Below are 57,671 nucleotides of genomic sequence, written 5' to 3'. Positions count from 1 at the left end.
GCCACACGTTCTCAAGCATAATTAGCGGAAGGCGTGGCATCGGGAGGCCTGGGCACCAATCGGGGTGGGGAACCTAGCGCTGGTTCATCTGCGTCCTGTAGATCCCAAATGTTAGGATCGTTGCAGTGGCCGTCTACTTTTCGGCGGTTGCGCTCGATACGGCTTCCGATGAATATCGATGAGTATCTCTGGCCGTCGCCTTCGATCAGCTTCGTTTCCGCTTCATTGTCGGTACTATTCCCTTGTGCGCTCCCGCCGCGCAAGCGCATCGCAAGTCAACCAAACCGAGCGACCGAAGAGACGCGGAAACCCATATGCGGACCCCTACATGACTTCGTAATCGCCGAGAGGCGCGCGATTGAGCAGATCTGTCGTTAAGCAACATTTCGGTTGTTGACCGGCGAGGTGAACAACTGTTCAGCCGCGGGGGAAGTCACACTTGGGTGCCGTCGCTGCTCATGAAGGCAAACGGAGCCGAGAAGAACCGCTCTCCGTCTTTCAAATCACCAATAATGGGATCGCTCAGTTAAGGAGTTGAAAAACACGCCAGATCACGGTCATCTGATTGAGGTTGCAAGCCGAAACGTGCCTTGCTCCGTTAGCTATTTCCCCACTCCGCTATCTGAACAATAAGCTGAGTCAACGGGTGCAGAAGCGCCCGCATGTAGCACTGCAGCGGCGGACTTGACGTGGATGTGCTCTTCCTGGACGACGTTCATTATCCGCCGTCAGTAAGCCTAGCCGTCGGCAAGCTGACAGCTAAGCATCAAGACTTCGCGATTCCGATCCGCTCTCGAGCGCCGCGCTATCTCGAACGAGCTGATGCGTTCCGGCCATCCGCCTGCGGTGCTGGGCTGGCGTCGCCGGCCTCCCTCTTGCCTTCAAGGGCGAGGGACAGTTTGAGATTGTTGCGCAGCATCGGGTTTTCAGGTTCCTCTGCGAGAGCTTGGCGATATAGTTCTTGGGCCTCCTGATGTCGGCCCTCGTGATCGAGAACAACTGCTTTGGCATTCAATGCGCGTAGCTCGCCCGGGGTTGCCAATAAGACGCCGTCGAGCACCTCAAGCGCATTCTTCGGACAGTTGCGTGCCAGAAGGGCTCGCGCAAGAGGAATCGCTGCATCGATGTTGTTCGGCTGTTGCTTCAACGCATCGCGCAGAGTCCTTTCATCAGGATCCCGACCAAGCGCGTGCGAAATGCGCTCGCGCACGGTCGGGTCGATCTCTTTGCTGCCTGCGAGGTCCGCTGTGGACGCCTGCTGCGGTGAAACACTCGATCTATCCCAGCTAGCGCAACCCGCGAGCGGCACAACGGCGAGCAGTGCGAGTAGAGCTGGCCAGGCCCGCGAAAGAATGGAGCACAAGCACCTCCGGGCCCTGATCTCATTTGAACTCATAGGCTGTCTCGTGACGAGCTGCTGTACACTCTTAACTCGCGGCGGGAAGGAGCCCGCCCCGTTCCGGGGCAGGGACCCTGTCTTTCGAAGCTGGAAGCTTAATGGATCCAATCGGTTGAACCGTGAAATCGGCAGCGAGGTCTTGATAGGATAGAACAGGCAGTTCGATCCCGTTGCGGGTGAGAAAGCCACGCACGAAACGTCGGATGTCCATCGATCCAAGAATGACAGGCTGGCTCTTGCTTTGTGCAATGGTCGAATGGATGTGACGGAACTGTGCAAGCAGCTTCTCGCTCTGCCATTCATCCAGAACCAGGTATGGGCCGACAGCAGTTTCGCGCACCGCGCCCCGCACAATTTCCTCGCTCTCGCGCTCGATGATAAAGGCGGCGACAACACGATGCGCATTGGCATAACGGAAGCAGATCTGTCGCTTCAGAGTAGCACGAACATATTCAGTGAGCAGGACGGCGTTTTGCTCGCGTTCACTCCATTCTGCCAGCGCCTCCAGGAGCAAGCGGGTGTTGCGGATGGGAATGCCTTCATCGAGCAGACGGCGCAGCACCTCGGCGATCCGAGGGATAGTGGCCGTACGCAGCACCTCTTTCACCAGGTCGGGGTATTCCTGCTCCATCCGGGCGAGCAATTGGCGGGTTTCCTGGATGCCGACCAAGCGCTGTGCATAGCGTGTCAAGGTGGAATGGAGACGCAAGGCCAGAATCTCGCTCGGCCGGTGATAACCTATTCCGGCTGCTTTGAGAGCGGCTGCATGCCGTTCTTCAATCCAGACCCGATTCGTCTCCGGATCTTGCCGAAAAGGGATGCCGCTCAGTTCGATGTTCGCCACATCGTCGTTGAGCGCCAGTTGCGTCGGGTCGATCACATCACGTTCAACTGGCACACTGTCCACATCAACCCTGAATTGCGACGCGGACAAGTTCTGGCCGATCTGGGCTGGGATGCGCGGAACGGTGATGCCAAGATCCGCCGATACCAATGTTGAAACACGCGCAATGCACTGTTCCAGCTCGTCTTTGTCGATCGAATGCGTCAGGTCCGGTGCAAGAAATAAAGCGATCGGAAGTGCTTCCGCATGCACGGCTTGCTTCTGAGCCGGCGCAGGAGCCGGCGCCGACGCAGCGCCGTCAGCGCCTCTCTTAACGGAGGTCTGGTCGGCTTTCGCGCCGATCTTGACATAGCTTGCCGCCGCAAAAAGAACAGCCAGGATGACGAACGGCGGCAAAGGGAAGCCTGGAACGAGCCCCATCAATACCAAAACGCAGGCGGCTAACCGAAGTGCCTGCGTGCTCGCTGTAAGTTGGTGAACTATATCGGCGCCCAGCTTGAGCTTGGAAGGACCGTTCACACGCGTGACGATGGTTGCGGCCGTAATTGACAGGAGCAACGCCGGAATCTGTGAAATGAGTGCATCACCGATCGTGAGGAGAGTGTATTGATGCAGCGCTTCATCGAGTGACATACCCTTAGAAAGCAAGCCGATGCTGATTCCACCGAGCATATTGATGCAAATGACGATCAGACCGGCAATCGCGTCGCCCTTCACGAACTTCATGGCGCCATCCATGGCGCCATGAAGTTGGCTCTCTTGTTCCAGCGCCGCGCGCCGGCGGCGTGCTTCGTGTTGATCGATATGGCTGTTGCGCAATTCCGCGTCGATTGCCATCTGCTTGCCCGGCAGCGCGTCGAGTGTGAAGCGAGCCGACACCTCTGCGACCCGCTCGGCCCCTTTGGCGAGAACCATGAACTGAACCATGGTCACGATCAGGAATATGACAATTCCGACAGCGATATTCCCCGATATGACAAAATCGCCGAAGGTGTGAATGATGCTGCCGGCGTCGCCCTCGGCGAGAATCAGTCGCGTTGTTGCAATAGTCAGTGCCAGACGAAATACCGTCGAGATCAGGATGACGCCCGGCAAGGACGAAAAATCGAGCGGCGTGCTGAGATAAAGGGCAACCATCAGCAGCAATATTGCAAAGCCGAGATTGAAGCCGATCAGCATGTCTATCACAATGATTGGGATCGGCATGATCATCATGCCGATCGCCAGAAGCAGCATCAAGGCGACCATGAAATCAGGGTGGGCCGGCGCGCGCACGACCAAGTTACGCAAGACGTTGGCCATGAAGATTCCTATTGCTGATTGATGAAGGCTGTGCTCGCGCGCAATGACACATAGCGCTGGAAAACATCACGAGCCTCGTTCATGCGGCCGGCATGTCGCAATGCGTGACTTCGCAAGAGCGTCATAGGCACGCGTGAAGACGGATGCACATCGAGCGCGTCCAGCCGATCCAGCACATCAAGCGCTTCATCGCCAAGGCCCTCCGCGATAAGAGTGTAGGCTAGGATGCGGAGCAGATCGACGTCGTGGGAATGCTCGCGCGCTGCGATTCTCAGCAGAGCCAGACTCTGTGCACTTTGCCCGCACGCGAGGTGGACATAGGAGAGGGCGCAGAGCAGGTCGCGCTCGGGCCCGGAGATCGACAAGATATCGCCCGATTTGGAAGCTTCCGGTGTCAGCGTGGCGGGGACATGCTGCAATCCATTACGGTCGACCATCGCTTAGCCCTTGATTATGCTGTTTTGATTCTGCCGGAGCAGAAGCAGCCGACGCAGCTCCTGCTGCAGGATTGCCAGACACTCTCGGGCTGTCTTGTCGTCTGGCGTCGCCTCCAACGTCTGGGTTAAGCGCTCCAGAAGAACACCATGCTTATCCGCGCGCAGCACGTCCGGATGACGTAGACGTGGAATGACGAAGGAGAGCAGGCCGTGTGAGAGATTGGATCCATAAAGCGAAGCCAGTACTGCGCGTGGGTCGATCTCATTTGCCCCGGCACCCATCTCGAAGAGGGCGACGCCCGAGACGGCGTTGATGGAATTGATCTCGAGAGCGGCTTCGCTCGCGCCTTCGATTGGCAGATTCTGCGCGGGCGCGTCTCGCCACGACGCCCGTTTCGTGCCCCCGTCTGCATGAGCAACTCCGACTTCGATATCGACTTGCGAGGAGGGCGAGCCGATAACCGGTGCGTTCTGGCCCACGTCTAATCCCTGCGATGAGGTGCCGGGCCCTACCGCGTGCTGGGGCAGCCTAGCCATCGACTTCTCCTTCTTTCTTGCAGGGTAGAGGCTCTAATACGACAAAGCAGAAAATCGACCGTTGCGGCTGAGTAGCACTCGCCCATCCTCAATTCGATCGACGGTCCACCCATTGCTTAATAGCGCACCCACGAAATACTTTTGCCCGCCGATAAGCAGATAAGGTTCGCTTCCACGCCAAACGGCTTGGACAGCAATTGAAGATGGCGTCTTCTCCTCTTTGACTGTGACTTCATTCACAAGGGTAGGGCTGCCGCTGGTTTGATGATCGAACCATTGCTGAATCTCTTGCCATTTTGCGACAAGGTTAGGTGTGACGGTGCCTTCCGCGGTCACAACGCCGGGGCCCGAACCGACTTTGACATCAAATAGGCCCCCTCGTTCGACCTCTTGCCGTAGCAATTCGGCGAGTTCACCAGCAGCACTCGCTTCATAATGATTGATGGCTGGTTTGGCGGCAACCTCGGCTGCCGGCAACGAGTCAGTACTCAGCGCCACCGCGCTGTCGGTAGGGGCGAAGATAGTTGAGACGGTGCCGATCGCTACAGAGCTGAGTAAGAGGAGACTGAGTGCCACGATAGAACCACGTGAGCGATTGCTGAGATCAGCTTGCGGGAGATCCTGCGTCGACCAGTGGATTGACATCGCGCCGACATGAACGATCGCAGGAAGAGACACACTGACGCGCTCGCCTGCTGTGATAGTCTCGTGGCCGTCTACGCTGATACCACCAGCAAGTGCCTCCACTTCGATCGAATCGCGCTGTGGAATGATGCGAAGGTGATGTGGTTCGAGCCCTTGCTCAACGAAGATCATATCGGCATCGAGGCCGCTGCCGATAAGACTGTCGCCGACCGGCGCCTTGCCCCTCAGCCCGGTATAGAGGCCCGACAGCACCTCAAAGTCCAGGGAAATCGATTGGTTCACGGACAGTCTCCTGAATAACGAGAGAAGCCGTACGGCAGTGCCGTACGGCTCATTCAGAATTCGTCATTCACAGCGCGGCCATGATAAGCGACGCGGTGAGCCACTCGCCCTGCAGATTTACTGGACGCGCTCGTCGGCGACCTTCTTCTCGGACGAGAGCTCGGTCGTGATTCTGCGCATCGCGACGGCCTGGGCCTGAACCTTCTGGCTAACACGCTCGAACTCAGCCATCTGATTCTGGAAGCCAGCATCCCCGGTCTGCTGGGCGCCTGCCGCGCCACCGTTACCGCCAACGTTATCAACTGCCATGTCGATTCACCTTTCTTCGTCGTAGTTTGCTACTTTGTGCCCTGTTACGTCGCGCGCGCGGGCGAAACGATGGCAGGAATGGAAAGAAACATGGGCTCGCCCCCGAGCGTGCTGAGGCTAAGGTTCAGCTCTGGGTTCTTGCCGAGAGTGTCTGGCTTGGTCTGCACGCTGCTTTTTTCGTCGGCGTCTTTGGTCTCGGCGGCCTTATCAGGGCCACTCTTCTCAGCCTCCACGTTATGGACGACTTTATCAAAGACCTTGTCGACGGTCCCGCCCACTGCGGAACCAATCGCCGCTCCGGCGGGGCCGCCGAGCCATCCGCCGGCGGCGCTTCCGATCATTTCTCCGATCATCGGTTTCTCCTATGCTCGTCTTGTTACGTCTCAATAGACGACTCCTCGCCTAGAGTTCAGCGTGCTCATGCTAGGGGCGCTACCTTTCCAGAAGCTGACGAGCTACACGGTCGAGGCGACTGTTGCCGTAGGCCAGCGCCTGCTTGACTTATGAGTTGCCAAGCTAGCGCATATAGTCGGCGCGTTGGAAAAGATGGCATGCGGGCTTCTGCGCCTCATGTAGAATTCTTCGTTCGGAACCAGCGGCGGCGTTTCGGTTGCGTGCAGCGACGCGACCGGCTGATTAGAGTGGAGTGGTAGAGGCTGCTTGAGCCATTCAGTCCCAGCTTTGGCAGTTCGCGGATGTCGAAGGAGAGCAAGTTTGGCGAACCCCTGATGTAGTGAAAGCTGACCGTGTAGTCGCTCGTCGGGCCTACAGATCGCATCTGGAGCGTATGGTTCGCTGCGCGATACGATCAATGTCATCGCAGCAAGTGCGACGTCGGTTGTCGTCAGCTTTTCGACAGGTATTGCGGATAGCGTTTCTGACGTTGAATGCGCGTGCGATATGCTCGTGCCATAACCGCGGAGTTGGATGAGGAGTCTCGTCAGGGCTGCAGGTGCTGGCAACGAGAGGCATCTATGCGCTTGGGTGGGCTAATGGTGCATTCTCATGCAGGTCTGAATGGCGCTTCGGTGGACTAGCGCGTAACGCTTGCAGTTTTACAGCTTTCTTCTATCCAGCAGGAGTGAACTAAATGGCGTATCTTCCCGTGGCCGGTCTTCCCGTGGTCGGCGCGCTCGATTCGACGGTGAACGGAGTGGTGCCGGAAGGCGCGGTTGTCGCTCCTGCTTTCAACGCCTTGTTGGGGCAGTATGCCCCGGTGAGCTATCAGTACCTACCGGCAGCCTCGCCAGCCCTGGTCGGTTCGGTCGTTACAAGCGCCGTTCCCGTCGTCGTGGCTCCAGCAGTTGTTACTACGCAGGCGTACATGATGGCGCCGCCTCCTCCCGCCATGCTGGTGGGCCAGCCGAATCAGGGCTCTGAGCCTCCTGTGGATCCGGTGTGGACGCATGAGGTGAAGGATGGCAAGGCCACGATCAAGCTCGGCGACAAGTATACGATTACGGTCGACGAGAAGGATGGCACCTGGACAGTTCGCAACAACCAGACCGGCCATGTCACGAAGGTCCATGGCGACCCCCACGTCGATGCCGACGGTGACGGCAAGGACGATTTCGATTTCAAGAAAGATATGACGTTCCAGCTCGACGATGGCACGAAAATTACTGTCAACAACGTCGACTACGGAAATGGTGAGGCCATCTCCTCAAAGCTTACCATTACGAATGGCCACAACGCGATGGTTGTCGAGGGCCTCGGCGACGATAACGATGGCAAAAACAACCTGAGGGTGACGCAGTCCAACGCTGGCATGACCCTTGATGAGTTGACAGCCGATGGTGTTCAGACCATTCACGAGAGCGGCCAAGGGTGGGCCGATGGCGCCGGACGCGCGGTAAATCAGGCGAGTATCGATGCGGGTGAACAGGGACGCGGCCCAGGCAACTATCAGTATGCGCGTCCGCCGTCAGGCTCTGCAAGCCCCGTCTTCTTCGTTCCGCCTCCGCCGCCGCCTCTTGCGATGGTGCCGGTTGCGGTCGCTCAGGCTCCCGCGCAGTCGCCTCAGCCGGCGCCAGTTTGGTCGCATGAGGTGAAGGACGGCAAGGCGACGATTAACCTTGGTGATAAGTACACCATCACGGCTGATGAGAAGGACGGCACCTGGACCGTTCGCAACAATCAGACCGGCCATGTCACGAAGATCCACGGCGATCCTCACGTCGATGCGAATGGCGACGGCAAGGACGACTTCGACTTTAAGAAAGGCATGACCTTCGAGCTCGACGATGGCACAAAGATTACGGTGGACACGGTCGATTTTGGCAAAGGCAAAACCATTTCCTCAAAGCTGACCATCACCAACGGCGACAATGCGATTGTCGTCGAGGGGCTCGGGGATGACAAGGATGGAAAGAACAATCTGAAGGTGACGCAATCCAATGCCGGCCGAACCCTTGATCAGCTGACGTCTGATGGAGCTCAGACGATCCATGAGCAAAATCAGGGATGGGTTGACAACTCCGGACGCAGGGTGACGCAGTCGGTCATCGACCACAACGAGAACCCGGACGCGCCGCCGGATTTCAAGACTCTGATGCGGGAAATGATGTTGCAGCGGATTGCGTGAGGCCGCATCCATCTTTTGGACAAAACGTGGAAGCGGGCGCTAGCGCCCGCTTTTCATGTTCGGCGAGCGACGATGAGCATAGCAGGAGCTGCGGCTTATGGATCCAGAATCGCCGCTCTCGTCTGACGATCGCGTCAGTCAGAGCTTTGCCCCAACCGCACCAACAAGCGGGCCGCCCTCAGGACTAAGTACTAGCGACATCTCTCAATGCTGCGAAAAGGCCCATTCTAGCGGACAGGCTCGCGGTCAGCCGCGGATCGGGCCAGGGACGGCCTGGCGAGCGCAATCGATTCCTCGAATAAGGGGAATGATGCACGGCTCAACGTACTATCGTTGATTAGCCGTTGGATAGCGCTGCGCGAGCGCGCTCCTATCGTCATCGTTGGGGCGGGATAGCGAGGAGCTTGCGTTGGCGTTCGGCCTTGCTGTGCAGGCCTGCCGCAGCGCAGCAGCGTTGGCCGAGTGATCCGGGCGCACACCGATTTGTAGACCCGCTGACCCAGCCATTTGGCGCATCGCTGAAGGCACGTCTGGCTCGCTGCAGGTACTAAGTCCCGCCTGCTTCGTTCAATCGGGCTCGTTTTTGAACGCCGCGCCCGATGCATCCCCATCCCGCCTCACCCGTCATCCAGCTCGTTCAAGGCATCATCCATATCCGACTGGGAGTCGCTTATAACTTGCGTGGCGACGGAAACGAGAGCCTTCTCGAAAGCTCGCTGCAACAACGCTGCAGGCGAACGGTCGCCGTTGGTCGCTCCCGTGTCGGGGTCTGCGCCAGGCTCTGGCCTTGTTGCTGCGATATCGGCTGCGCCTGCGTCCATGTCGTAATACCCAGATAGCGGCGTCGCCGCGAGATGACCTGCTTTCTGATAGCAGGGGCAGCTTGCGAGAAGCTGACGAAGATCGCGTCTCGTGCGCGATGATTTCTACGTCACTCATGGCGACTTGCTTCGTGGACTTTCGATGTGCAAAGGGCTGTGCTCGCGACACGGAAAGTGGATCGACTGGCATCTGCCAGCGAACAGACCGGTTGTGTGCGCAAGCCTTTGGTGAGAAAATAAGAAGTTCCGGCTCGGCGAGATTATGTTGCATCATAAAAGTCACCACGATCGCCGCGGTGCAGCAAGCGATCGATGGACAAATCTCCGAAGCCAACTGTCATGGCAGATGCAGGAGATGTGACGCAAAACAGACCTTGAGCTTGCGGTTTTCTTCGCGGTCCTGAATGTCAAGGACTTAGATTGCGTGGAGCGGCGCGGCAGAGAGTCTTGATCCTTTCTAATCCTCCAAGCACGAGTCTCCCCGCGCGTACGCAAGCGCATCACGATCATGGGGCTACGAAAGCCTGCGCGCTCAGTTCGTAATGATCGCAATCGCTGCAGTTCGGAGTTCAATAGGCTTTCTACCTCACACAAAGTGCCAAGACTCTGATGATGACCAACTTTTGGAGCCACTTTATCTGCTCGTGCCCTGTAATAAGACGGCTCGCCCTCTGTCTTACGATGCGAGCCAGAAAAGGCGCGATGGGGGCGCACCTCGCCAAATTTCTGCGATAGGTCGTCAGTACTTGGAAGTAGCAGCCATCGACCGGGTTACAAAATAGGATGGGAGACATTTGGGTGCGAACAGAGTTTTCGTGGATCAATCGGCCCGATCTTCGATGACATTTATGCTTTGGATGATCCATGGCCATACTTCTCGTCCTGGGCGACTTGGATTATACGATCCGTGGTGAGCCGCTCGTTCGACAAATTCTGGCAACGAAAGCTTCCGCACCCTCTCAAGCCCGATGTTCATACGACATCAACGCAGCAGTGCATCGCTCTCCACTGACCTTCTCGGGGGCCTGCGTCATCTACGTTCGGCGCGAAATGAGGGCTATCAGTTCTGAGACACTGGTGCGCCCCGATCGCAATTGTTATGCGGCTTGGCCTAATGTCGGCTTGGCGCGGTTTATCGGCTTAGAGTTGTCGGCGCCGGCGATTAGCTATGCAGCAAACGTTGGCCTCCTAGGCGACGGCATTGTCGTGAAAAGGACGCACTATCGACAGACAGCGCGCGCATGCCCAGCTTCGCGGCTATTATCATGTCGACGAGTTGCATCGACCATACTACGGAGAAGACTTCAGAAAAAATCTCGATGCGACAGAGAGATGTCCATGGATCATCTCCTTTGTGCTTCGAATGTTTCCATTTAGGTCTTTGGCCTCGACGTTTCCCGAACCGTGGCCTTGTGACGGAACGTCGCGACATTTATCCAGCGCCGCTTTCCGATGCGGAGGAGTTTGAAAGCTGTCTGGCCAGCTTGGCGGCTCTTGGTCTTGATGCGACCGGCCTTGAATCAGAAGGGCTGTTTCACGCGGATCTGATTTTGTCTCGCCTGAGGCCGATGCGCGCGCCACTCCTCTGGAAACATTGTCACCTTCGCCAGCGGCAGGGGCGGACGATAGGCCCCCCGTTAGCTTCATCTTGAAGGCGCCGATGGCTTGCAGGTCGCGCTAGAGCCGTGACAGGTCAGAAGCCGCTGCGGTGCGCCCAGCCTCGATCTGGGCTGGGATCAACAGGTCGAGAACGAAGCCATTCTGGCCAACAGAGCGGCCGCAGCCGATGATATTTTGTAGGATAAGGACTTCGTCCAGATGCCATTTATCTATCGCGGCGAGCGAGAGGCGCTCGTGGGTGCAAAAGTCCTTTCCCCATTGCCGCTAGTGTTCATACCTCAATCAATGATCGGCCGATCTTTGGACTCGACCATGCGCAAGACAAAGTACAAAACTAGGAATATAGCAACGCGGGACCGATCACTTTGAGCTGGGGCTATGGCACGAGCGAAACGTGCTGGTGTTCTAGTTCTCGGCCGCTCCATTCGTTAGCTCGACGGTGTCCTTTTGCCTGATGGAGCTTGATTTCCCGCAACAGAAGGCTTGACGAATCTCGGCGGGTGCCGCCTAGATGTGGGTCTGTCACGGTCTTCTGTCCTTTATTTTGTGGACCGAAGCTAAGAGGGAACCCGGTGCGCCGAACGGCTACTCCGGGGCTGCCCCCGCAACTGTGAGCGGCGAGCGGCTGTCATCATGGTCACTGGCGCGACAACGGCGCCGGGAAGGCCGGCAGCCGCAGCGACCCGCGAGCCAGGAGACCTGCCGCGACAGAAGAAACGTCCTCGGGCGGGGTGCCCCGTTGGGTCGCTTGCAGTCGGGACATTTGCCTGGTCTCCTCGCAAGTCGTCCGCGGGCCCCAGCTCCAAACATCGCGGGGTTGCCGATGTCGCCGTCTTACGATTTCGATCAGCAGGGTCATCTCATTGCACTGTCCAGCGTGAGCCGGCGGCGAGCGCAGGCAAAGTCTGCCGCGCCTCAGCTGTCTGTTGCTCCGCCTCCGTCGCTGTCTCCGTTGCCGCGGCCTCTCGCACCGTCTCCAAAGCCGTCCGAGCTCACGCTTGATCGGTCGCGCGACTACCTGCTGACGTCCTTCGGCAAGCTGACGCTGAATGACCGTTATCTGCTCGCCGGCGAAGGTTTCCAGGACATGTTTGCGCGGGTGTCGTGCGCCTTCGCGGACGATGTTGCGCACGCCCAACGTCTTTATGATGCAATGTCCCGGCTGTGGTTCATGCCGGCCACGCCGGTGCTTTCCAATGGCGGCACCACGCGGGGGCTTCCTATCTCGTGCTTCCTTAACTCGGTCTCGGACTCGCTCGAAGGCATCGTCGGCACATGGAACGAGAACGTCTGGCTCGCCTCCAACGGCGGCGGTATCGGGACTTACTGGGGGAATGTGCGCTCAATAGGCGAGAAGGTGAAGGGCGGTGTGACCTCAGGCATCATCCCGTTTATCCACGTCATGGACGGCCTGACGCTGGCGATCAGCCAAGGTTCCCTACGGCGCGGCTCCGCGGCCGCCTATCTTGATATCCACCATCCGGAGATAGAGGAGTTCCTCGAGATCCGGAAAGCGTCCGGCGACTTCAACCGCAAGAGCCTCAATCTGCATCACGGCATCAACGTTACCGACGAGTTCATGCATGCCGTGCGCGCCGGAACCGCCTTCGCGCTTCGCAGTCCAAAGACCAACGAAATCGTTCGCGAGATTGACGCCCGCCAGCTGTGGCAACGCATTCTTGAGAACCGGCTGCAGACCGGCGAACCGTATCTCTTGTTCATCGACACGGTGAACCGCGCGCTTCCCAAGCATCAGCGCGAGCTCGGCCTTAGAGTCTCTACATCGAACTTGTGCAGCGAGATTGCCCTCCCGACCGGCCTCGATCACCGCGGCAAGGAGCGCACCGCCGTGTGCTGCCTCTCATCAGTCAATCTCGAGGCGTGGGACCAGTGGAATGAGGAGGCAGGCTTCATCGAGGACATCATGCGCTTCCTGGACAATGTGCTCACTCACTTCATCACGGTGGCGCCGGATGGCATGAAGCGTGCCCGCTATGCCGCCCTGCGTGAGCGCTCGGTTGGCCTCGGCGTCATGGGGTTCCATTCGTTCCTTCAGGCCAAGGGCATCCCAATGGAGAGTGTCCTGGCGAAATCGTTCAATCTGAACATGTTCCGAAAAATCCGTCGCGATGCCGACGCAGCATCTGTGGCGCTCGCGCGCGAGCGCGGCTCTTGCCCGGATGCCTTGGAACGCGGCGTGATGGCGCGCTTCAGCCATAAGATGGCAATCGCGCCGACCGCCTCGATCAGCATCATCTGCGGCGGCACCAGCGCCTGCGTCGAGCCGATCCCGGCGAACATCTACACTCATAAGACATTGTCGGGCGCCATCTCGGTGCGTAATCCCCATCTAACCAAGGTGCTCACGGCCAAGAGCGCCGACACCTCGGCGATCTGGCAGTCGATCATAGCGCACGAGGGATCGGTCGCCCATCTCGACATCTTGTCGGAGCAAGAGAAGGCGATCTTTCGTACCGCTTTCGAGATCGATCAGCGCTGGATCGTCGAGCTTGCCGCCGATCGGGCCCCGTTCATCTGCCAGAGCCAGTCGATTAACCTCTATCTGGCGGCCGATGTGGATAAGTGGGACCTCCACATGCTGCACTGGACGGCATGGGAGCGCGGATTGAAAAGTCTCTACTACTGCCGCTCCAAATCGATCTCGCGCGCAGCGTTCGCCGGCAACGTCAGCGCCGGCGACAATTCGGCACAGCTGCAGCACACCGACTATGAGGAGTGCCTTGCATGTCAGTGATCGATCTGTCGTCAGTCGATCCACGCTCGCTGATCGGCAAGGGCCGGGTCGGCCTCCTCGAATCGACAGGCACCTATGACGTCGATCGCTACGCCTGGGCTTACGACTTCTGGAAGCGGCAGCAGCAGACCCATTGGATGGGCGAGGAGGTTCCGCTCGGCGCCGACCTCAAGGACTGGGCGTCGGACCGTGTCACCGCCAACGAGCGTGCGCTGCTCACCCAAATATTCCGTTTCTTCACCCAGTCGGACATCGAGGTCGGCGACAATTATCTCAAGCGCTACATCCCGATCTTTCAACCGCTCACCGTACAGATGATGATGGCGGCGTTCACAAACATGGAGACCGTCCACATTGACGCTTATGCGCTGCTGCTCAAGACGCTCGGCATGCCCAAGACCGAGTTCGAGGCATTCCGCGACTATGCGCAGATGCGCGCCAAAGCGGACTACATGCACGAGTTCGGAGTCCAGACCGTGGCCGACGTCGCTCGTACCCTTGCGATGTTCGGTGCCTTCACAGAAGGCATGGCCTTGTTCGCAAGCTTCGCCATGCTGCTCAATTTTCCGCGCTACAACAAGATGAATGGCATGGGACAGATCGTAAGCTGGTCAGTGCGCGATGAGAGTCTCCACTGCCAGGGAATTATCAAGCTATTTCATGAATGGCACCGCGAAACCGGCGCGGTGACGCGCTCCGTCCGTAACGACATCATCGACGTCGCCAAGACCATGGTGAAGCTGGAGGAGAACTTCGTTGATGTGGCCTTTGGCCTCGGCGAAATCGAGGGCATGAAAGCTGAGCAGATCCACGCTTATGTCCGCTATGTCGCGGATTGGCGACTGACCCAGCTCGGAATTACCCCGGCCTTCGGCTTTTTCGAGGCCAGAGAGAGCGGTTTTATCCAGCTCAGGCCGCATCCCTTGCCATGGCTGGTCGAGATCCTGAATGGGGTCGAGCACGCCAATTTCTTCGAACAGCGCGCTACGGAGTACTCTAAGGCGGCAAGCCGCGGCAGCTGGGATGGCGAAGAGGGGGTGTGGGCGGCTTTTGGCCGTATGTGGGACGACCGCAACAGCGCTTTGCTGAGGCGCGATCCTGGTAAAGCTCATACACTTTAGCAGAAGTGCGCTGATGCTTGCGGAGCAAAGCCAACCATCTACCCTACCGAAGGTATGATAGCTCACTCCTATCTCAGAACGCGCTCTCAGCTTCGTCGTCGAGGACATGAACGTCTCACGGTCTTCTAAAATCCCAGCGAGACCGCCGGAGGGCGCGCTAGACCGATTTGTTGTCATCACCGCAAGCGCGTCGTGTTTCCAGCGCGTCCATTTGGATCAATGTCGTACTTTGCGCTTTATCGGCTTACAATTATGAAATGCCCATCAAAGAGGAGCGTTTCCGCGCAAGAGCCGCGCGCCCGATCGCCCTCAATAGGTGCTCGTGCCATCTCGCCCTGTCGGCCCTCGAAGATGACCTGCCGTGGCTCGGCTACAGCCGCTAGTGGATGGGAGGATCTTCCGGGTCCGCAGGTCGGTCTTCCTCCGCATCTTCGGGCCAAAGGGTTGGGTCTAGCGAAGGTGTGAGACGAATGAAGCCCTCTTCTCTCCATTCGGCTGTGTGAGGCACCCCCAGCATTGTGAAAACCTGCGTTGGGTGGTGCTTGCTCGGCTTCACTCCGCTGCGCTCCAGCATGTCCATTTGAGCGTCTGTGGCTGTTTGACCAGCGAACAGCCAGCAATCCTTGGCGAGATGTCCGTTCAACATACGGAACCCGGAAAGTTCTGGCGGTGCAGCTTCGGAAGGCACAGCTTGAGGTGGTCCCGCTTGCGATTGTGGGGCGTGAGAGGGGCCGGCGTGCCAGAGCTCAGCCCGCAAAGGGGCGACGCACCATGGTGCGGCGTGCGATGGCTCCGCCGCCGGTGCCGCGACGTGCGGTTGCTCGGAATGGGACGGGCCGACATCCACATTCTGCCATATCAGATCTTGATCGAAACCAGGATGTTCCTCGATGGCCTGAGCGATGGTTTGCCGCGAGAGATGTTGCGGGAGGTTCTCCGGCTCTGGCTCGGCATCGGCCGCAGGGGACGTATACAGATCATCCTGCCAACCCAAGTCTGGTAAATAGTGGTGCGCTGCATCCAGGTATGGCGAAGAGGGGTGCCCAGCATCCAAATATGAAGAATAGGGATGGCCCGCGTCCAGATATGGCGAATAAGCCTCGCCCTGCAGCACTGGAGGAGGGGCTCCCTCTGGCGGAGCACTAGCCTGTGTGTTGCTAAGCTGCCGCTCAAAGCCGGTGGTGTCCGTCGTCGTTCGCGGTGAGTCGGGCTCTGGGCTCGAAGTGGCCGAGCCGACTGCATTGAAATCCACCTCATTCTCCTTTCAAGTGATGGAGCACTTCGAGCTATGCAAAGGCACCGTGCCAGCTCCGAAGCACGTGTTCGGAGGCTCGCATTGGATCTCTAAGTCGTCGCACTACCTTCAAAGATGGCGCTAACCACCACTCGATCGAGCATCCCGTGCCTGATGCCATACATCCGCGGCTCTCTCCATGAGCTGACCGTCTAGACATCACCCTCATTCTGGGCACCTTAGCTTTCGAGAAGCTGACGATCAGATGGATTGAAGCCAATGCGGGTTCGCCCGAATCGGCGGAGACACATCATCAAGCCTCATTTCCGGCCTCGACCGGCTTCGCGCACGTCGCCGTCCTGGTACGGTGTGTCGGATGAATAATGACCCTCGGGTCGTCCGTCTCGAATGACCGTGCTTGAGGAGCCGCGAAACAACATCAAAACCGAGTCGCGTTGTGGCCTTTCGGCCGCGACGTGATCCCGCCGGGCCTGCGCCTCCGCCACAAGGCCCTTGAGGGTCTGGTCCACCAATGCAACAAAGCGCGGTGGGCCAGAAGCCAGGACGAGGCCCTCTCCCGGAGCCGGTTTCACGATATAGCGCTCGTCGGAGATGTTGAGCGCATCGAGCGCAGTCTTGAACGCATCGAAACTGAGCGGGTTCAACACAATGAGCCGGCTTTGCGCCTCGTGGGCAGCAGAGACGTAAAGGACGAGCCCGTCGTAGTACCATTGAAGATTGTAGAGCGCGGTCAAACGATCGAGGAACTCTCGCGGCGGAAGGTCCGGCATTCGTCCGCGGATCCTGCCCCTTACTTCGGCACTAACATTGACCCTGATGTTGAGGTTGTTGCCGAACTCCTGAAGGGCCGCAGAAAGGTCCTGATCGAGCACGGTGTAGCTATAAGAGGTCGAGGGTAGCGAAAGGGATGCGCCAAACGCCCGCATCATTCCGAGATACACGATCCCCGCCACATAGAGAGCTCTCTTTAAAATTTGCACCATCTTAGATCGCACGAGCATTCTCGGACGGCCTCCACGCAGAGTAAGACTGGGGTTTCATTCCAACTTGGAAGCCAAACGTGATCTTTAGATGACGCAATCAGCGGGATCTTCGTCAGGTTTTCGTCAGCTCCCCAATCTATGACCTTGATCCGCTTATCGGTCAGAATGCCTGGTCTCATCACACGAGAACAATGACTCCTTCCATGATGTTAGGCCCAATGCCGATCTCTCCCAATTCAGTCGACTGTATTGGCAATGCCTGCTCGCCGGCAGCTACTGGTGAGCAGGTGCACTTTGAGCAGGCTCTGGCGCAAGCAGCTTCTACTCACGGAGCTGCCTCTCAGGTCGCGGACAGGCCGGCGGTTGCTCCGCCGGTAATGGAGGTCCAGCGCGCGAACGCGTTGGCAAGCCCGCCGGGCGACCGCGTGCTTCACGCCCTCTCCAGTATATACCATAGCCATGCCGTTCCTCCGGCTGTCGGAGGCGTGCCGAGTGCTGTGACCAGTCTGCAGCCTGGACCGGCGGCCCAGCCGGTCTTGCAGTCGGACAACGTCGGCGCACATGCGACGGTTAAGCCCGTTGGAGCGGATTTCGATTCGATGATGGTCAATCTGCGGGACGTCTATAGAGACGTCATTCAGGTTTCACTCGTCTCCAAGGGTACCAGTGCCGTCAGCTCGTCGCTCAACAAGCTGCTGTCGGCAGGCTGAGTGAGGCTGATGGGTGGCGTGATGCAGACTGGTAGCGGCGGCGGCCGTCAATCGTGGCGGCACCTTCGGGCGTGTTTTGCTCTGCCTCTTCTCCTTGTGCTGATGGGCTGCAAGACTGATCTCTACACTAAAATTCAGGAGCGCGAGGCTAATGAGATGCTTGCGCTCCTCCTTGGAAAGGGTGTTGATGCCGTTCGTGTTGTCGCCAAGGACGGAACCAGTACAATCCAGGTCGAGGAAAAGCAGCTCGCCTATTCGATCGACCTGCTGAATATCGAGGGGCTGCCGCGCCAATCCTTCAAGAATCTTGGCGAAATTTTCAAAGGATCCGGCCTCGTTGCCTCGCCGATCGAGGAGCGGGCCCGTTACGTTTATGCTCTAAGCGAAGAATTGTCGCGCACGATCAGCGATATAGACGGCGTCCTTTCAGCTCGTGTCCATGTCGTTCTTCCGAAGAACGATTTGCTGCGCCAGGATGCCACCCCGTCGTCCGCGTCGGTTTTCATCCGACATGGCTCCAGCGCGAAACTATCGGCGCTGCTACCGCAGATTAAGATGCTTGTCGCAAACAGCATTGAAGGTTTGTCTTACGACAAGGTCACGGTCGTCTTCGTGCCGGTTGAGCGGGCACCGCTCGAGCAATTGGGTGCGCCGACGGCCGCTCCGGCTCAAACAGCCAAATCTGGCTCAGTACCGTTGCTTGCACTCGGTGTGGGAGGCGCGGGCGCGGCATTCGGTATCGTATCTTACCTGTTGCTGGGCGCGCGTTTTCGTCAGTCCGGACAATCAGTGCGAAAATGGACCCTGTTCGGTACACGTTCGAGTGCGCCCGCTGCCCCTGCTGTGCCGGCTACCGGCAAAAAGATGATTCCTGATGCGACATAGTCAGGACGCTCATGTCGACATCGATATCATCAACCGAACCCAATCGTTCGTTCACGTCGGCTACCGATCGGCAGCGCGAGCTCGTTGCCTCAATCCATCCGAGCCGTTTTGCTGCGCGCCTTGATCCGCTGCTGTCGCCTCCCACATTGGCCCGGCTACAGCGGAGTGCCAGGCTGCAGCCAAGACTGGCCGAGCTGTTGCTTGGCAGCGAAGTGGACCTGAGTGGCGCGGGTTGGATCGAGGACCCTCTGCTCGGGCACGATCCGCATCGGGCAGCGCTGCTCGCGGGCAGCATCTGGCATGCGCGCTCCGTCCTCAAGCTCGTATCCCGGTACGATCTGTCGATATTAATCGAAAGGATCGGTGCCGAAGCGCATGCTTTCGGGGTCCGACATCTCTCCTATGCGGTCGCAACCACGCCCATTGTCGATCCTGAGCAGTTGTCGCGACGGATCGAATGCGACGGGCATGCTTGTCTCGGCGCCTGGCTCGAAAAGGCTTCATCAATTGACCGTATCCGCGTGCTTCTGCGCCTGCCGATTGGGACCACAGCGGAGAATCCGGCTGCTGAACACCGTAGCGCGGCCGGCCCGCTGCTTTCCCTGGTGACAGCCCATTTGGCGAGGGAGGCCGCCAGGGCATGACAGCCGATGGTCCAGAATTCCCGGTGGCTCCACAGATTCGGCCCCTCGGGCCGTTGATCTCGGCGGCCGAGCTCAAGATCTGGCACGACGCCGTAAAGGCACGGGCTGCTGCCGAACGGCATCTGCAGCGGGTTCGCGGTTGGGCACGCCAGGCTTATGAACGGGAACGAGCGCGGGGCCGCGCCGAGGGCGCAAAGGCTGGCGCAGAAGAAATGGCTCGACTGATAGCGCAGGCTGCTTGTGAACTGGCGCAGCAAAGGGCTGTTCTGGAGCGGGAATTACCGCAGTTGGTGTTTGAGATCGTGCGCGATTTGCTTGGCGCCTTTGATCCGGGCGAGATGCTAGTGCGGGGCGTTCGTCACGCCATTGAGCAAAAATACAGGAACACGGAAGTTTGCCTTCACGTATCCCCCCTAAAGGCCGATCTGCTGGCGGGTGAGTTCAGGGGCTATGACGGACTGGAAGGGCGGCCGAAAGTCAAGATTGAGCCGGATCCGGCGCTGACAACGGACCAGTGCGTTTTGTGGAGCGAGTTTGGCAATGTCGATCTTGGACTTGGCGCGCAGCTCCGCGCCCTACGGCTCGGGCTTGGTTTGTCTTCGCAGGCAGGTAAATCGTGACCATGCAACACGAGAACCATGAAACCGCGGCCAGAGAAGGAACTATCCAGGCCGCGCTCTCATCCTTGAGATCTTCTGCGAAGCATATCGATACGCGCGCTGTGCGCGGTCGAATCACGCGGGCAATCGGCACGCTCCTGCATGCTGTCTTGCCGGAGGCCCGCGTCGGAGAACTATGCCTGTTGCAGGATCCCCGCACTGGTTGGTCGCTCGAAGCCGAGGTGATCGGTTTGTTACCTGATGGGGTGTTACTCACGCCGATCGGTGACATGGTCGGGCTGTCTAACCGTGCGGAGGTGGTCACAACCGGACGAATGCAGGAAGTGGCAGTCGGCCCAGATTTGCTCGGTCGAGTGGTCGACAGCTTTGGGCGTCCGCTCGATGGCAAAGGTCCCATAAAGGCTGGCGAAGCCCGCCCGTTGCGCGGCAAGGCACCCAATCCAATGAAGCGGCGCGGCATTGAGCATCCCTTTCCGCTCGGCGTTCGTGTCCTCGACGGCCTTCTGACGTGTGGAGAAGGTCAGCGCATCGGAATCTATGGTGATGCCGGTTGCGGCAAGTCGACGCTGATGTCGCAGATCGTAAAAGGGGCGTCGGCCGACGTAACAGTCGTTGCGCTGATCGGCGAACGTGGACGAGAGGTGCGTGAGTTCATCGAACGTCATCTTGGCGAGGCCCTCCGCCGTTCCGTGGTCGTGGTTGAGACTTCCGACCGTTCGGCGATGGAGCGGGCTCGCTGCGCCTATATGGCGACGGCACTCGCCGAATATTTCCGTGACCAGGGACTGCGCGTCGTTCTGATGATGGATTCATTGACGCGCTTTAGCCGCGCCATGCGCGAGATCGGCCTTGCCGCAGGAGAACCGCCGACCCGGCGCGGCTTTCCGCCGTCCGTGTTTGCACTGTTGCCGGGCTTGTTGGAGCGCGCCGGCATGGGCGAGCATGGCTCCATTACGGCCTTCTATACAGTGCTAGTCGAAGGTGACGGCACGGGCGATCCAATAGCCGAAGAATCACGCGGCATTCTCGATGGCCATATTATACTCTCGCGCGCGCTGGCCTCTCGTGAGCATTTTCCGGCTATCGATGTGCTGTCGAGTCGAAGCCGCGTGATGGATGCAATCGTATCCGTGCCGCATCGCAAAGCGGCATCCTTTTTTCGTGATCTGCTCTCGCGCTACGCTGAAGCCGAGTTCTTGATCAAGGTTGGCGAATATAAGCAAGGCTCTGATCCGCTAACCGACCGGGCGATTGCCTCGATCGAGGATCTGCGGGGATTTTTGCGCCAGGGTCAGGACGAGGCATGCAGCTTTGAGGAGACGATCGCATGGATATCACGTCTCACTGCCTGAATCCGCTGCACGCGTCGAAATTGCGGCTTGTCAAGGACATGCGGGAGCAGAGCGCCCTCCGTGAGTTGTCCAACATGGAAGCCAAGCGCCGCATTGCGGTTCAAGCCGTCGCACAAGCTCGCGAGCATCTTGCAAACGCCGAAGAACGGCGCGCAAAGGTCGAAGCGAAGCTTTATGGGGAGTTGTTATCGGCGGATGCGATTTCAGTCTCCGAATTAGAGCGGCGCCATCATCTTATCATCGGTCGGCTCACAGACGAGATCGCGGCGGCGCAGCGGAGCCTTGACAAGGCTCGTGTTGCTGAAGAGCAGGTTGACGCGGCGGCTGTTGAGGCGCGTACCCTCTGGACCAAACGTTCGGCGGCGAGCCAGAAATGGCATGAGATCGAGCGCGACGTTCGGCGTATCACGAATACGCATTTGGAGGCCGCGGCTGAAATCGAAGCCGATGATGAGGTCCTGCTCCGGCGAGGCCGACCCGGCCAAATGGAAAGCGAGCCGACATGATGGCCGCTTTTTCTGTGCTGGAGCCTACGTGCTGCAATGTAGAAGTGGCTCCTGCGATACACAGATCGGGTGGTACCACACCCTTTATACCGCCGCTGACCCTCTCTCATGAGGTGGCCTCGTGGCTCAATGAGATTGCAGCTTTGCGCACACCTCTGCAAAGCCGTCTCGGCGAGAAGCCGCTATCGGTCGGTGTTAGCCGGCTTGTCTGGCAGGCCGAGCCGGCTTCGGCATCGATGCTTGGCTGCGTCTTCGAAGTAGACGGAGAACACGTCATCCTGTCCTTGCCCGATCCGCTTGCGGCAGCACTGATCGAGACCGTACAGGATGGCCTGACCTTACCCTCTGAGCCGGCGCGTTCGCTGATCCTGGAACTTGCGCTTGAGCCCTTGCTCGCTCCTCTTGAGAGAACGATGCAACGGAATCTGCGGCTTGTTCGCACTGAGGAAGCGCCCAGTTCGAGACCTTATCTTGAATTCGACGTCGTCTATGGTCAGCTCGCCAGCAAGGCTCGCCTCCTTCTATTCTCGCCTCTTGACGGGCCGGTTCCTTCGGCGTTCCGCGCCCTAGGCGAGCTGCTTTACCGATTGCCGCGACAGACGCCCAGGCGGCTTTCCGAACTTCCGGTCATCGTTGCAGGCCATATCGGTTCGCTCCGTCTCACGATCGGCGTTGTTCGCCAAGCACGGCAAGGCGACGCGCTGCTCCCGGACGCAATTCCCCTCGCGCGAGGCCAGATCATTCTCACTGCAGACCGGTTGTGGGCCCCTGCAGAGATTGACGGCGACAGGCTGGTGCTGCGGGGACCATTCCGCTTGCGATCCCACCCCCTGAAAAGTGAAGATGTGATGACACAAGGCCCCGCGCAGCAGCCCCCCTCAGAGGCCGATATCGACAGTCTTGAGATCACACTCATATTCGAATGTGGCCGCTGGCCGATGCCCTTGGGAACCTTGCGAACCATTAACGAAGGCTACGTCTTCGAAATTGGCCGGCCGCTCGACGGCCCGGTCGATATCGTTGCCAACGGCCAGCGAATCGGCCGCGGCGATATCGTACGGATCGGCGAGGAACTGGCCGTCAGGTTACGCGGCAGGTTGGGGCTTAATGACTGAGATTCAACCCAGCGTCCTTGCGCTTCTTGCGATAACCGTCGGCCTTGGCCTGCTGGCCTTTGCAGTCGTCACAACTACCGCCTTCATCAAGGTCTCGGTTGTTCTCTTCCTCGTGCGTAATGCGCTGGGGACCCAATCGATACCGCCGAACATCGTCCTTTACGGAGCGGCATTGATCCTGACCGTCTTCATCAGCGCTCCGGTGTTTGAGCAGACCTACAACCGCCTTACCGACCCCCAACTTCGCTATCAAACCTTCGACGACTGGATGGCAGCCGCGAAGGAGGGGCAGGAACCGTTGCGTGCCCATCTTAAGAGGTTCACCAACGAAGAGCAGCGCCGCTTCTTCCTGTCGTCCACCGAACATGTCTGGTCGGAGGAGATGCGCGGCAGCGCCACGGCAGATGATTTTGTGATTCTTGTGCCATCGTTCCTGATTTCCGAGCTCAAGCGTGGCTTCGAAATCGGCTTTCTTCTCTATCTTCCCTTTATCACCATCGATCTGATCGTCACGACCATTTTGATGGCCATGGGCATGTCGATGGTCTCCCCGACGGTTATCTCCGTCCCGTTCAAGCTTTTTCTATTCGTCACTATCGACGGCTGGTCACGTCTCATGCACGGGCTGGTGTTAAGCTACACGACGCCTGGAGGTTGACGATGAACGAAGCCAGCATCCTCACGCACTTAAGCCAATCGCTTGTCCTTTTCATGATCTGGGTTCTGCCGCCGCTGCTCGCAGCTCTCATCTCAGGATTGATCATTGGCCTCATCCAAGCGGCAACCCAGCTCCAGGATCAAACCTTGCCTCTGACAGTCAAGCTTCTGGTCGTCGTAGCCGTGCTCGCCGGGTTTTCTCCCGTGCTCAGCGCGCCACTCATCGAACAAGCCGAGCGCATCTTCAGCGAGTTTCCTGCACTCACCGCAAGATATTAGCAGAGCTTGGATGGCTGGCCCGTCCCCCACCGATGCGCAAGCTGTCGTCCAGGGCGCGATCGAGCTCGTAGCCGCAGCCGGTCTGAGCGCGGCTCGCGCCCTGGGCATCATGCTAGTGCTTCCTGTCTTCACCCGACCGCGCATCAGCGGCCTGATTCGGGGAAGCCTGACGATTGCGATCGGCCTGCCATGCCTCGCGCAGGTCAAGCTCGGCCTGCCAGCACTGGACCCGGGCACCCGTCTGGTCAGCGTCACCATGCTTGGGCTTAAGGAGGTATTTGTCGGCCTTGTGCTCGGCGTCCTGCTCAGTATTCCGCTATGGAGTATCCAGGCAGTCGGCGACATCATCGATACCCAACGGGGAATTTCAAGCCAGGTTGCGGGCGAGGATCCCGCGACGCACAGCCAGGCGTCCGGAACGGGACTTTTTCTCGGCATAACCGCGGTTACGATCTTTGTTCTGGTCGGCGGCCTCCAGACGATGGTGAAAGGTCTGTATGACAGCTATCTGGTCTGGCCCGTTTTTCAGTTCTTGCCTGCGGTGACGTCGCAAGGGGCGATGGAATGTCTGGCTCTTATCGATCAAATCATGCTGACGACGCTGCTGGTCGCCGGACCGGTGCTGGCCCTGCTGCTGCTGGTCGATATCTCGGTCATGATGCTCGGCCGTTTCGCATCTCAGCTCAAGATGAACGATCTCTCCCCGATGATCAAGAATGTCGCTTTCGGCGTCATCATGGTCAGCTACACCGTCTATCTACTGGAATACGCGGAAGCTGAGACCTTGAACTCGAGCAACATGCTTGAGTATCTGAAGAAGCTGTTGAAATGAGCGGTACGAGTGAGGAGAAAAAACTTCCTCCGACGCCCAAAAAGCTGCGCGACGCGCGCAAGAAGGGGCAGAGCGCGCGCAGCTCCGATCTGGTGAGCGGCGTCAGCGCCTGTGCCGGTTTCGGGTGCCTGTGGTGGCGAGCGGGTGCGATCGAGGACAAGTGGCAAGAAACGGTCCGACTGGTCGATAAATTGCAGGAGCAGCCGTTCACAAGCTCGGTGCCACAAGCGCTTAGCGGCCTGCTAGAACTTTCGATTGCAACTGTCGCCCCGTTGCTCGCCGCTGCCGTGACAGCAGCTCTTCTGGCTAATGTCCTGGCCAATGGCGGCTTCATGTTTGCTTCGGAGCCGCTCAAACCGAAGCTTGAGAAACTGGACCCCATCAAAGGCTTGAAACGCATCGCCTCGAAACGTTCGGCCATCGAGCTTGGTAAGACGTTAGCTAAAGTGGTCTTGCTTGGTGCGACTTTCTTTCTCACCGTGATCGCGAGCTGGAAGGCGCTCGTGTACCTGCCGGTCTGCGGCATGGGCTGTTTTGGCTTCGTCTTCACCGAGGTTAAACTGTTGACCGGGATTGCCGCTGGCGCTTTTCTGGTCGGCGGATTGGCTGACCTTCTAATCCAGCGCTGGTTGTTTATACAGGACATGCGCATGACGGAAACGGAGGCCAAGCGGGAGAACAAGGAGCAGCAAGGCAATCCGCAGGTCAAGCGCGAGCACCGCCGTCTGCGGCAGGAGTCGGCCAACGAAGGTCCGCTCGGCATCAGTCGGGCCACCTTGATATTGCGAGGGTCGGCAACGTTGATTGGGCTGCGCTATGTTCGCGGCGAGACCGGCGTTCCGGTCTTGGTCTGCCGTGGCGAGGGCGAAGCTGCTTCACAGTTGCTTGGCGAGGCTCGCGCGCTGCGCCTCAACATTGTGGATGACGATGTCCTGGCGCGTCAGCTGCTCGGCAAAGCAAAGCTCGGCAAGCCGGTACCATCGCAATATTTCGAGTTGGTCGCAAAAGCACTCTATGCCGCTGGGCTGGTCTAGATCATCCTGTCTTAACGCCGCGATCGGCAACGTGGGCTCGATGGACGCTGGTATCTTCCGCAAGGATGCTTCGCCCGATAGCTGCGCGGCCGCGGCCTCGCCGACGGGATCACCGGATCAGCGGCGGCGCCGAGCGCAACAAGTTGTTCCCCAATTTCAAAGCGCTCACCGGTTTTGACGACTCCAACCGTCTACGCGCAGCCGGCACCATCCTCGTACGATCGCCGCGGTACTCAGCCTCTGGGCCGGTGCGGGTGAGCAACCCGACAGCACACCTCTGCGCAATTATCAGTCCTATGCGCTCGCGCCGTATCGCGCTTACTTCCTCCTTTGATCTGACGCTACCAAATGAGGTAGCTATTGCATGTTGGCGATTGTGGTACTTCTAGGCGATGATCGGAATGAGAAGTGAACAACTTGGTACGTTACAATCACTTTCAAGTCTAGAGATGTCAAATGCCCGCGAATGCAGGCGAATACGAGGACGGCAACGGCGGGCACATGTGTGCCAGACCCGGCTCTTCGACCGAGCGCCTCCGCCGATGGTACTGCAAAATCCACGACAGACGCATCGCGTATCCATTTACGTTTCCCGGATGGCAGAGCTCAATCGAAGCGACAAGCAACCTGTTCGCGACGGCACTGAAGGACGGCTTAGCTTTGGCTGGTTGCTCTTTGCACGATCAGGCCACCTTTCTGAAGAATCGCGGACTCCAAAACTCCCTCGGAGGCGTTCAAAAACCCTCGGAGGCGTTGAGGTGTCACCTGGTTTTCTGGTCGAGGTCGTTCAGCGCTCGCTCGAAGATATTGAATCGTCTGAAGCCGCAGCCATCACCTGCGGGAAGGCAAGCGATTCGCCGAGCTCGCGACCAGAGCCCGGTCACACTTGTTTCCTCCGCAGCCTAGGGCGTATGTCGCGGACAGAGGACGGTGTGAAGCGCTGCAGTGGTTTCAGCTGACCTACCCAGGTATTCCTACGATTGCGCTGCAGTCGACATGGCACGAGTTATCATAGGTTCGTATTGCTGTAGGTACTCTCGTCATTGTCGAGGAGAGCTGCGGACACTTAACTGATGAATGCAATGTGTCGTCGGTCGGACCTTCTCTTGCCATGGGTGACCGCCGGTCGCATGCCTGTCTGTTTCACCTACCCTAATCCACGGTTCCGTCTTTGCATACCGGGCAACGAAACCGAGAGATGACCTCCCGAGTGGCAACGCTCACATGTTTGCTGTTCGACAAACAAACATTTTGCACCGTCGCTGCGTGCGAAGCTCAAAAGTTGCCATCACTTTCAGCCTGCTAGTACGTCACGGTGATTCTGACCGTTGATCTGGGTCCTACGAGATCGGTCGTCTTGGCCGCGACGAGGACTTCAGTGCCTGCGGGCAGCGGTGTTCTGCGAATGAGCCCGGCGCGTTCGAGGGTGAGGATCAAGGAAGAGGCCCTTCTGCCACCGGTTCGATGGGGAATATGTCGTGCATGGGGATGTGCTCGAATTGCACACGGAGGCCCCCCAATCCGCGGCAACCGATCGTCTGCTTTGACGAAAGCCCGGTCCACCTCATCCGCGAGGGCCGCCCACTGGTGCTGGTGAAGCCCGGGGAGATCGAGTGCTACGATTGCGAGTACCGGCGCAATGGCACAGCCAATTTGTTCGTGGAGATCGGAGTGAATCGTCACTGGCGCAAGTTGGAGCTGAACGAGCACCGGCCGCCACCGGCATCGCCGAGTGCATGCGCGAACTCCCGACGTGCACTATCTCTTAGCATGGGATTCGCATCGTGCTCGACAATCTCCATCCATACGTCCGGCGCACCCTATCAGGCGCTCCCGGGTTGACCAGGCTGGCAGCCTCCTGCGACATTTGGAGTTCATTACACCCCAAAGGATGTCAGCTGGCTCAACATGTCGAGATCGAGACCGGCGTGCTCGCCCGACAGTGTCTCGACTGGCGCACCGACAGGTATGACCGTTTCGTCAGAGAGATCGCTGCATGGGAGAACGTCGTAACGCCGAGCGCGCACGGACCAATTGAATGTTCACAACCCTGAAGGCGCGCGCCCATTGGGCCGCGCTCACATCCCAAATAGCTGCCGAGTGCCGAAAGCACAATGAGTCAAAGTCTCCGCGCCGAGACACTCGAGCCCCTCGTTCAGCCAGATTACGGCCGATCGAAGAGAAGAACGCGGCCTACCGGTAGGCTTTCGGTCGTGTAGAGCTGACCGTGGATAAAAAAGCGCTCATTGGGACATCCCGGCTCGGCAGAAGACCTAGGCTCTGCAATATGTCGATCACGACAGGCGAAGCCTCTTGGGGGCCGTGCGTCCAGTCGTCTCCGAACAACTCTCCCAGTTCAGGCACTTGCGGGAGGGTCTGTTGGCCTGATGCCGCTGCGGCAGACGGCAGGGGAAGGTTTGGCGCCACCGCCGAAGGAGCGTCCGCGCCCCATTCAAAAGGGGCCGGCGAACCAAACCCTGGCGCAAGACCGCCGTAGATATCTGACGAAATCCTCGGTGCCGCAGGCATAGTTTCACCCGGCAAAACGGGCCGAGGGTGATGAATGAGTTGAACGTTGTTGGGGCCTTCCGGTCCCAAGATGGCGGTGTAGTGTTCGCCGCCAATCTCGTAATTCATGACTAAATGTTCCGCAACAGGCAAGAAGTCCCACTTGCCCAAGGTGGACAGCATCATTTCCGGGGCCAGCTGCGTGCGATGGGAAAAATCCTTGGGCACGGCGAACGAAACATCAAACGTATCGCCGACAGCGGGAGACCGCAGATGGATGAGCTGAACATCATTGGCCCTCCCGGTCCCAACACGGCCGTATAGCGTTCACCGCCAATGTCGTAGGTCTTTACCCGCTGTGCAGCATCCGGCAACAGACCCCAGCGGCTTAGCCTGGAGCGCATCAATTCCGGGGCGGCCTGGGTGCCATAGGAGAAATCCTTGGGAACGGCCAAAGACGCATCAAAGCTATCACTGGCTGCGGGGAACGTCTGCTCAAGCGCGGTCTGGGCCGCAGCGCCTTGGTTCATCATCCGCCCAAAGTAGTCTTCAGAGGCGGAATTCGGCTGCGGCGAGCTCGGCCGCCAAGTCGCGGCATCGAAAACTTCTTCCTGAGCGACACTTTGCACCGGCGAGGGGATGGTTGGACTCATCGTCGGCCAAGGCACCCGTGCATCAAAGGGCGGGGCCGGCAAGAGGTTCTCGCGATCCGCGGCATCGAAAAGCTCTTCCTGAGCGACACTTTGCACCGGGGAGGGGATGGTTAGACTCATCGTTGGCCAAGGCACCGGTGCATCGAAGGTCGGGGCCGGCAAGAGGTTCTCGCGATCCGCGGCATCGAAGAGCTCTTCCTGAGCGATACCTTGCACCGGCGAGGCGTTGGTTGGACTCATCGTTGGCCAAGGCACCAGTGCATGTGTTGTCGCCAGCAAGAGGCCCTCGCGATCTGCCGCATCGAAAAGCTCGTCCTGGGCGACACTCTGTATAGGAGAATGGGCCGCTAAACCCATTGCATGCCTGACCTGCGGAACATCGAACCCGGGCGGCAATGAGCCGCCCCCATCCGCGACGCTCCCCATCGGCTGGCGGCATGGGGGAGGGCGCGGACGGCTGAATGACCTGACGCGAGCTGCCTCCTTCCCCGCCTAAATTGTTCTGCAGGGTAGTCGCACGATAATCGCCGAGGCCGTTCAAGGCGACGATGAGCGTCTTGTCCTTTGGAAACAACCTATCCGCGTGGCCGAGCAGTCTATCATCACTGAGCTCGGCCATGGACAAGGGTCCGCCAATTTCCGCAGATGGCTCGCATAGCCCTCGGCCGTGTTCTTGGCGATCCGTCGACCAAAACTTGCGTTGGCGGCCTTCCTGATGAGCCTCTCATCTTCCCTGGAAGGACGATAATGTGTTGCGATGGGGCCAACGTCGGCGTCAGGCTCGCGGTACTGACTGACCATTGACAATGCTGGGGCGATGATCTTGTCAAGTGGCAGCAGCTTCTTGGCGTAACCGGCCAACGCATCGTCATCGAGCACAGAGATTAACTTGCCAGACTGCTTCAGCGCCTCGGCCAAATTGCGAAGCCGACGATCATAAATTTCGACCGTTCTCTCACTCGGCGGCTGTCCTCGAGCGAGAGCAGCGCGGGACGATGACTGGATCAGTCGATCGTCCTCCTCAGTGACATCATAAAGCGCAGCGTGAGGATATACGGGGCCCGCCTCTCGCGCGCCTGCCAGGTGCTGCTCAAACGCCGCATGCGGCTGTTGCGGCTGTTCCACCGTGGCATCTGACGCGGTGGACTCTCTATCGGCTGGGCTGATCGTCTTGAATCGGTCCATGGTCAGTCCGCTGGCATCGCTCTCTCGTTATTTCGCTACTCACGTTAATTTCCAAAACCTGACTTGGCCGAGTGGAAGAGTAGAATGAAAGGTGAATGACGGCCGACAAGTTCCTTCTCCAAGCCGCTGCAGCATCGCTCGTGCGGCCAAAGAAAGCGCCGGATCAAAAAGAGCGTTTTCAACTGAAGTGTTGAGCTGCAATCCGTGGGGTACTGCCCACCGATGATCTCGATCGCCTCGACCTTCAGCTCTCGATCGCGGCGATCACTGCGTCATCATCGCGAGGACTGGGCCCATTCGGAGGGCTTGACTGCTCGGAGATCCGGCGTGAGACGGCGACGCGTCGCTCGCTCCTTGAAATCAACGGGATATCAATTTCGGCCGCATCAGAACCGTGAGTTGAGCGCAGTCTTGCGCATTCCTGGCTAGCGTTCGCGCCGAGAGTGCGCCCTCATGGAACCTCGCAATCTCTGCTCGCTGGACGCCTGGAGCGAGAACCCGCGAAGCGAAGCCATTCGTACACCAACTCGGTTATCCATGTTCGCTCTCTGACACCGGCGCCGACACGCTGGGCGGCAGAACAGCTCAGAGACTGCCGGCGGCCGCTGATCCATCAAATCAGAGGCCCAGCGCGTCTTGACTGCTGATGGCATGGTCGTTGCGATTGAGATGCAACGATGGCTTGTGCAGACAAACGATGCTCTTGTTCCTTTAAACCGACGTACCCTTTACCGAGATATCGAGCGGGCGGCCGCTGCCGTAACCCGCTCGAGAGCAGGGCATTCCATTGATCGGACGGAGACGACGATCACGCAAAGCAGCTGCCCAGCGCGTAGAGAACTGGAGACTGGAAATGAGTGGCCCCTAGCCATAACGGCGCGGCGCCAAAAGAGCGAGGTGGACGGAATAATCGCCTGATCTGCGTCATGCGAACACCCGTACATATGAAAGTTTGCGGTATGCTTTTGCACATTCTCCTGGCGTGCTGTCGCCACGTCTAGTCACGTTTCTGAACGCGCCTCATCGTAGACTCTTTCGGCTCAGTTCTCAGCGCCGATGGTCTCGGAGGGGCGGCGTCGTCCGGATACGCTTTCCCTGTCAAAGCGCTCAGAGTGATTGATGGCGGCTTTATGGAGCACGCGCACGCCACCTGGAATTCCTGGACGAGGTCGAGTGTTGCGGGTGAACGAGCCGCCAACCGTCTCGATGAGAGACAAACCAATCGCTGCCGCCACGTGGCCTGCAATGAGGGGCAGCTCGATCGTGACACACAGAGCCGCGCCATGTTACGGTCGTGGCGACCACGATCAAGCGCAAAGTGTTGCACGGTGAGTTCGGACAGCGCCCAAAACGGCCTATCGGAGTGGCTGCACATTCCGTGTTGTCGTTCCCGCCGCGTCCGGCGATGCTGTGCCTGCGCCGTCTTCTCCGTTGCTCTTGTTGCGCGGGGCGGAGGTGCCGTAGTTGGCAAGAGGAATGGCGGCGCGATCGCCATTACTCGTGATGACAGACCGATTGTCCAGCAAATCGAGCGGATCATTGACCATGACTGCTAGATTGTTTTTGGTCGAGCAGCCAAGGGTCGAGTCGAACGAATTGTCGTTCACGGCGGGTCCGACGATCAAAAGCGACGGACAGATCGGAGGATGGGCTTCAAAGGTGATCGCTTCGATCCTCACGCCGGAACGGGGCGGTAGATCGACGGGGGAAGCGGACAGGCGGATGTTATAAGGAGCAACGCCCATGGCGCGGGCTTCGTGCGCCACTTGGGTAATGAGCCTGGGGGAGCCGGTGACATCCACATGGAGTGCATCCCGCCGACCACCACTCACGTTCGCGATAAAGCTCCGCAGCTGAATCTTCTCGGAGCCGCGAACGCTCTGCAGGACCAAGACACGTTTCTTCTGCTCGACGTGTATCGCTTGTCCAGCCGGCCCGAGATGGAGCGAGCCACTATTTGCGCAGCCACCCAATGTTGCCCCAATAACGATCAAGTGACAGAAAGGTCGCAAGGTCATTTGACGATCCTCATTCGATGATAAAGCCGGCGCTGCCGGTCAATCCTGGTGCGGTGGAGCGAGGTGCATCGCGGTCTGGCGGCGGCCGGGCCACGGTGTTCGTCAAAATCCGCCCCGCGTCTGAGGGCGGTGCGATGCGGTCGGTTGGCGCACTCATCTTATTGGGGTTCGATCCGGGCCGCACGATGTAGGGCGTGACAATAATGACCAGCTCGGTTTCACGTTTTTGAAACGATGAGGAGCGAAAAAGCGCACCCAGGATCGGGACATCGCCGAGCCACGGAAACTCGCCGATGTCAGTGTTGAAGCTGCGTCTGATGAGCCCACCGATTGCAAAGCTCTGACCGCTGGCGAGCTCGACCACGGTGCTCGCCCGCCGAGTCGAGAGGGCAGGGACCGCCATGCCATTGATTTTGACTTCGCCTTCGCTAGTCAGTTCGCTGACTTCGGGCTTCACACGGACATTGATCTGATTGTTGTTGAGCACGGTCGGGACGAATTCCAGGCTCACGCCGAACTGTCGGAATTGGACCGAGACCTGTCGATTATCCTGCATGACAGGGATCGGAAATTCCCCGCCGGCGAGGAAGCTTGCGGCTTCACCGGACATCGCCGTCAGATTCGGCTCAGCCAGGATTGAGGCGAGGTGCTCGCTCGCAAGAGCGTCGAGAACAGCGCTCAGGTTGGCATTGCCGGCGTTAAACCCGATCCCGATTGTGCCGCCGCCACCCGCCGCGCCGGACCCGCCCCCTTTGCCGGTGACAAGGAAAGCGCCGTTTGGGCCGGAGGCTGTGAAGTTGATATTGAGATCCTTGACGGCGCTGCGGGAGACTTCTGCCACCCGTACGCTGAGATTCACCTGCAATGAGCCGGCAACCTGGATCTTGTTGACAACCAGGGCGCCCGCCCCAAGAAACTGCTCAGTGACCCTCCTGGCGGCCTCGGCGACATCGGCATTGGGCGCCGTACCACTAAGGATCGCGCCGCGCGGGGTATAGCTGACCTGAATCGGATAGTCGCCGACCTCGGCCTTCAGCGCGGCGCGCAGATCCTCGATCGGTTGGGTAACGACAACACGCAGCTCAGCCAGAGCCTCACCCTTGTCGTTCAGGGCAAACAGGCTTGTGCGTCCGGACTTTTTGCCAAACACGAAAATCGTGGTGTTCGACGGCGCCTGATAGTCCGCAATCGCGGGGTCGGCAATAAAAATGCTCGCAGCCGGTTCGGTCAGATGAACTGTCTTGCCCTGTGAGGAGGTAAGATTGAGCGTGCCGGCGGTGCTGCCAGGCGCCGCACGTGGCGGCTCTCCTTTGCCATCCCGCTTTGTCTGAGCTGTGGCAGAAAGCGGAAACAGCAGAGCGGCTGCGCACAGGACGTAGCAGAGGCGGGAAAAAGCGGCTGTATGCGGGCCGCTGGCGACCATCGACGGCCCATCAGCGCCGGCGGCATTGTTAACGACGTTCAAGGGAGTGTTGCTTTCAAGTTCGATCGGCTAGGCAGCCGATGCTGCGCCAATGAGTTCAAGGGTGTAACCGACACCGCGCGCGGTCTTGATCCGGAGCGTTGCACCGGCCTGGCTCAAATGCGTGCGTAAGCGATAGATCCCGACTTCCAGCGCATTGGTCGAGACCTCGTCGTCAAATGCATACAAGCTATCTTCGAGCGAGGCGCGCGGCACGGTACGGCCGGCGCGGTTGAGCAGATGTTCAAGAATGCACACTTCGCGGCGCGCAATTCTGAGGATTCGACCACCGACGGAGACTTGCCGGGCGATCGGATCGAAATGCAGATTTCCGAATGTCACCAGCGGCGCCGTCATTTGTGTTGACCGTCGCAAAATAGCTCGCATGCGAGCAATCAGTTCGTCCATAGACACGGGCTTGGGCAGAAAATCATCTGCGCCCGCATTGAAAATCGCAATCCGCCGGTTGAGATCGTTGAGACTGCTCATGATCATAGCCGGCATTGACCGTCCCTCGCGCCGCAACTGCTTCACCCAATCCAATCCGTCTCCATCGGGCAAAGCCGATTCGAGCAGGACCATGTGGTAGTTCGCGCAATCGAGCGCGGCCGCCGCCTCATCCAGCGAGCGTGCCACGTCGACGGCGAAGCCTCGATTTAAGAGCGCTACCTTCACGTCGCGCGCAAAGTCCGCATGATGATCAACCAGGAGTATTCGCATTCATCGCCTCTCGTCCATTCACACCAAGACCGGAGCGCGACACGATCGACAATGGGGATCGATGGAGCTGAGAGGCGGTTGGGTTGGGGTGAATTTGAACAGCCCGAAACGAGAGGGCGGAACATGTTGACAGGTGATCAATATCTGCGGGTCCACTGCCATCGCATGGACCACGGACCGGTGCGGACTGCTTACGGCGTCGGCGCCGCTCAACATGCCCCTCATGCCAGCAAGACATCTGATGTCCAAAAGGCTGAAGGCCGCGGCAGCGCGCTGACGCCACTGTGGACCGATCACAGCCGCTCTTGCATGCTCTGAGCCGACGCCCGCGGTGCGAATGGCGCCAAGGCGCGCAATCGAAACCATCGCGCGGGAGAGGATCGGATTTGTGGCTGAACAGATGAGCGAAGCCGACATTTGGAACCCTCCGAATTGGTCATGGTCTGCGGTCGTCTTGCTGGGCCATTGAGCCTGTCGTGCCGCGAAGTCACGACAATGCAAGTCTTTCCGGATTCGAAGACACATCACGGGACGCATCTGGCCAATGGGCTTCAGAGGCCAAGATGCACGACGAACGATCAATGCCCGCTCGGTTCGAAGAACACCCTCTCGCTGGAGAATTGTTCGCACGCAAGGGTATCAACCGTGCTGAGGTTTCGTCGGGCCCGAGGTCCCCTCGTCCGCGGCAGCCCAGCGAAAGCTGCGAACGATGGCCGCATCGAGCTCCACGGCGTTGACCTCGCGCATGGGTCCGGGTGGCTACGCCAGCACCATTTCGTCTCACGTGGTGCACGGCGCCAGAATGATCGGATCTCGACCGTGGAATTTGTGTGTGACCAAGATAGCGACCGCAAGCGTTCTGCTCGCGCGCCGCATCTTGATTCAGTTGCGAGAGGATCGGTGCTTCGTCCTTCGATCTGCACATGGGCGATGTCGGGCGCTGGCCCTGGAGAGGAGAAGTCCAGCAGCGTGACGGGACCGAGCGGCGGAGCGTTGAGCTTTAGAGGCGTTCGCAATACTTGCTACCTGTCAGGAAGAGTTCACGCGAGTGAGGTTTGTGTCGCTGGCTGTCGGAAATCCTACAATCTGACGCTAGGTGAGATTCAAGTGTCTTTGATTGTAGCAGTGGTCTTAAACCCGCAAGCATTCTGAAGTGATGACGAACACGTCCGAGACCAACCTATCGAGCTGCGCCTAACACTCGTCCCTCTCGCAATGTCATGAGCATTTCGTCGGTCAAATTAAGGCCTAGCTTCAGCCAAAGCCTATGGCAGTGTTTGAAGAGAGTCGTCTTCGCTAGGTCTTACAGTATAGGATCGACCTCACACGTGCCAATTTAGCAGGTAGACGGTGGTGAGCCTCGTGATGCTCTATGTGACGCGCGGGAGCTAACTTCTGGGACGCAGACGCCCGAGCGCCCAGGCCAATTCGACAGGCAAGGGACTGAAAAGGGACTCCGTTTGCCAAACGACATTCTTGAATGCGGCCTCCATAGATCACGATCGAGTATGGAGCTTTTAGGCAAGCTTGGCAAAATCGATTGTTTTGATGGAACGCATCCAACTAGCGAATAGGCCATTGTGCAACGACCCGGTGTGCCGCTGAGCGAGACTCTATTGAGCTGATCCTTGATGCGATTGCGCCCGAGCTCTCTTGATTGACCGCGCGGTCGGTGGCAGGTCGAGCTGGCGAAGAGATAGTGGCTCGCGTCATCCGGACTTCCTGCCCAATGTGTGGGCGGCGATCGGATCTATGCTGGCGAGGCGGCCGCACTCCGATAAGAGCCGTGGAAGAGCGAACATGCTGCGAGTGTGTCCTCCTCCAAAGCATCGGGTACCTCTTCAGATGTGGGCGCGCCTTCGTCCCTTTCGCAGGTGAAGGGATGGACTGATCTGAACAACGTTCGCGAAGCCATTATCAGCGGCACCGCTGGGATGACCATTGCTTAGATGGTCGTCCTGATCAACATCAAGTAGCCTGCGAGATGGCGCGTTCGCCGGCTGTCTAATCGTTAGTCCCCGGCCGCGCGCTTGTATGGATTGTCTTCGCTGGCGATTCGGTAGCTCTCCAAATCGCCGCCCAGGAACAAGCGCTCGGTCTCACGGGTTGGCGTTCTGCCCAGCGAGCACATCAAATCCACATCCGCATCGATGTTGTCCTGATCCTCCACATTCATTCCAAGGCCAACACTGCTCAGTACGTCGTCGGGCGTCCAGACAGCGGACTTCGGTACGGCGTACGTGTGCAGCGTGTTCGCATTGTGGGCGATCGCTCTCGCCCAGTGGTCACGCGAAACGGTTAGTTTTATAGGATCGTCGACCAGCGACACGAATGGAGAAGCTGTCTCACCGCGCATATGCCATCCAGCCTGGCGCGCCCGGTCCATGGGATATCGCTCCAGCGGATTTCCAATGGAAGAATGATCCCGCGCCGTGTTACGGACATGTGATATTGCACATGTGCTGGCTTCCGTGCGCGGTTTGCAATCGCTGTCCTGGTTCTGGAAACGCTGCAGCGTGAGATATGCCGACGCTGCTATATTGTCGAAAATGTGGTCCCGGTCGACACTGTCGTCCCCCGCTGGGGCCCATCGTGCTGATTGCTGTTCGGCCAAGTCTATCTCGTTCTTGAGCGCTTCAAGCGTAGCGCCTGTTAGCGTTGCGGCAAGCTGGGCACGCGCGCTGACAAATGATGCGGCTGGATAGTGATCGGTTCGCGGCACCGCCTGATTCAAGGCAGTCGATGATACAGCAGGATCCGGTGCGTGGTGAACCGGATGCAAGCCATGTAGCTGGTCTTCAAACTCTGCTTGGTCGGCCGACAGCCGCACCGGTGAGCTCGCTTGCCCTACCTCGTGCGGCTGCCGCGCGGCATCGTGACCGTCAGCCGAGGTCCCTGCGGCGTTCCGTGGATCGATGTTCATCCGTTTCTCTCGCAAAGTAGTTGTTGGTCCAATTCTTTGCATAGACAGCTTTCGAGAAGCTGACGGGCGCGAAAATGACGCTGTTTGTTCTAGATGAGGATAGGCGGAATACTGAGGCGAGCTCAGCCGGAGCAAAGGCCGCGAGTTGGCGCTGCATTGCGCCGTCCAAGGGTGTAGTTCGAGGGGTTAAGCTCAGCTGCCTTGAACTGCACGGACCCGTTACCGCGGCGTGACGTGTCAGCCTAAGTCCGGACCTGTTGTTCAGGCGGCAGATACCGGAGGCGTTAATTGTATCCAATGGCTCTACTCGACGAATCATTTCGCACAATAGCTCTCGCGAGGAGGCGACTTCAGCAAACCTGACCTACGATGTTGTGATGTCGGAATAACCGTCACGACCACTTGCGTCTGATTGAGACTGATTGTCTTTGTTCGAAGTGCGACGGCGCTTAATGTCTGTGATCCGCCAAGCGCCTTGCGACGACGGCGTCTTGTGATGCTGCGCTTACGCGACCTGTAGTTCCTGTAGAGGGAGAAGAGCATATGAATTTAACTGGCAGAGCCTTGTTGATCCTGTTGTCCATGTTTTCTGCGACCACCGTGAGCACGGTGGCCAGGGCCGATGAGACCTCGCCGAAATACGTCGAGGTGCTTAAGGCCCTGCAGACGGGCAAGAGCGTGAAACTCATACTGGATATGAACCGCTGTACTACCGCCGAGGGTGGCAAGCCCGGGCCTGCGACGCAGGCCGGGTTGGTCATCAATGCCTTCAGGGTGACCGCCCAGAACGGCATCAGCTTTGCTAATGCGCACCAAACGGTGGATAGCTCTGGACATGCAGTGACCGAATACATTCGTCACAGCCTCAGTCGCGAAGGCAAGCTTACCGTGCGGGCTTCCAAGCTTGTTGTCGGGACTACCGAACTCGTTAATCAGGGCGAATTCATCTGCGAACTGCCTGATGGGGCAACATTCATCTGGTAGACGAAAAGCACGGCGGGAATGCGCGTTGGTCTTGATCCTTAGCGGCGTGGGGGCATCGCAAGCCATCACAAGATAGTCCCGTTAGTGACGGCGGTCAGATCGTTTCTGGCCGCCTTTTCGTCGGGGATGGCCAGGTTACACGAACTTGCGTCAGATCGCTCGGTGCATGGTTGAGGGCCGGCGATGCCCATCGGATCGTATTGATCAGAAGATCGTCCCGGCTATGCTCGTATGGCTAGGGTCCAGGCCCCACAGTCAATCACAGCGCACATAGCGGTGGGGAGGGTGTTTTCACATTTTGGTCTGCGTCTCCTGTGAGGACATGTTTTTCCAATAAGCAAAGAAGGAGATCGCAGACACCATTCAACGGGTCCTTTTCGCATTCAGGATATGACGCATCGGTTACCTGTGCCTTGTTGTCGACCTGGTGCGTGGCCGGCGATTGTAGAAGCCGGGCGGACAAGGCGGCACCGACTCGATGACGATCTTCATGCTGCAGCGGGAAGGCAACCATCCTCGACCAACCCGATCTACCGGCTTTATCGGGAGTAAGGGCTCACCGTCAGGAAGCATCGGACCGCCGTCCTTCACGATCAGTTCGCCAACCTCATGGCCCCACACTCTCAACGTCGCGGCGTCAGCAAGGAGTCTGAGGCCATTCCCGTTTGCGTCTATTTCGGGATGGCGCCTCGCCCGCGAACTGATGGCGATCGCCGCACGACGTGGCAAGCCAGGAATGACTGGGTCCGGGTCGCGCTGAAACCCCTTCAGGCGGGAGAAGCAGCCCCTGCAGGGGCATCTGCTGAAGCGGGGCGGAGCATCCAGCCAGATTTGATCGACCTTGATAGGGCATTTAGCCATGGCGACGACTACTAGATCGAGTAGATTTGTTGCTCCCCCGCATGGGCTAGTGGTTCATGACTAGTTAGAGCCGCTTTTTGATAGATCGGCGTCGTGGAGCAAAGTGCGCGCCGGAAAGGGGAAACTCCATGCATTCGACCTCGCTACCCCGCACCTCTCTTGCGCTGATCCTGGTTGCCTGCGGGGTGATGGGAAGCGCGCGGGCCGGCGATCCGCAGCGACCTGCCCAGGTCACGACGCCAGCCGGCCAGAAGGGTGGCGCCGGGCAAACGCCGAGTATTCCATCGCCAGCCGAGCAGCATCGCCTGCCGCCGGACTCCAGCACCAGGCACACGCTTGAGCTCCCTGGGCGGACGCTCTCTTTCGTCGCGACCGCCGGCTCCATCCGTCTATTCGACGATAAGGGCGAGGCGCAGGCGGACATCGCCTATACTTCCTATCAGCTTGACGGCACCGATCGCGGGACGCGCCCCGTCACATTCTTCTTTAACGGCGGACCGGGCTCATCATCGGCCTGGTTGCAGCTCGGCAATGCCGGCCCATGGCGGCTGCCAATCAATGCGGACAAGGTCACGCCATCGACATTTCCGGAGGTGAGGCCAAACGCAGAAACTTGGCTCGATTTCACTGACCTGGTGTTTCTCGACCCCGTAGGCACCGGCTATAGCCGGTTCGTGGGGACCGGCGATGATGCGCGCAAGCGGCTCTATTCCGTTGATGGCGACGTCAACGCGCTGGCGCTGGTGGTCCGCCGCTGGCTCGAAAAGCATGACCGGCTGTTGTCGCCGAAATATATCGCGGGTGAAAGCTATGGCGGCATTCGCGGGCCAAAAGTTGTCCAGGAGTTGCAGATGCGCCAGGGTATAGGCGTCAACGGCCTGATCATGGTCTCGCCCTTGTTCGACTACGGCCAGTTTGCCCGCACGAGCCTGCTGCAATACGTCGCCAGACTGCCAAGCTATGTTGCGACGGTACGTGAAGCCGAAGGTGCGGTAAAGCGAGCTGATCTCGCGGACGTGGAAGCTTATGCACGGAGCGAGTTTCTGGTCGATCTCATCAAAGGCCAGGCGGACAAGGAGGCGACCACGCGTCTGGCCGACAAGGCCGCGGCGCTGACGGGCATCGACCAGGCGGTGAGTCGCAGGCTCGCTGGCCGCTTCGGACTTGCCGAGTTCCGCCGCGAATTCGAGCGTAAGAACGGCAAGTCAATCGGTAGTTATGATGCCTCGGTGCGTGGCCTCAATCCATATCCTGAGTCCGATTTCCACCCTTCCGGCGATCCCTCGGGCGATACGCTGTTGGCGCCTCTGACCAGCGCCACTGTCGATCTGCTTACGCGCAAGCTAAATTGGCGACCGGACGGGTCCTATGAGCTGCTCAACGAAACAGTTAGGACGGCTTGGGATTTCGGCCGGAGCTTGCCGGATTCCGTTTCGGAGCTGCGCCAGATTCTGGCAACGGACCGGAATATGAAATTGCTGGTCGGGCACGGCCTGTTTGACCTCGTCACGCCCTATTTCGGATCACAGATTGTGCTCGATCAATTGCCGCCATTTGCCTCGGCACCGCGCGTCAAGCTTGTAGCCTTTCCGGGCGGCCACATGTTCTATTCACGAGACCCCTCGCGCCAAGCCTTTCGTGCAGAGGTCGAAGCGATGATGAAGTAGCTGGGTCACAAGCGTGATTCACATGCGCGACGGCATCGGTTTCAACTGAGACGCTGATGAATCCGGGGACCGCTTCAATCGGTGCGAGAGCTCCTTCAGCCGTAGCGTGGCCGCCGGAGCTGCTCCCACTCCATTCGCTCGAAGGTCTTCAGGTATGCGGTGTGGATTTTATGGCGTTCATAGGATAGCTCCGGATGATTATCGGATAGCGCTGAATGGTCGAACGACGACATTCGGGAGTATTCGACGATGGGAATGTAAATTCGACCGAAGAAGGCGCGGTTTGAAGTGACGCCCGCCTCGCGCTGTGGAAGCTTTCAGGCGTTGAACAAGCAAAACCAAGAGTTAAAACTCTCTCACATTACCAGATCAAATTTCCTGTTCTCGTCGATTTGGCCGACCAGTGCTGAAAGCCCGCCCGCTAAGACGCTTATCAACGCCAGTTGCACCTGCGCTACGGTCAGCAGGCTGAGCTGGGACCGCCAGATCTCTTTGGTGGTTTAGCGTATGATTTTGCAGGTCGAACGCTGTGCTAAGCTGAGGATTATTCAGAATGCTGCTGTCCGGATGCTGTAGCAAGCAAAGCGCACTTCTTCGCTGAAGGAATGCTTCGCTGAACAGATATTTGCTCTCGGCACAGGGGCAATCGGATCCAACCAGCTTAACGCCTCTCGCCGTGGAAACTGTGTGGGACCCCTGTCGTCGGTTACCGGTGCGAAGGGCAGCAACCAACCCGTGCAGCCTTCGATCTCGGGGAGCGCGTTGACCGTGGAGTCAGCAAGCTTAAGGTCGAGGCGTCACCAAAGGCAGCAAGTTCGTGTCGCGCGCGGCGTCGCGCTGGAGTAAAGCTGCCGGTGAGGCCCGCTCATCGTCCAGTCCGGTTGCGCGCACGAACATCATCGATTCCCCGATATTGTTTCGCGGGATCGCTCAAAGTGGTCCGGCCCACATGTCGGGTCGCAGCGGCGCCGGTAGATCACGCCGTCTGTGCGCAAGGCAGCCGATATTGCAGCGGATCGGCAGGTTGAACGCGGTCGGATGTACGATTCACGCGACGTTCTGCGTCGACGTGCGATCGTCCTGTGCGCGCGTTGGCACCGCTTGACGGAACGCCGCCGGCTGGCGCTGACACGGCAAGATCCATTTGGCCGACGAGCCTTCGTCAACATGATCCGCTCAATAGCCAGATATTGACGCGATCGGCTCGCCTTTGCAATTCGCTTGGCGGAAGAGGCGCAGCCCGCCAGCAATGCGGTGAAGACCATGGTCAGCAGCGGGATCGCGACGGTAGATTCTCGGATATCGTGGACCTGCCAGATATAGCCTCTGACGTCAACGGCTTCGCCCGTCTCTCCCACTATCCAAGGCACGAGGTGCGTAAGACCGGCGCAGACGTAGAAAAGGATGCCGATCACCGAGAGCCTGTGGCTAATCCTCAAATGCTGGCGGGATCGCACCGATCAGCTCGACATACCGGCCCCAGGTAAGGCACAGAATGAGACGCGGGACGGCTTCGCCAGTCTGGGCCGAGGCCGGGACGAGGTCGGCTGCCCGAGAAGAAGAGGCATGTGATGACCGCTCGCGATCGCATGCTGACGCGTGGCCGCGCGAGCGTTGCGGGCTTTGACCGCGCGCGATGACGCTCGGTGCGTATGGCACACGCGCACCTCATCGGCGCAAGGCTTTGCGCGTCCCATCTGGAGCGAATAGGTGTCGTCCCCCAGACGGAAGCATTGGCTTAGCATGCATAGAACAGTGCTGATCGGAAGGACGTATCGGAGCGTCTGGATGTGGAGCCTACCAGCAGATCTCCCGGCAGCTGGTAGTCTTTCCGGCTAGTTTCGTGCGCTAGCGACGACGCGTTACGCCTTGACGTAACATCGTCGATGTCCGATCGCGGCGCGTCCGCCCTTAGCTCGTCAATTCGATCGCAATTGTGCGCTCGCTTATCGCTCAGCAAGAACAGTCTGTGGATCACAGGCTCCACTAGGTGGACCGGCGGGCGCGCGGTACAGGGCTAGGCCAAGTTCAAACACTTGATGACTGTGAGGCCGACGATGCGCGCGTGTTGAATTGCAAGTCATCGATTGCGTGTCCGCAAGGACACCAGGTACCTGCTCTTCTGCAAACGAGTTCGGAATTTGTTTTCACGATAGCCTTACGATTATGGCGCGGTCACTGACAGAGAGACCGTGTTTGTCAGGTTCAGAACATTCGGCGTCAATTTCGATTTCATGACGCCTATTCCGCCCTTAATTTCGACTGATGCCGCTGGCACAATCATTGCTATCGGAAACGAGGTGCCGACGAGTAAGCACTGAGGTTCAACCCTAGATGAACGATCACGTTTCCGCCCGAACGCTGTGGGTCCATTTTGAAAAAAAAGCAAGACCTTGGATCTCTCGTCTTCGGTATGGAGAGCGATGTGGAGTTGCCTATAAGGGGCGACGAGACAAATCGCACTTTCTGGTCTTTTCGGCACTGTCAAACGAGCGTTGCGTTCCGAGCTCGTTGAACAATTGGAGCGAGCGGCAGTGGGGCGCATGATTGATATTTGGCTGACATGCTCAAGCATGCCGGCAGCCGCAGCCGACACGATGGTGTCTCATCGACGCCTCGCTGCGCCATTCGGCACAAATCGCATAGCGAACCTTCAAGGCTAAGCTAAGGCCCCTCGGAATCGAGCAATACGGAATAGTCGACATGTCGCAAACGATCGGCGCTGACAGCGAGTGCACCGCGAATGCGGGAGCAGCGCACTGGTCAGAGTCGGCAAACAACCCTTCATCAGATGGCGACTTTGTTCGGTACTGGAGCCGAGCTGTGGATCGGTTGGGGGCGGTGGCCGCTGTCGGCAGGCGAACCGAGGAGGCGATCAGAAGGACTGGGATTGGTTTGCAGCTATCCTCCGAGAACTTTAGCGGTCACGACCTTTCAGATTTCCCGATGCGACGCTGCACCCTCAACCGTGCGCAGCTCTACGGAGCAAAGTTGGATCGGGCAGATCTTTCTTGGGCCAACCTTATCTGTCCGGGACTAGAGAGGGCGAGTTTCCGCGGGGCCAAGCTCGATTTTGCCTATATGCACGCAATTGCAGCGCAGGTCTGCAATTTCGATGATGCGAGCCTGCGCGGTGTAATAGATGCAACCGGCAGTTTGTTTCACGGTTGCAGCATGAAAAGGGCACGCTTTGACGACGCTATGTTAAGCGGGCTCCTCTTTTACCAGTGCGACGCGAGTGAAGCTGTATTTGATGGCGCGGAATTGCAGGGCTCGACCATCAGTGAATGCTTCCTTCCTTCCGCTTCCTTCCGCTTTGCCAAGGTGAGCCAAGTCACGATCACGAAGGCGCATCTGGCGGCCTGCTCGTTCTTCCAGTCAAAGGGGGACTGCCTTTCGATCGTGCGTCCCACCTCGGCCGACGGTCTCGTCCTGGAAGGTGCTCATCTTCCGTATCTGAGACTCTCAAAGGTGAGCGGCCGCATTACGGCGAGAGCCCTGAGCGCTCCATTCGCTGATGTTCACCTGTCAAATCTTTCAAGTGCGGAGCTTGAGCAGGCAGACTTGACCGAGGCGCGGCTTCTGTCCGTAAGCTTGTCCGACGCGAACCTGGTCGGTGCTGTATTGAACGGTGCATCCATTCATTCCTGCCAGCTGGATGGAGCGGACCTGTCGCGGGCATCAGGCGAAAGCATCTCGATAACTGAGAGCACAATGCGAGCCGCCAAACTCACGGGCTTTCGCGGCCGCTGTGCGTTTGTGCGCGACTGCGATCTTAAACATGCGGACTTATCCCAGGCCTACCTCTACAGGTCTATGATTACCGGTGATCCCCCGCAATCAATGGCATTGGATCACGCGAATCTCGAAGGATCCAATCTTGTTCAGGCATATCTCGCCGCGGGAATGAGCGACAGCAACCTGGAGGCAACACGCGTCGCATACGTTCGCATGAACCAATCGTCTTTACGCAACGCGAACCTGAGTGGAATATCGCCGTTTCAGGCCAGCTTCGTGAAGGTCGATTTGTCTGGCGCTCGGATAAGCACATTCGAGCCACCGTTCTTTGCGGACCGATGTCCGGGGCTGCAGACCGCCTTGAAGGGCGATCAGCCGCGCGGACCAGCAAGCTATCTAGCTGAGTTCTCATCTTTGATGAGACGTGGTCGAGAGGGATCAACCTGAAGGTTAGAGCAAGAAATAGAATGCTTTGGCGCTTGGACGAGATTGCACGGACGTCACGTGCTTTGGCAGGACGAGAAGCTCTCGTAAGTCGCTAGCGTGCGGCGCCAGTGCGGCACCGTGGGTGGCCTTCCGTGATCTGATCGTCAGAAGACCCCTCTTTGGCATTCAAAAAGCGGTAACAAAAGTATGCATCTAGACTCTCTTTCAGCGGGCAAAGCCTTCATCCGAGAAGTGGTGAGAACGGGCCAGACCATCGGCACAGTACACACTTTAGGCGCCTTGCACCTTGGGCATGCAGAATTAATTAGAAGGGCCGCAATCGAGAATGACGTCGCAATTGTCACAGTCTACCCGAATAAAATCCAGCTTAGGCCAGGTGGGAGATACGATTTCGATTTGGACGCTGATATTGGACTTGCCCTACGTGCGGGCGCAACTGCCGTGATTTCCTCGAACGACACCGAAATGTTCCCGCCTGGCTATCGAACGTTCGTATCGCAAGGCGACTATCATCTGCGTTTAGATGGGCCTGAGGCCTACTTGAAGGAAGCCGTTACCGGGGCAATCCGCTGGATCTGTTATGCGCGACCAACTCGCAGCTACTTCGGCCTCAAGGATATCGGTCAGGCGATCCTGGTGAAGCGCGCGGTCGCAGACCTCCTTCTCGATTGCGAGATACGGTTTGTGCCGACCGTCAGATACAAGAACGGAGTGCCCATCTCGTCGCGCTTGAGGCGATTTTGCCGCTCCGAGCTTGATGAGCTGTCGTGTCTCTTCACGGCATTGGACCATTCGAGGAAAGAGATCGCCCAAGGAGCGTCGAGCGTCAAGGAGCTGGTAGCGGCGGCTAAATCTCAAATAACGTTCCGACAATTTAAACTCGAGTTTGTCCGGATTGTTGGCGCTGATAGCTTCGAAGACCTGGAGCAGGTCAAGCTCCCTTTCATAATTGTTGCAGCGGCAACGGCTCATGGCCTGAGGGTCTTCGATAATATCTACGTTCCAGATCAGGATACACTCCTGAATGGTCCTCCGCATGTCTGGATCGATCTACCTGAAAAGTTGTAGCCAGGATGATTATGCATAGCGCGATTTTCGACAAACGTAGCCGCTCCGTTCGTGCCCGAACGCAGGGGCTACCTTATGACTGTGCATCGGCGCTTCGCTGGCTCCAGCGCACAGCCATCGCCCAACGAGCGGGGTGATAGCTCTCATCCACTGAGTAGATCGACTTGGAAAGTCAATCCGATCCGTACTGCCCGAGATGGTAGGGTCGACTGGCCGCTCTTTGAGATAGTCTGCTCGAGCGGCCCCGTCGCAGCCAAACGCCCCGGCAGCTCGAAGGGTGAATCGCGACCTTTAGATCCGTAAGCTCTTGAGAGCAAAGTCTGCGGAGACGATCATGAAGAGGCGATTGAAAGATTATAGAGCTGACGACGTGTGTATTATCCCGCTAAGCAATCTGGATGTAAGCGAGGGCAAGCGCTTTCAAGACGACAGCATATGGGGTTACTTCGAGCGGTTGCGAAGGGAAGATCCCGTTCATTACTGTCAAGACAGCCCTCATGGTCCATATTGGTCCCTCACAAAGTACCGGGATATTGTCGCGGTAGACACGAACCACAAAGCATTCTCGTCAGAGCAAGGTGTCACTATTGTCGATGTCCCGGACAACCACTGGACCCAGAGTTTTATCAAAATGGGGCCTCCCCAGCACGCCGAGCAGCGCAATACCGTGAGTCCGATAGTCGAACCCGAAAGCCTGACGAGGCTCGAAAGGCTCATCCGCTCTCGGGTCAAGGCGATTCTAGAAGGCTTGCCACGCAATGATGCCTTCAATTGGGTGGACATGGTCTCCATAGAGCTGACGACGCAAACGCTCGCCACGCTGTTCGACTTTCCATTTGAGGATCGGCGTCTACTGACCTATTGGTCGGACGTAGCTGTTGCCGCTCCGAAGGTGGGCCATGCAATCGACAGCTGGGACAAGCGAAGCACAATCTTGTCCGAGTGCCTGGACTATTTCACCCGACTTTGGAACGAGCGCGTCAATGCCGAGCCGCGCCTCGACCTGATTTCCTTGATGGCGCACTCGCGCGCCACACGCCATATGGAGCCGAGTGAGTTTCTCGGAAATTTGATTCTGCTGATCGTTGGGGGTAATGACACCACGCGCAACTCGATTACTGGCGGCCTCCTGTTCATGAGTCAGTACCCCTCCGAACTGCGAAAACTAACCGAGAATCCCAAGCTGGTCTCGAGCGCCGTGTCCGAGATTATTCGATATCAGACGCCAATCGCGCATATGCGCCGCACCGCCGCGACCGATAGCATCGTAGGCGGGAAACAGATCAAGAAGGGCGACAAGGTCGTCATGTGGTACATCTCCGGCAATCGGGACGAAGACATCATTGAGAACGCCAACAGTTTCGTCATCGACCGCAAGAATGTGCGGCAGCATCTCTCGTTCGGATTTGGGATCCATCGTTGCCTTGGTCGACATCTAGCGGAATTGCAGTTGAGAGTTCTCTGGGAAGAGATTTTGGCTGCGGGACTAGAGGTCAAAGTTGTCGGCGAACCCGAGCGAATTGCGTCCAACTTCGTGCATGGCTATTCCGCTCTCCCCGTGCGGATTGCGGCCTAGGCCCTGATGGCTCCGGTGTGGCAGCCGGCAGGCTGGCCTCATCGTAAACCATCTTCGCTTCTGGAAGAAGCGAAGATGGTCTGATCGACGGAAACAATTGCGGCATGTCGGGTCTAGTAATGGATTGGGCTGATGTTTGAAGTGCCCGCGAGGAGCGATGGTGTAGCGCGCACGGCTTGCAGGCGCCTGACGCCGAAAAGGCAACCGGCGCGGTAACTCCGATGCCGAGTCTCCGGGCCTGCCTTGGATAGCCGGAACCATAGAGGCCAATGAACTTGATATGGAAGATTGTAGCTGTGGCAGCGATTTTCCTTGGAGAAGCGCTTTCGATATTCGCCCAGTTGGTTGCCTCACGGCAGTTTGGCAAGGTCGGCGGTGATCTGGCAATGCTGTTGCCGATGCTTCTCCTGATATCCTTCGGTGGCATGCTCCTCGTTTTCGGATACGCGCTGGGCTACATGCATCTGAAGAATATCTGGATCATAGTCGCGATATCGGTGGGAGCTATTCTGGTAGTGGAACCGACACTCACCCTTCTGCTCTTTAGAGACGTGCCGACAGCCGGTTCGCTGATCGGGCTGATGTTTGGCGCGATTGGTACGCTCGCTGCCCTACTTCTGTGAGGGTAATCTGACCGGGCCTGGATGGGCGTCGACTTCGGCGAGATGTAGTTGGAAAAGGACTTGGGCAACATCGCTTCTGCTCGGTTCGGATGAGGCAAAAATGTTGTTGCCGATCGGCGTTCAGCGTCTCATCACGATGGTGTATGGCCGCTGGGTTAGTGTGTTCTTCGGTCGAAGTCTCCTTACCGGATAGCGGACGCGTGTTGCGAGCGCAGGTCTGTCGATCGACATACGCTGGCCATTTCTGCTTGGCTAAAATCGCCCTTCAGGAGGCGCGCGCTCTCCTGGCTGCTCTCTAGCGTTTGGGATGACTTGGCCCAGTTCGCGTGCACAGAGGCACGGCATTGGGGCGGGACTATCTCGCGGGCAGGTAGTCGGGCCTCGGCCACGTCTCAGCTGATCACATCGGCACTGATGCGGCTAGTTCAGCAACACGAGAAGCTGCGATGGAAGCGGAACTCAAGGTGACATCTTCTTTCTTGTGCATCCGGATGAAAGCTCTTGGTCAGCTAGTCGTCAGCTAGGCAGTCTATCCGGACAGGCTGCGCACTCTCGACTATTCGGAGATGAAGTATGAAAGGTATTGGCCGAGCGGATCAATCACAGGTAGAGGTGGCGGGAGCCGGCAGCACCGGGGAATTGAGCCGTTCGAGCCAGGAGCCTGGTCTCTTCCCTAGGGAAAGCGGTCAATCCTTCGATGCCGTCATAGAGCGGATGCGCTCTGGGCCACAAGACAGAACCGCGGCTTCAGATGTGGCGGCGCCAAAGCGCAACGAGATCAAGGCAGCAAAGCGAAAGATGGACAGCCTGCTTGAGAAGTTTGAAATCTGCCGTCGAGCGGCCACGCAACCCTGCAATTTGCAACAGGCGCAAGAGCTGATCGATCGAGTGGTCGAAGCAGGCTCGACAGTTCTGCAGTATTACGCGAATCTCTCTGCCAATTTGGCGCGTCGTATCCTGCCCGACGATCAGGCTCGGCGGCTCCGCGACGACACGCTGGATGCGGGCAACCAATGCAACGAAGTGGCCACCCAGATTCTTTACCCACTTGAGAACAGGAGAAAGCAAGCAGAAGCCCTGCTCGACAAGGTCAAAGACACCGCTCCGCCCGACCAGCTGAGCCGCGTAGTTGCGGGCGTCGCGAACCAGTATGCTGCCTGCATGGAGTGGTGGGCAAAGAAGGCGCTGCGCTTCGAGCGGATGCAGTCAGTCTGTACGGCTACTGCCCACTTGCCAAGCAGCACGCCCGAGATGCGCAAGGCCGAAGAGGCCCAACTCAGGCTCAATACGGGCTGGGCGCTCAATACCAAGTGTATGTATCTGCAATCGCGGATCGCTCTCGCGCAGCTCTTGATTGAGTCGCAAGCGAGCACGTTAGCACCAGACGTGCGAGCCGCCCTCATGGACGAGAGCGGTGGGGTGCGTCTGCTCGGGACCTTTATTGCAGATGTTTTTCCGGCATTCGTTTCGACGGGCGACGCCGTTCGCGGAGGAGCGGTGCTCGACGCCGAGCACCGCGCCGTTCTGGAAGGAGTCATGGAACGGCTTTCGGAATTTGCATCCCAACTGAGGGGCATGCTTGACCCCCTGAGGGAGGCTGGAACGGAAGCTGACCTTCCTTTGCAGTTGCTGGGCGAGATCGTGGACGGTGCGTGGGTGACGGCGAACGACGTCATGCGGCTGCTGGCATTGCAGCCAAGGACGGAAGTGACGATTGAACCGCCGGCTTGGGCGGCGCTGCCAGAAAACACTGCTCTGGTGGGTGAAGGCACTCCAGTACGCAGAAAAGGCAAAGCAAGGCGCGCAGCAGCCGCAGGCGAGGGGAGTTCGACGGCCAGCCCACCCGCGCCGCAACTCGCCAAGCCCGATGTCGCCACGGCCCCCACGGGCAAGGTCATCGTGCTCTCGGATCTCGGTACAAAGAAACTGGCCACGGCGCAGGAGGCAGCCGCGTCATCCTCTGCGACCGATCACCTCCAGATGTGGCAGGCTCCGCCCTCCAAGAAAGCACTGCCGGGATTGCTTGAGCGATTGGACGAGCTGCTGCAGTTCGATCTGCCGGCTCAGCAAAGCGCGGTCTCGCAAACGCGTCAAATGAAGCCTGAGGACGCCGAACACGTCTTGGATGGCGTCATTAAACGCTTGCAGACGCAGGCCTCCGAGATTGAGGCCTGTGTAGCCGCGCTGGAGGAGCCTCGCCGACGCGGCCTGCTCACGCTTGGGCAAGTTCCCGAAGTGCACGAAAAAATAGTCCGGCTCCAGGGGATGTGGTCCGAGGTGCAGGGACAGGCAAACACATTGAATGCGCGAAAGGCAGCGATCACGAGCGATTGCATGAAGACCTATGCGTTTCCATCGCAAAAGTACCTTGAACAGTTGGGCGCGGCGGGGGAACTGGCGTCAGTGGATCCGCCGCGCGCATTGAAGGGAGAGCCAGGGACGCTGTTCGAAATCAAGCTGCAGCCCACGGCGCTGCGTAGTGGTGTGACACCAAGGCCGATGTGGGTGCACATCCATACCAAGCGGCCGGTACATGCCTGGCAATTGGCAACGCTGGGCGATCGCGAATTCGCCGCTTGCCACGTGAAGTCGGACGAACAGCGCGGCTACAATCGGCACTGGCAGAGCGCTCGAGCCGCCGAGGGGCACGAGAACGTCGTGATCCACCGCGGCAAGCTCACCCCTGCGTTCTGCAGGTCCCTGTTGAGCAGCGCCGCTGGCAGCTATCCGTGGAACCCCTTTCCCGATCCGGAGCACGTGTCAGCCCAGATGGCTCGACTGGGAATCCGGTGAGCTGGTTGCCTTGCGGCAGTGTGCCTTTCAGTGGCAGCTTTCATGCTTCCGGATCGGCTCGGCAGGTACCTGAGCAGCACCGAGCCCCAGGCTCCACCTCCCCAAAGTATGGAGCCTGGGGAAGAAGACACACATCACGCGCGGCTTGTCAGCTGGCGATGTCGACAATTGTCGACCGCCGGACAAGCAAGCTGCCGTTACGAAAGGCGTGGCGAAGATCGGCGCTCGGGGCGAGAAGCTAGGCCACTGAGTGCGGCAGGCGGACAAGCATGCGCCTGATGTCGGCGACGATCCGTCGGACGTAACAGCGCTTTCGCCTGTCTGCCCGCCGCGAACTGGTGTGCAACCCTCGGCGGAGCTTGAACGGCTTGCGGATGGGCGGGATGCACGAGAGCTGAGCATCCCGGGCTGCTTTGAGAAATCAGATCGGCGTTGTACAACAATGCTGCCTGTTTGCTGCTCTTGCACAAGGCTACGACCGGGCCAGCATCCCGCCTCCATGGGCCGCAGCAGGTGCGCTTGTCTCCTCCGTTGAGCGCCTCAAGCCGGCTGACATCGGATGTGGTTCTCTTCAAATGACAATGGGGTGTAGTCAGGCATGTCCCAGCGTTCTTTTCAGCCGCCATCACGAGCGACCAACAGTGGTATCGCCGAAGCGGTAGGCGATGCCTACGTAGCCCGATAAGCTCGGTCGCGCCGCAGGCGAGTTTGAAGCTCCTCGCGGGGGCGCATCGACAAGCCGCTCCTCCATTTCTGCATGATCTTCGGGGGCAATGTGCCTCAGCACCATCAGGTAGGCCGCAAAGCCGCTACCCTCCTGCTCGTGCACTGTCGCCGTGCTCGAGCCTTCGAAGCTTTGCGGTACGGTAGAGCTAAGCCGAACAAAGACGCCGTAGTCCTTCTCGGCCATTAAGAATTCGCTTGTCCATCTCGTCCGAAGGTGCTGCAGCAGCTGTTGGGAGGGTACTTGGGGTCTCGAACGCGTGCAACTAACAGCGGCCCCAGCCCGCAAGCGAAGTCCGGGTGCAATACGCGGTATGCGACTGCTCCGAAAAATTCGCGGATCACTTTGAGGTGGCGAGAGAGCGGACCACAAACGGCTTCGCTGGTTCGTCGCGGCTCAATCAAGCCGGCGGAAAGGTCCAAACCTATTCATTCGGTAGATAGAGCCAATCAAGAATATCGATTTTACCATCGCGAGGTCGTCTTATAGGACCGTAGAGGACGGCTGGGCCTATATACAAGGGAGACCCGAATGAAAAAATTGCTGTTTGTAGCTGCGAGCGTCGTCGCGCTTGCAACGGCGGCGGTGCCGACTTTTGTCGCTGAGGTTGCCGCGCAACCGGTCGACGCTAAGGTGCAGGTAACCGACACATCATATCCTGAATGCGAGGAGGACCCGTTGGAGGGTATCTGCGATCTCTTCTTTTGCTTGACCGACCCTGCGTGCGTGAAGCCCTGACAACGGAAAGCAGACCCAGAGGAGAGTGAGGGTAGAGGCCTCATACACCGACCGCTCGTGAGGAGAGCGGTCGTGTCCTCTTGGGGCCCTGCAGACGATGCAAGGCGCGATCTTCGATGTTTTCGTAGGTGGCAATTTCCCCAGAGCAGGGCCACAACATCGAGGTGAGACTAGTCACACGAGCACTGCTGACGAAATGGTTGGGAAGAGCTCCGGGAAGACAATCAGCGCCAAAGCCGCTGGTGCCAAGCTCATAATTCAATCTAAGGTGACCGGGCAGTGGGTGTTCGGTTTTACAGCTAACGATGAGAATTGCTGAATGTTAGATATCTGAGAGTTCTGGCTGGCGTCGTTACCGTCGATCTGGGCATGCCTTCTTGTGCGAGGCGTATCATGATGCTCTTCTAGCCGATGGCTCCAATTCTATCATTTGTAATGGGCTCTTCACGCCTTTCGATCTCAGCGTCCGAGAATTTCGGCAGATGGATCGCGCGCCACGATCGACGGCTGACCGATGAAAGAGTACCCGCGCCGGGTGAGTGAAGCGAATTCCGGATCGCGAGGTTATCCTGCCTGGCGCACGCCTTGGGCGATAGGGCTGTTAAGAAGGGCGCATACTTGCTCTTCGCTTACGCTAACCGCGGTCGAGGCGGTTTGACAGTCCGGTGAGGCTCGCGAGTTCATCGACTTGGTGTAAACTGCGCTCACGCGGTCGCAGTGTCGAACCGCTGACGCATCACAGGATGTAGCTGAACTCAACTGGCGCATTGTCGAGCCTGCAAAGGGACATGGTATTTCGGAATCTGACTTGCAGGCTGTGATCGATGATATGTCCCGCTAGATCGCAGACCGAACCAAAGTGGTGAACAAAGCTGAGAGCGAATGGCGAAAGGCGGGGCAGCTATAGCGGACCGTTCTTCAGGCCCAACGCGAATTCAACAAGAAGGCGCGGTTGGAAATGGGCTTCGTGCAAAGCGAATGCTGCATCAAGACAACGGTCCCCATCTCTCAGGCTGATCTACATCGTGCCGACGGTGTGAAGCGGCCGCGATAGGGGGGAGGGGCCCGTGATCACATTGTCCAGCGTTATCACGGGCTTGACTTGTTCGCGGCGCTCTGAACTTTCGGCGGTGCGGCCTCGGGCATCATAAGCATGGCACAGAGCCCGGCTGCGCTAGCGGCAAGCATGTACCAGGCCGGCGCCAGCGCGTTCCCCGTTACGTGGATGAGCCAGGCGACGACAGGCTGAGCGGTGCCTCCGAAGATCGCTATCGCAATAGCGTAAATTGTCGCGAAGGCGCTACCTCGAATGTTCTTGGGCAACCCTTCGGCCATGCTCACATAGAAGGCGCTATACGGAATCATTCCGATGAGGGTGAGTACGCCCAGGCCTCCAAGAAGTGCGAGGGTACTGCGGCTCTCTGCGATCCACAAGAACACCGGATAGGTCATCAGCAGCGCAGTGATCTGCGGCCATATCATGATGTGCCGGCGTCCGGCCCGGTCCGCGAGCCAACCGCCCAGCAGTGCGGCAGCAATTCCTACCGTGTTGCTGACAAGCGGGGTCGCAAAGGCGAGAGGCGCGGACACTTTCAGGGTGTTCAGCGCATAGGTGGTCATATATCCCGTGACGTAGGTGATAATCGTGCAACTGGCCAAGATGACGAATCCGAGGCTCATGATGCGGCGAGCGGCAGGCGATCTCCTTACAGGCGGGACGAGGGGAGGTGGGACTTCGGGGCGGTGCAACGTTTCGGGCAAGGCGCTCCGCAACCAAAGTCCGAAGGGCAGCGTACCGGCGCCGAGCAAAAACGCGATGCGCCATCCGTACGCATTAAGAGCCTCGCTCGTCATGGTGAGGGAGAGTATTTCTCCAACCAAGGCCCCGGCTGTCGCTGCTATCTGTTGGCTAGCAGGCTGAAACGAGACAGCAAGACCGCGAGCTTCGGCCGGGGCCGCTTCCATCAAGTAAGCAGTAGTCGGACCGACTTCACCTCCGAGAGCAAACCCCTGCAGAAAACGCGCGAAAATGGCCAATGACGGAGCTGCAATCCCGATCGTCTCATACGAAGGCGTAACAGCCAATACAAGTATGGCCGCGCTCATCATGGCAAAGCTGGCGGTTATCGCGGGCCGGCGCCCGACCCGAGTACGAGCCGAGCACAATGGCCCCGATCGGTCTGGTCACAAAGCCCGCGCCAAACGTCGCGAGCGACAGCATAAGGCTGGCGAAAGGGTCCCCCGCCGGGAAGAACGCGTGCCCGATCTGAATCGCGAAAAAGCTATAGGTGCCGAAGTCGTAGAATTCGAGAATATTGCCGATCGTAGCGCCCAACAAGGCGCGGCTCTTCAAGCGTTCGTCTGCCCGAACAGGGAAGGGCTCCAACCTCTCTCGAGTAAATTGCCTAGCCATCCTTGAACTGTCTCGAGCGCGATCGCTGGCACGAACATTTCGACCAGGCAGGTCGCGCCCGCTGCATTCCGTTTGCCGGACACGTCTCTACGTTGATGGTCTAGCACAGCCATCAGTGCGCCGGTCCACATGTAGCTGAATCGTCTCACGACGAAGCTCATGATAACGTGTGCAATAAAAATGCCTAGCCGCTTCCGCCCCATTCATCCTTGAGCTGATCGTGCCCTTTGCCAGCAACGGAAAATAAGAGAACCCGTTGCATTTGTCGGGCGCCCGCAGACATTCCGCTGCTGTGCAGTGGCGAGTTTGCGACAAAATTGGCGGGCGCCGAACAGGTAGCGACAGCTGTGATCCGGCGATCGCCGCCTTGAGGAAGCGATCGGCGGCGACTCCAGCCAAGACATCGCGCGCTGGTCGGCTGAGTCGGGGGCGGCGACGTGCTTAGAGGGCGCAGGCGCCGCGAACTCAGCCTTGGCTCGCCTGCGGGCATCTGAATAAGGCTAACCTGCTCGCCAACCAGAGTGAAGGCGGGTTCCGGCGTCTAACCCACTCCCTCGTGACAGGCTCGGCAGGGCGGTCTAATGTTTGGAGCAATCGGGGCAGGTGTCGCCGATCGAAGCCAAGACGTCACGCAGCTCGGCGAGGCCTTCTCCGGCGAGAATCTCTGCGGGGTATCGAAGCAGGTTAGATCGAAGGCGCGCTCGAGCGCATGTGGGTGGGTTTAATCCTGCATCCAGCCGTGCTTCTCGCGATTCACGAAGGCCGCCGGTCTCGTTCAGCAAACAGATCGCCCACTCACGGAGCGTGCGGATTGCGGCCGACTTGCTTTCGAGCAGCACGATCGCGTCTCATTGATAGCTTGATCTGCGTTTTGAGTCCGTGGCGAGGCACGCGAACACTGGCACCACTTTTGCTCCCCTTCTGGGTCGCTGAGGGGCAGATCTCAGTTGGAGAGTTGGAATGTCTGAGTTGTCGAAGCGGAACGTTCTTGCGCTGCCCTTGGTGGCCATGACTGCGCTATTCCCGGTATCCGCGAAAGCGCCGATCTGGAGTTCGAGCGATCGATACGGCACCTATTCGCTTGATGGCTATTCCTGGAATAACGACGTCTATGGCCAAGGTGCTGGCCCTCAGACGATCTCTGTACATGCGGCCGATCGATGGAGTGTGTGGTCGAACCATCCTGATAGCGGCGGCATTAAGAGCTATCCCCACGAGGCGTTCAATGTTGGTAAACGGCTGAGCTCGATCAAGACCCTGAGCTCAAGCTTCGATCAGAGCGTCCCGGCTCGCGGCCGCTGGAACTTCGCGTACGACATTTGGGACAGCTCGAATGCCTATGAGATAATGCTCTGGACCAACTACACCGGGAATCCCGATGGAAGTGGCGATGTCAAGCCCATTTCCGAAAAGTACTCCAAGGCGGGAGCCGCGATTCCAGTCTATACAGGCGTGGATGTGGGCGGGACGACTTGGAATGTGTTTGAAGGCTGGAACAACCACCAAGTCATCTCGTTCCTGCGCACGTCCAAGGCCAACACAGAGACCGTGGACATCAAGAGTATCCTGCAATGGATCAAGTTAAAGGGGTATTTCGACGATATAGTCGTCGGAAGCGTCCAATATGGTGTTGAGATAACGTCATCCCCAGGCGGCCTAAACTTCGACGTCAACCATTGGGCCGTGACCTCGAAGTGACTGGCTTTGTGGCCATAGAACCCGAGCGCGGTATCTCCGCGCTCCACGTAGTTCGCCGCTTCGCAGTGTGACTGACGCGCAATGCGTTTGCGGAGCGGCTTGGTGCTGCGATCCTTAGCACAAACCGACCGCCGCGGTTCGATCGAGCCCCCGACAGACGCCGGAACGCGCGGTCTTTGAATTGCTCGACGAATTGCCCAACAATGAAAGTTCGAGCAAGTCGATGCCCTGCTTGGCGGCCTTGCCAATCTTCGCCCGGATTGCCTGCAAAAGCTCTTGCAGGATGCAGGATTGTGCAAGCGTCAAGGCAAGCGCCTCTCCTTTTACTCGCCGACAGCCACGAGCATGCCTGGCTCAAACGCCTCAGCAAAGAAGGGTCGATCTGGCCCAACGCAAGCCTATGCTCGTAAAGGATGGCGTTCTCAACCCGACCTATCAGATAACCGTACCCCAGACCTCGATGGCCTTCACTCACGCTTCCAAAAAGCAGGCCCCGGTACTACTGCGTGTTCTTCCTGGCAAGGAGGAGAGAGTGCTTCGCCCTGAAAGGGCGGCACGGCGATCAACCACTACCAACGATCAACCACTACCAACGTCATCGAAAGCGCATTCGCGACCGTGCGCCACTGCACAATGCGGGCCAAGACATGTGTGTCGAACGAGACTGCGCTCGCTATGATCTTCAATTTCGCTGAGAATTGGCTCTTCCGGCACCAACATTCGGCGATAGCTCTTTAACCCACGATAAGTCGCATTTTGGATCGAAAAACAAGTAATCGCAGGTTAGTTCTTCACCCGGTTGTACGTCACGGGCCGTGAAAATTCGGCAATCATCGTCTTGATACGTGTTTGGCTGACAGCTGTGATTCATGAAACGGGCATTGTCAGCATTGTACTCTACAACACCATCATCAATATCGTAGTCTCTTGGGTAGGCATGCTTATCAAGTAGAGCTTGAAAGGTTGGCGGTAAAGTTTCGTACTGTTCAGGCGTCACGGCAATGTCAACGATTGGATTATGAATCCAAACCAATGTATCTTTAGGTAGAAGAATGGCGGAGAAAAGGCCAATACCGCCAAAACGGTCTGGCTTCAAAATGGTTTCAACAATCAACATCGAGATATCTCCAAAAGTGACTAGTGCCCGCAAGCTAACTGACCTGCCCCCCGCAAATCTGCTGCAAGCATTGGTAGGCTCGTTTCATCGCGTCTTCCCCACAAATCGATATTCGATCTGTGCATTCTTTCGGGCTGCTGCGGTGGATCAGGATCTCAGTGACCCCGACCCCGCGTTGCGGCTATCTAATAGAATCCGCGCGGCCGGATGTCGGGGCGGGAATGGGG

Annotated in this window: 41 protein-coding genes, 2 pseudogenes and 1 riboswitch; of the genes and pseudogenes, 24 read left to right on the top strand and 19 right to left on the bottom strand. The window is 58.4% G+C overall.

The features are described from left to right. Window positions 1-805: 805 nt before the first annotated feature. From I6F31_RS35550 to I6F31_RS35520, 7 genes are all read right to left on the bottom strand, one after another. On the bottom strand, window positions 806-1,210 hold the full coding sequence (locus I6F31_RS35550) for a tetratricopeptide repeat protein (RefSeq protein ID WP_225187006.1): 405 nt from the start codon (window positions 1,208-1,210) through the stop codon (window positions 806-808). A gap of 217 nt (window positions 1,211-1,427) precedes the next feature. Then, window positions 1,428-3,545, bottom strand: coding sequence for a type III secretion system export apparatus subunit SctV (gene sctV / locus I6F31_RS35545; RefSeq protein ID WP_225187005.1), 2,118 nt, complete (start codon window positions 3,543-3,545; stop codon window positions 1,428-1,430). Window positions 3,546-3,553: 8 nt separating this feature from the next. Next, window positions 3,554-3,982, bottom strand: a complete 429-nt coding sequence (locus I6F31_RS35540; RefSeq protein WP_225187004.1) for a hypothetical protein — start codon at window positions 3,980-3,982, stop codon at window positions 3,554-3,556. 3 nt (window positions 3,983-3,985) lie between these two features. Next, window positions 3,986-4,519 (bottom strand): hypothetical protein, encoded by a 534-nt coding sequence (locus I6F31_RS35535; RefSeq protein ID WP_225187003.1) that lies wholly within the window; start codon window positions 4,517-4,519, stop codon window positions 3,986-3,988. Window positions 4,520-4,552: 33 nt separating this feature from the next. After that, window positions 4,553-5,446 carry an FHA domain-containing protein gene (locus tag I6F31_RS35530; protein WP_225187002.1) on the bottom strand — a complete coding sequence of 298 codons (894 nt, stop codon included), beginning with the start codon at window positions 5,444-5,446 and terminating at the stop codon, window positions 4,553-4,555. Window positions 5,447-5,563: 117 nt separating this feature from the next. Further along, window positions 5,564-5,755, bottom strand: a complete 192-nt coding sequence (locus tag I6F31_RS35525) for a hypothetical protein (protein ID WP_027571392.1) — start codon at window positions 5,753-5,755, stop codon at window positions 5,564-5,566. 44 nt (window positions 5,756-5,799) lie between these two features. Next, window positions 5,800-6,108: a hypothetical protein gene (locus tag I6F31_RS35520; RefSeq protein ID WP_225187001.1), complete on the bottom strand. Its 309-nt coding sequence runs from the start codon at window positions 6,106-6,108 to the stop codon at window positions 5,800-5,802. A 737-nt stretch (window positions 6,109-6,845) separates the two neighbouring features. On the opposite strand from I6F31_RS35520, the gene I6F31_RS35515 reads away from it, so the two are divergent. The 4 genes and pseudogenes from I6F31_RS35515 to I6F31_RS35500 all read left to right on the top strand — a co-directional run bounded on the left by I6F31_RS35515 (window position 6,846) and on the right by I6F31_RS35500 (window position 14,656). Next, the gene (locus I6F31_RS35515; protein ID WP_225187000.1) at window positions 6,846-8,339 is read left to right on the top strand and encodes a DUF1521 domain-containing protein; all 1,494 of its coding nucleotides are present in this window, start codon (window positions 6,846-6,848) and stop codon (window positions 8,337-8,339) included. A gap of 1,604 nt (window positions 8,340-9,943) precedes the next feature. After that, window positions 9,944-10,789, top strand: a pseudogene (locus tag I6F31_RS35510) (class I SAM-dependent methyltransferase). 499 nt (window positions 10,790-11,288) lie between these two features. Further along, window positions 11,289-11,502, top strand: a riboswitch (cobalamin riboswitch). 101 nt (window positions 11,503-11,603) lie between these two features. Next, entirely contained in the window at window positions 11,604-13,535 is a 1,932-nt protein-coding gene (locus I6F31_RS35505) for a ribonucleoside-diphosphate reductase subunit alpha (protein ID WP_225186999.1), read from the top strand. Further along, window positions 13,526-14,656 carry a ribonucleotide-diphosphate reductase subunit beta gene (locus I6F31_RS35500; protein ID WP_225186998.1) on the top strand — a complete coding sequence of 377 codons (1,131 nt, stop codon included), beginning with the start codon at window positions 13,526-13,528 and terminating at the stop codon, window positions 14,654-14,656. Before I6F31_RS35505 ends, I6F31_RS35500 begins: the two co-directional genes overlap by 10 nt. 1,554 nt (window positions 14,657-16,210) lie before the next feature. On the opposite strand, the gene I6F31_RS35495 is transcribed toward I6F31_RS35500, so the two are convergent. Continuing rightward, the gene (locus tag I6F31_RS35495; RefSeq protein ID WP_225187012.1) at window positions 16,211-16,840 is read right to left on the bottom strand and encodes a secretin N-terminal domain-containing protein; all 630 of its coding nucleotides are present in this window, start codon (window positions 16,838-16,840) and stop codon (window positions 16,211-16,213) included. Between the two features lie 272 nt (window positions 16,841-17,112). Between I6F31_RS35495 and I6F31_RS35490 the strand changes: the two genes are divergently transcribed. The 11 genes from I6F31_RS35490 to I6F31_RS35440 are packed head-to-tail and all read left to right on the top strand — an operon-like array spanning window position 17,113 to window position 25,528. Further along, window positions 17,113-17,604 (top strand): nodulation protein NolB, encoded by a 492-nt coding sequence (locus I6F31_RS35490; protein WP_225186997.1) that lies wholly within the window; start codon window positions 17,113-17,115, stop codon window positions 17,602-17,604. A gap of 9 nt (window positions 17,605-17,613) precedes the next feature. Further along, the gene (gene sctJ / locus I6F31_RS35485) at window positions 17,614-18,489 is read left to right on the top strand and encodes a type III secretion inner membrane ring lipoprotein SctJ (protein ID WP_276573227.1); all 876 of its coding nucleotides are present in this window, start codon (window positions 17,614-17,616) and stop codon (window positions 18,487-18,489) included. 11 nt (window positions 18,490-18,500) lie between these two features. Beyond that, the gene (locus tag I6F31_RS35480) at window positions 18,501-19,133 is read left to right on the top strand and encodes a nodulation protein NolU (protein WP_225186996.1); all 633 of its coding nucleotides are present in this window, start codon (window positions 18,501-18,503) and stop codon (window positions 19,131-19,133) included. Continuing rightward, window positions 19,130-19,753, top strand: coding sequence for a type III secretion system stator protein SctL (gene sctL / locus I6F31_RS35475; RefSeq protein ID WP_225186995.1), 624 nt, complete (start codon window positions 19,130-19,132; stop codon window positions 19,751-19,753). Before I6F31_RS35480 ends, sctL begins: the two co-directional genes overlap by 4 nt. 2 nt (window positions 19,754-19,755) lie before the next feature. After that, on the top strand, window positions 19,756-21,105 hold the full coding sequence (sctN, locus tag I6F31_RS35470; RefSeq protein WP_225187010.1) for a type III secretion system ATPase SctN: 1,350 nt from the start codon (window positions 19,756-19,758) through the stop codon (window positions 21,103-21,105). After that, window positions 21,081-21,611, top strand: coding sequence for a hypothetical protein (locus tag I6F31_RS35465; RefSeq protein WP_225186994.1), 531 nt, complete (start codon window positions 21,081-21,083; stop codon window positions 21,609-21,611). The genes sctN and I6F31_RS35465 overlap by 25 nt, the downstream gene beginning before the upstream one ends. Further along, window positions 21,608-22,726, top strand: a complete 1,119-nt coding sequence (sctQ, locus tag I6F31_RS35460; RefSeq protein WP_225186993.1) for a type III secretion system cytoplasmic ring protein SctQ — start codon at window positions 21,608-21,610, stop codon at window positions 22,724-22,726. Before I6F31_RS35465 ends, sctQ begins: the two co-directional genes overlap by 4 nt. Continuing rightward, entirely contained in the window at window positions 22,719-23,384 is a 666-nt protein-coding gene (gene sctR, locus I6F31_RS35455) for a type III secretion system export apparatus subunit SctR (protein ID WP_225186992.1), read from the top strand. The genes sctQ and sctR overlap by 8 nt, the downstream gene beginning before the upstream one ends. A 2-nt stretch (window positions 23,385-23,386) precedes the next feature. Then, window positions 23,387-23,662 carry a flagellar biosynthetic protein FliQ gene (locus tag I6F31_RS35450; protein WP_225186991.1) on the top strand — a complete coding sequence of 92 codons (276 nt, stop codon included), beginning with the start codon at window positions 23,387-23,389 and terminating at the stop codon, window positions 23,660-23,662. A gap of 10 nt (window positions 23,663-23,672) precedes the next feature. Beyond that, entirely contained in the window at window positions 23,673-24,494 is an 822-nt protein-coding gene (gene sctT / locus I6F31_RS35445) for a type III secretion system export apparatus subunit SctT (protein WP_225186990.1), read from the top strand. Continuing rightward, window positions 24,491-25,528, top strand: a complete 1,038-nt coding sequence (locus I6F31_RS35440; protein ID WP_225186989.1) for an EscU/YscU/HrcU family type III secretion system export apparatus switch protein — start codon at window positions 24,491-24,493, stop codon at window positions 25,526-25,528. The genes sctT and I6F31_RS35440 overlap by 4 nt, the downstream gene beginning before the upstream one ends. 2,193 nt (window positions 25,529-27,721) lie before the next feature. On the opposite strand, the gene I6F31_RS35435 is transcribed toward I6F31_RS35440, so the two are convergent. The 7 genes from I6F31_RS35435 to I6F31_RS35405 form a co-directional block, all read right to left on the bottom strand. Further along, on the bottom strand, window positions 27,722-28,222 hold the full coding sequence (locus I6F31_RS35435; protein WP_225186988.1) for a hypothetical protein: 501 nt from the start codon (window positions 28,220-28,222) through the stop codon (window positions 27,722-27,724). Continuing rightward, complete coding sequence (locus tag I6F31_RS35430; RefSeq protein WP_225186987.1) at window positions 28,219-29,046, bottom strand: hypothetical protein; 828 nt, start codon at window positions 29,044-29,046, stop codon at window positions 28,219-28,221. The genes I6F31_RS35435 and I6F31_RS35430 overlap by 4 nt, the downstream gene beginning before the upstream one ends. A 180-nt stretch (window positions 29,047-29,226) precedes the next feature. Then, entirely contained in the window at window positions 29,227-29,874 is a 648-nt protein-coding gene (locus tag I6F31_RS35425) for a hypothetical protein (RefSeq protein ID WP_225186986.1), read from the bottom strand. 1,355 nt (window positions 29,875-31,229) lie between these two features. Continuing rightward, window positions 31,230-31,892, bottom strand: coding sequence for a CpaD family pilus assembly lipoprotein (locus I6F31_RS35420; RefSeq protein ID WP_225186985.1), 663 nt, complete (start codon window positions 31,890-31,892; stop codon window positions 31,230-31,232). 10 nt (window positions 31,893-31,902) lie between these two features. Then, complete coding sequence (locus I6F31_RS35415) at window positions 31,903-33,357, bottom strand: type II and III secretion system protein family protein (protein ID WP_225186984.1); 1,455 nt, start codon at window positions 33,355-33,357, stop codon at window positions 31,903-31,905. A 27-nt stretch (window positions 33,358-33,384) separates the two neighbouring features. Further along, complete coding sequence (locus tag I6F31_RS35410; RefSeq protein ID WP_225186983.1) at window positions 33,385-34,074, bottom strand: response regulator transcription factor; 690 nt, start codon at window positions 34,072-34,074, stop codon at window positions 33,385-33,387. Window positions 34,075-36,085: 2,011 nt separating this feature from the next. Further along, window positions 36,086-36,997 (bottom strand): hypothetical protein, encoded by a 912-nt coding sequence (locus tag I6F31_RS35405; RefSeq protein ID WP_225186982.1) that lies wholly within the window; start codon window positions 36,995-36,997, stop codon window positions 36,086-36,088. A gap of 543 nt (window positions 36,998-37,540) precedes the next feature. Between I6F31_RS35405 and I6F31_RS35400 the strand changes: the two genes are divergently transcribed. The 7 genes from I6F31_RS35400 (at window position 37,541) to I6F31_RS35370 (ending at window position 50,754) form a co-directional block, all read left to right on the top strand. Next, the gene (locus I6F31_RS35400; RefSeq protein WP_225186981.1) at window positions 37,541-37,981 is read left to right on the top strand and encodes a VirK family protein; all 441 of its coding nucleotides are present in this window, start codon (window positions 37,541-37,543) and stop codon (window positions 37,979-37,981) included. Between the two features lie 989 nt (window positions 37,982-38,970). Continuing rightward, on the top strand, window positions 38,971-40,509 hold the full coding sequence (locus I6F31_RS35395) for a peptidase S10 (protein ID WP_225186980.1): 1,539 nt from the start codon (window positions 38,971-38,973) through the stop codon (window positions 40,507-40,509). A gap of 2,703 nt (window positions 40,510-43,212) precedes the next feature. Then, the gene (locus I6F31_RS35390) at window positions 43,213-44,694 is read left to right on the top strand and encodes a pentapeptide repeat-containing protein (protein WP_225186979.1); all 1,482 of its coding nucleotides are present in this window, start codon (window positions 43,213-43,215) and stop codon (window positions 44,692-44,694) included. Between the two features lie 186 nt (window positions 44,695-44,880). Then, window positions 44,881-45,762, top strand: a complete 882-nt coding sequence (locus tag I6F31_RS35385; RefSeq protein WP_225186978.1) for a pantoate--beta-alanine ligase — start codon at window positions 44,881-44,883, stop codon at window positions 45,760-45,762. Window positions 45,763-46,096: 334 nt separating this feature from the next. Further along, window positions 46,097-47,338, top strand: coding sequence for a cytochrome P450 (locus I6F31_RS35380; protein WP_225186977.1), 1,242 nt, complete (start codon window positions 46,097-46,099; stop codon window positions 47,336-47,338). A 296-nt stretch (window positions 47,339-47,634) separates the two neighbouring features. Next, window positions 47,635-47,961: a hypothetical protein gene (locus tag I6F31_RS35375; protein WP_225186976.1), complete on the top strand. Its 327-nt coding sequence runs from the start codon at window positions 47,635-47,637 to the stop codon at window positions 47,959-47,961. A 573-nt stretch (window positions 47,962-48,534) separates the two neighbouring features. Further along, window positions 48,535-50,754, top strand: coding sequence for a hypothetical protein (locus tag I6F31_RS35370; RefSeq protein WP_225186975.1), 2,220 nt, complete (start codon window positions 48,535-48,537; stop codon window positions 50,752-50,754). Between the two features lie 625 nt (window positions 50,755-51,379). Here I6F31_RS35370 and I6F31_RS35365 read toward each other — a convergent pair. Then, complete coding sequence (locus I6F31_RS35365; RefSeq protein ID WP_225186974.1) at window positions 51,380-51,664, bottom strand: hypothetical protein; 285 nt, start codon at window positions 51,662-51,664, stop codon at window positions 51,380-51,382. A gap of 345 nt (window positions 51,665-52,009) precedes the next feature. Here I6F31_RS35365 and I6F31_RS35360 point away from each other — a divergent pair, with 345 nt between their 5' ends. After that, on the top strand, window positions 52,010-52,216 hold the full coding sequence (locus I6F31_RS35360; protein WP_225186973.1) for a hypothetical protein: 207 nt from the start codon (window positions 52,010-52,012) through the stop codon (window positions 52,214-52,216). A 1,089-nt stretch (window positions 52,217-53,305) separates the two neighbouring features. Here I6F31_RS35360 and I6F31_RS35355 read toward each other — a convergent pair. Then, window positions 53,306-54,629, bottom strand: a pseudogene (locus I6F31_RS35355) (MFS transporter). Between the two features lie 960 nt (window positions 54,630-55,589). Between I6F31_RS35355 and I6F31_RS35350 the strand changes: the two are divergent. Next, window positions 55,590-56,327, top strand: coding sequence for a glycosyl hydrolase (locus I6F31_RS35350; protein ID WP_225186972.1), 738 nt, complete (start codon window positions 55,590-55,592; stop codon window positions 56,325-56,327). A gap of 114 nt (window positions 56,328-56,441) precedes the next feature. Here I6F31_RS35350 and I6F31_RS35345 read toward each other — a convergent pair whose 3' ends face one another. Further along, entirely contained in the window at window positions 56,442-56,633 is a 192-nt protein-coding gene (locus tag I6F31_RS35345; protein WP_225186971.1) for a hypothetical protein, read from the bottom strand. A gap of 376 nt (window positions 56,634-57,009) precedes the next feature. Next, a complete protein-coding gene (locus tag I6F31_RS35340; protein WP_225186970.1) occupies window positions 57,010-57,444 on the bottom strand; it encodes an SET domain-containing protein in 435 nt (144 codons plus the stop codon). Between the last annotated feature and the right edge of the window lie 227 nt (window positions 57,445-57,671).

Source organism: Bradyrhizobium sp. NBAIM01 (assembly GCF_020194115.1).
Taxonomy (GTDB): Bacteria; Pseudomonadota; Alphaproteobacteria; order Rhizobiales; family Xanthobacteraceae; genus Bradyrhizobium; species Bradyrhizobium yuanmingense.
This window is presented reverse-complemented; position numbering and strand designations above follow the sequence as displayed.

Bases quoted from the DNA above. Each gene is read 5' to 3' on its own strand.
- I6F31_RS35425 (WP_225186986.1), bottom strand. From the start codon at position 29,874: ATGGACCGATTCAAGACGATCAGCCCAGCCGATAGAGAGTCCACCGCG.
- I6F31_RS35350 (WP_225186972.1), top strand. From the start codon at position 55,590: ATGTCTGAGTTGTCGAAGCGGAACGTTCTTGCGCTGCCCTTGGTGGCC.
- sctT (WP_225186990.1), top strand. From the start codon at position 23,673: ATGGCTGGCCCGTCCCCCACCGATGCGCAAGCTGTCGTCCAGGGCGCG.
- I6F31_RS35385 (WP_225186978.1), top strand. From the start codon at position 44,881: ATGCATCTAGACTCTCTTTCAGCGGGCAAAGCCTTCATCCGAGAAGTG.
- I6F31_RS35500 (WP_225186998.1), top strand. From the start codon at position 13,526: ATGTCAGTGATCGATCTGTCGTCAGTCGATCCACGCTCGCTGATCGGC.
- I6F31_RS35440 (WP_225186989.1), top strand. From the start codon at position 24,491: ATGAGCGGTACGAGTGAGGAGAAAAAACTTCCTCCGACGCCCAAAAAG.
- I6F31_RS35525 (WP_027571392.1), bottom strand. From the start codon at position 5,755: ATGGCAGTTGATAACGTTGGCGGTAACGGTGGCGCGGCAGGCGCCCAG.
- I6F31_RS35540 (WP_225187004.1), bottom strand. From the start codon at position 3,982: ATGGTCGACCGTAATGGATTGCAGCATGTCCCCGCCACGCTGACACCG.
- I6F31_RS35360 (WP_225186973.1), top strand. From the start codon at position 52,010: ATGAAAAAATTGCTGTTTGTAGCTGCGAGCGTCGTCGCGCTTGCAACG.
- I6F31_RS35390 (WP_225186979.1), top strand. From the start codon at position 43,213: ATGTCGCAAACGATCGGCGCTGACAGCGAGTGCACCGCGAATGCGGGA.
- I6F31_RS35370 (WP_225186975.1), top strand. From the start codon at position 48,535: ATGAAAGGTATTGGCCGAGCGGATCAATCACAGGTAGAGGTGGCGGGA.
- I6F31_RS35380 (WP_225186977.1), top strand. From the start codon at position 46,097: ATGAAGAGGCGATTGAAAGATTATAGAGCTGACGACGTGTGTATTATC.
- sctJ (WP_276573227.1), top strand. From the start codon at position 17,614: ATGGGTGGCGTGATGCAGACTGGTAGCGGCGGCGGCCGTCAATCGTGG.
- I6F31_RS35340 (WP_225186970.1), bottom strand. From the start codon at position 57,444: ATGTTGATTGTTGAAACCATTTTGAAGCCAGACCGTTTTGGCGGTATT.
- sctN (WP_225187010.1), top strand. From the start codon at position 19,756: ATGCAACACGAGAACCATGAAACCGCGGCCAGAGAAGGAACTATCCAG.
- I6F31_RS35465 (WP_225186994.1), top strand. From the start codon at position 21,081: ATGGATATCACGTCTCACTGCCTGAATCCGCTGCACGCGTCGAAATTG.
- I6F31_RS35480 (WP_225186996.1), top strand. From the start codon at position 18,501: ATGTCGACATCGATATCATCAACCGAACCCAATCGTTCGTTCACGTCG.
- I6F31_RS35405 (WP_225186982.1), bottom strand. From the start codon at position 36,997: ATGAACATCGATCCACGGAACGCCGCAGGGACCTCGGCTGACGGTCAC.
- I6F31_RS35515 (WP_225187000.1), top strand. From the start codon at position 6,846: ATGGCGTATCTTCCCGTGGCCGGTCTTCCCGTGGTCGGCGCGCTCGAT.
- I6F31_RS35400 (WP_225186981.1), top strand. From the start codon at position 37,541: ATGAATTTAACTGGCAGAGCCTTGTTGATCCTGTTGTCCATGTTTTCT.
- I6F31_RS35505 (WP_225186999.1), top strand. From the start codon at position 11,604: ATGTCGCCGTCTTACGATTTCGATCAGCAGGGTCATCTCATTGCACTG.
- I6F31_RS35495 (WP_225187012.1), bottom strand. From the start codon at position 16,840: ATGATGCGGGCGTTTGGCGCATCCCTTTCGCTACCCTCGACCTCTTAT.
- sctQ (WP_225186993.1), top strand. From the start codon at position 21,608: ATGATGGCCGCTTTTTCTGTGCTGGAGCCTACGTGCTGCAATGTAGAA.
- I6F31_RS35395 (WP_225186980.1), top strand. From the start codon at position 38,971: ATGCATTCGACCTCGCTACCCCGCACCTCTCTTGCGCTGATCCTGGTT.
- I6F31_RS35435 (WP_225186988.1), bottom strand. From the start codon at position 28,222: ATGATGCTGTCCACCTTGGGCAAGTGGGACTTCTTGCCTGTTGCGGAA.
- I6F31_RS35535 (WP_225187003.1), bottom strand. From the start codon at position 4,519: ATGGCTAGGCTGCCCCAGCACGCGGTAGGGCCCGGCACCTCATCGCAG.
- I6F31_RS35430 (WP_225186987.1), bottom strand. From the start codon at position 29,046: ATGGGTTTAGCGGCCCATTCTCCTATACAGAGTGTCGCCCAGGACGAG.
- I6F31_RS35365 (WP_225186974.1), bottom strand. From the start codon at position 51,664: ATGGCCGAGAAGGACTACGGCGTCTTTGTTCGGCTTAGCTCTACCGTA.
- I6F31_RS35450 (WP_225186991.1), top strand. From the start codon at position 23,387: ATGAACGAAGCCAGCATCCTCACGCACTTAAGCCAATCGCTTGTCCTT.
- sctV (WP_225187005.1), bottom strand. From the start codon at position 3,545: ATGGCCAACGTCTTGCGTAACTTGGTCGTGCGCGCGCCGGCCCACCCT.
- sctR (WP_225186992.1), top strand. From the start codon at position 22,719: ATGACTGAGATTCAACCCAGCGTCCTTGCGCTTCTTGCGATAACCGTC.
- I6F31_RS35410 (WP_225186983.1), bottom strand. From the start codon at position 34,074: ATGCGAATACTCCTGGTTGATCATCATGCGGACTTTGCGCGCGACGTG.
- sctL (WP_225186995.1), top strand. From the start codon at position 19,130: ATGACAGCCGATGGTCCAGAATTCCCGGTGGCTCCACAGATTCGGCCC.
- I6F31_RS35520 (WP_225187001.1), bottom strand. From the start codon at position 6,108: ATGATCGGAGAAATGATCGGAAGCGCCGCCGGCGGATGGCTCGGCGGC.
- I6F31_RS35490 (WP_225186997.1), top strand. From the start codon at position 17,113: ATGCCGATCTCTCCCAATTCAGTCGACTGTATTGGCAATGCCTGCTCG.
- I6F31_RS35420 (WP_225186985.1), bottom strand. From the start codon at position 31,892: ATGACCTTGCGACCTTTCTGTCACTTGATCGTTATTGGGGCAACATTG.